Raw genomic sequence first — 54,466 nt, 5'->3', positions numbered from 1 at the left:
TTGTTGGGACCCATACCGCGCGAGAGTCGTTCCGTGATACGAGTCGATTCGGTCGACACCACGAGGTCGGTCTGCCGACATGACGAGCGCCGGTTCGCCGAGCACGTGGGGTCCGGAGAGCCGGTAGGTCTGGAAACAGGGGGTTGTGCGTGACTTCGACTGCTGACATCGAGCCGCCGAAGGTAGCTCTGGTGACCGGTGCCAGCCGTTTCCTCGGCGGATTCCTCGTCACCCGGCTCGCTCAGAATCCGGCGATCGAAAGGGTCATCGCGGTCGACACCCAGTCGCCCACCAAGGACATGCTCCGCCGCATGGGCCGCGCCGAGTTCGTCCTCGCCGACATCCGGAACCCCCTGATCGGCAAGGTCATCCGCAACATGGACGTCGACACCGTCGTCCACGCGTCGACGGTGACCAAGGCCCCCAAGTCCGGTAGCCGCACCGCCATGAAGGACATGAACGTCCTCGGTGCCATGCAGTTGTTCGCGGTGTGCCAGAAGGTGCCGTCCGTCCGGCGCGTGGTGCTGCGGTCGTCGTCGGTGGTGTACGGATCCAGCGCCAAGGACCCCGCCAAGTTCACCGAGGAGATGAGCGCCCGTCGTCGGCCGACCGGCGCCTTCGCCCGCGACATGATCGAGATCGAAGGTTATCTGCGGGGTCTGGCCCGCCGGCGCAGCGACATCTCGACCACGATCCTGCGGCTCGCCCCGACCGTCGGGAACCGGATGCCCGGTTCGGTGTCCACATATCTGACCTCGCCGTTGGTGCCGACCGTGTTCGGGCGCGACGCCCGGCTGCAATTGCTGCACGAAGAGGATGCGCTGGGCGCACTCGAACGAGCCACCGTCGCCGGTCCCGCCGGGACCTTCAACATCGCCGGGGACGGCGTCGTGATGGTCTCGCAGGCCGTCCGCCGCGCGGGCGGGATCCCGGTTCCCATGCCGTACGGGCTCTTCCGCACGGCGGGACAGGCCCTCATGGGATCCGTCATGAAATCGTTCACCAAGGAAGAACTCGACTACTTCCACTTCGGTTGCGGACTCGACACCACCCGGATGCGTACCGAACTCGGGTTCGAGCCACGCTGGACGACGATGGACGCACTCGACGACTTCGCCCGCAGCATCGGGCTGAGCCGCATCGTGAAGACCGAATGGGTCGATCGAGCCGAATCGATGGTGCTCTCCGCACTGGGAGAGAGGACGGAGGCGCGATGACGCAGGTTGCAAAGGTCATTCCGCTGCACGGCGGACCGAATGCGCAGCGCCGCGGCGGTGCGAGACCCGGCAGCGGTCATCCCGCCGGCCGCGACCTCGAGCCCTTCGATCTGCCGAAACAGCACACCCCGGCGGACGGTTTCCTCGACGACCTCCGCCGGACCCTGATCGAGCAGGTCACCGGGACCGCCGAGTTCGTGCGGCGCCGCATGACCGGTGACTACGACGTCGACGACTTCGGATTCGATCCGCACTTCACCGAGCACGTCGTGATGCCGGTGCTGCGGCCGCTGTTCGACAAGTGGTTCCGCGTCGAGGTCCGTGGCATCGACAACATCCCCGCCGACGGCAGCGCCCTCGTCGTCGCCAATCACGCCGGCACCCTGCCGCTCGACGCGCTGATGACCTCGGTCGCGGTGTGGGACCAGGCCCACCGGCCGCTGCGGATGCTCGCCGCCGACCTCGCCTTCGACATGCCGGTCATCGGCAACGTCGCCCGCAAGGCCGGCCACACACTCGCCTGCCACCCGGACGCCGAGCGGCTGCTGCGCGACGACCAGGTGGTCGCGGTGTTCCCCGAGGGCTACAAGGGCCTGGGCAAACCGTTCCGCGAGCGGTACAAGCTGCAGCGGTTCGGCCGCGGTGGATTCGTGTCCGCGGCACTGAAGACGCGCGCCCCGATCGTGCCGTGCTCGATCGTCGGTTCGGAGGAGATCTACCCGAACATCGCCGACCTCACGTCGCTCGCGCGGGTGCTCGGCCTGCCCTACTTCCCCGTCACGCCGTTGTTCCCGGCCCTCGGTCCGCTCGGCCTCGTGCCGCTGCCGTCGAAGTGGTACATCGAGTTCGGCACCCCGATCACCACCGACGTGTACGACGACGCGGCCGCCGACGACCCGATGGTGCTGTTCGAGGTCACCGACCACGTGCGGGAGACCATTCAGCAGACGCTGTACAAGCTGCTCACCCGGCGCCGCAACGTCTTCCTCGGCTGACGCGCACCGGAACCGGAACTACGCGGCGCGGTCCCGCCGCCGCCCGAGCAGGACCGCGAGCGCTCCGCCCGCCGCACCGATCCCCAGCGCGGTCGGCACACCGATCCGCGCGGCCTTGCGGGCGGTCCGGAAATCCCGGATCTCCCAGCCGCGGGTCTTGGCGAGTTCCCGCAGGTCCGCGTCGGGATTGATCGCGACGGCCGTACCCACCAGCGACAGCATCGGCACGTCGTTGTGGCTGTCGGAGTAGGCGGTGCACCGCTTGAGGTTCAGGCCCTCCCGGATCGCCAGGGCACGCACCGCGTGCGCCTTGCCGAGCCCGTGCAGGATGTCGCCGACGAGCCGGCCCGTGAAGACGCCGTCCTTCGATTCGGCGACCGTACCCAGGGCGCCGCTCAACCCGAGCCGCTTGGCGATGACGTCGGCCAGTTCCACCGGGGTCGCGGTGACCAGCCACACCTGCTGGCCCGCGTCGAGGTGCATCTGCGCGAGCGCGCGCGTGCCCGGCCAGATCTTGTCGGCGATGATCTCGTCGTAGATCTCCTCTCCCAGGCGGCGCAGTTCCTCCGTCGACCGTCCCTGCACGAACGACAACGCCTTCTCGCGGCCGCTCGCGACGTCGTTCGAGTTCTCCTTGCCGGTGACCCGGAACTTCACCTGCTGCCAGGCGAACTCGAGCAGATCGGTCTTGCGGAAGTAGTCCCGCGCGACCAGACCCCGGGCGAAATGGATGATCGAGGCGCCCTGCACCATCGTGTTGTCGACGTCGAAGAACGCCGCCGCGGTCAGATCGCGCGGCGCGGGGGTCGCGGCCTCGGTTTCGATCCCGGCCTCGACCTCGGCCTCGGCGCGCGCCTCGTGCAGCGCCAGTGCGGCGTCGGCGCTGGCCTCACCGGCCAGGTTCGCGCGCACCTCGGCCTCGCTGGGACCGAACTTGCTGAACCACCGGCGGCGTCCCGGTCGGATGAGGCCGGACAGAAACTCGCCGATTCCCCACCCGTACGGCAATGAACGTCCAGGCACTCGCACCTCCGTGTCACGACGGCCGTGTCGCCGCGGGCAACGGACGACGCGCCCAGCCTAGCCCGCGACCGGACCGCATTCCGGGCGGGAGCGAACGCACGGACCGGGTGTGACGTTCATCTCGACCGGCGATGGCGCACAGTAGGGGAATGACAGAGCCTCGACAGGACGCCGCCGGCGCCTCCGCACCCGCCCACGAAGTCACTCTCCTCGTCCGCGCCGGCTGCGGCGCGTGCGCGCCCGCACGCGCTCGGCTCGAGCAGGTGTGCGAGGAGTTCGGGCTCACTCCGACATGCGTCGACGTCGACGCCGCTGCCGCAACGGATCCCGAGCTGCGCGCCGAATTCGGGGACCGGTTGCCGGTCGTTCTGCTCGACGGCCGCGAGCACAGTTACTGGGAGGTGGACGAGCCGCGACTCAGGGCCGATCTCGCTCGCTGACCACGGTCGGCGCGGTCCGTCGCGCAGGTAGCGAGCACATTCGGGGCCCTTCGAGCAACTTTGTGCATGGCTTCACAAGCGGTTACCGTGGTGTGAACGAAACCCCGGATCACCGTGAGGACCGACGTGTATCCGTCGGCCGGACGAGGAGCCACGAACGTGACAGAGCTGCACCCCCCGCAGGGCGACGACGCCCGCGACAACGCCGGGGGCGGCGGGGGTGCCTCTCCCGGAGTTCCGGTGCGCGACATCCCTCAGGCTACTGTGACGCGTCTCGCGACCTATCTGCGGGTCCTCGGTGGGCTCGCGGACGCCGGGACGCTCATCGTCTCGAGCGAGGAACTCGCGACCGCGTCCGGGGTCGGATCCGCCAAACTCCGCAAGGACCTGTCGTTCCTCGGCCCCAACGGGGTTCGCGGCGTCGGCTACGACGTGCTGCGCCTGCAGGCGCGCATCGAGAACGCGCTCGGCCTGGACCAGGGACACCGCGTGGTGCTGGTCGGCGTCGGCAATCTCGGTCGTGCGCTCGCCCGGTACCCGGGTTTCGACCGCCGCGGATTCACCATGGCCGGCCTGTTCGACTCCGATCCGCAGATCGTCGGCACCCGTGTGGGCGATCTGACGATCCGCCACGTCGACGGCCTCGAGTCCGGTGCCCGCGAACTCGGCGCGACCATCGGGGTCGTCGCGACACCCGGTGAGGCCGCCCAGCAGGTGTGCGACGTCCTGGTCCGTTCCGGGGTGCGCAGCGTCCTGAGCTTCGCTCCGACGCCGCTCGAGGTGCCCGAACACGTCGAGGTCCGCCGCGTCGATCTTTCCGTCGAGATGCAGGTGCTCTCGTTCAACAGCGCCCGCAACGACGAACTCGCACACGCTGCCGGGGACGCACGTCCCACCGGAATGGGGCAGCCGATGAGTTCCCGCGCTACCGCGGTGAAGGCAACGAGCGCCCCGCACCGGGCCTCGTCCGGGAAGTCGGGCCCGCTGGGTTCGACCGTGACAAGAAACGGATCGGTGATCGCGCCGTGAGTGTTCTCCTCGTCGGGATCTCGCACCGGAGTGCCCCGGTGTCAGTGCTCGAGAAGGTCGCGGTCACCGACACCGACCGACCGAAGCTGACCGACAAGATGATGTCCTCCGGGCACATCTCCGAGGCGATGATCGTCTCCACCTGCAACCGGGTGGAGATCTACGCGGTCGTCGACGCGTTCCACGGCGCCCTGGCCGACGTCAGCGCACTGATGGCCGAGCATTCCGGTCTGACCCTGTCCGATCTGCACCGGCACGCCTACGTGCGGTACAGCGAGGCCGCCGCCGAGCACCTGTTCTCGGTCGCCAGCGGCCTGGACTCGATGGTCGTCGGGGAACAGCAGATTCTCGGCCAGATCCGCGCCGCCTATGCCAGCGCGGACGCGCAGCAGGCCGCGGGCCGGGCACTGCACGAACTCGCCCAGCAGGCGCTGCGCGTCGGCAAGCGCGTCCACAGCGAAACCGGTATCGACGCCGCCGGCGCCTCGGTGGTGTCGGTCGCGCTGGACAAGGCCGGTGCCCGGCTCGGTGGTCTCGCCGGCCGCACCGCCGCCGTCGTCGGTGCCGGTGCGATGGGCGGTCTCGCGGTCGCGCATCTGACCCGGGCCGGGATCGGGCGGATCATCGTGGCCAACCGCACGCGCGAGCGCGCCGAACGACTCGCCGAAACGGCCCGCGGCAACGGCGTCGAGGCCGAGGTGGTCGCGTTCGGTGATCTCGCGTCCGCACTCGCCCGCGCGGATGTCGCGGTGACCTGTACCGGCGCGGTCGGAACCGTCGTGACCCTCGCCGACGCACACCGCGCGCTCGCCGAGCCCGGCCGCGGATCGGACCGCCCCCTCGTCATCTGCGACCTCGGCCTGCCGCGCGACGTCGACGCGTCCGTCTCGGGTCTTCCCGACGTCACCGTCTTCGACATGGAGGCGTTGCAGAACGATCCCGCCGCCGGCGCGGCCGCATCGGATGCCGAGGCCGCCCGCGCGATCGTCGCCGCCGAACTGTCCGACTACCTGACCTCTCAGCGTCTCGCCGAGGTCACCCCGACCGTCACCGCGTTGCGGCAGCGCGCCGCCGAGGTCGTCGAGGCCGAGCTGATGCGTCTCGAATCCCGGCTGCCCGATCTCGACGAGGGGGAACGCGGCGAGGTCGCGCGCACCGTCCGTCGCGTCGTCGACAAACTCCTGCACGCGCCGACCGTGCGCGTGAAACAACTGGCCTCCACTCCCGGCGGCGACCAGTACGCCGAGGCATTGCGCGAACTGTTCGAACTGCGACCGGGTGCGGTCGAGGCCGTCGCCATGCCCATGACGAAGGAACCGGGTGCCCTGGCGGAGCCGGTCGGCATCGACCTGTCCGCAGCTCTCGATCCCGCCCTCACAACGGAGCTGCGGACTCCACGAAAGGACAGGCAGGCATGAGCGCCGAGGCCGCATCGGTCACCCGGAGCGACGACCGGGCCGGCAGCCGCACGTTGCGTATCGGAACGCGCGGCAGCCTCCTCGCGACCACGCAGGCGGGCACCGTCAGAAACGCACTGATCGCCGCCGGGCATCCCGCCGAGCTGGTGATCATCACGACCAAGGGCGACGTCACCGCAGGCCCGGTCCAGCGGATCGGCGTCGGCGTGTTCACCGCCGAACTGCGTGAGGCGCTGCTCGCCGGCGAGGTCGATCTCGCCGTGCACTCGTACAAGGACCTGCCCACCTTCCAGGATCCGCGCCTGGTCATCGCCGCGGTCCCGCCGCGCGAGGATCCCCGCGACGCGCTCGTCGCGCGGGACGGCCTGGTGCTGGGCGAACTGCCGCCCGGATCGAAGGTCGGCACGTCGGCGCCGCGGCGCCGCGCGCAGCTCGCCGCGCTCGGTCTCGGCCTCGACATCCAGCCGCTGCGCGGCAACATCGACACCCGGCTCGGCAAGGTCGAATCCGGCGAGCTCGACGCGATCGTCATCGCCCGCGCCGGTCTCTCCCGCATCGGCCGGACCGACCGCATCACCGAGTCCCTCGAACCGGTGCAGATGCTGCCGGCACCGTCGCAGGGGGCACTCGCCGTCGAGTGCCGTGCCGACGATCCGGAGATGATCGCCGTGCTCGCCGAGCTCGACGACCCGGCCAGCCGCGCCGCCGTCGACGCCGAGCGTGCACTGCTCGCCGAACTCGAGGCCGGGTGCACCGCGCCCGTCGGGGCGCTCGCCGAGGTCGTCGAATCCCTCGACGACGACGGCCGGGTGTTCGAGGAGCTGTCGGTGCGTGGCTGTGCCGCCGCGATCGACGGTTCCGACGCGATCCGCGCGAGCGCGGTCGGACCGCTCGAGCGTGCCACCGAGCTCGGTCGCGCCGTCGCCCGGGAGCTGCTCGACCTCGGAGCCCGCGACCTCATGGCCGCCGACGAAGGTGCCGGCAGACCGGCAGAAGAAAGTGCAGCAGATGTTTGACGCCCTGCCTTCCCGTTTCCGATTTCCCGATACCGCAGATTTGATCGCACTGGAGAATCACCGATGAGCCGAGTCCGCAAGCACACTCCCGGACGGATCCTGTTCGTGGGATCGGGGCCGGGCGACCCGGCGCTGCTCACCGTGCGCGCACGCGACGTGCTGACGAGCGCCACCATGGCCTTCACCGACCCCGACGTGGACAAGGCCGTCGTCGCGCTCGTCGGCCGCGACGCCGGCCGCGACCCGGAGACCGGGGAACCGATCGCCGAGGTCCGTCCCGCGCTGGGCGAGCCCGCCGAGGTCGCGAAGACGCTGGTCGCCGAGGCCAGGAACGGCCACGACGTGGTGCGTCTGGTCGCCGGGGATCCGATGACGACCGATTCGGTGATCGCCGAGGTCAACGCCGTCTCCCGCACCCAGGTGGTGTTCGAGGTCCTGCCGGGCCTGCCGTCCGGCTCCGCCGTCCCCAGCTACGCCGGCATGGCGCTGGGTTCGTGCCACACCGAGGTCGACGTCCGCGGCGAGGTGAACTGGGCTGCGCTTGCCGCCGCACCCGGCCCGCTCGTGCTGCACGCGACCTCCGGTCACCTGGCCGAGACGGCGAGTGCCCTCGTCGAGCACGGTCTCGCGCCGCAGACCCCGGCCGCGATCACGGTGCGGGGCACGACCCGTCAGCAGCGCACCGTCGAAGCGACCCTCGCGACCCTCAACGACGCCGGATCCGAGCTGGTGGGCCCGCTGATCGTCACGGTCGGCAAGGTCGTCTCGCACCGCAACAAGCTGTCGTGGTGGGAATCGCGCGCCCTGTACGGCTGGACGGTGCTGGTGCCGCGCACCAAGGATCAGGCCGGTGAGATGAGCGATCGTCTCGTCACCCACGGTGCGATTCCCATCGAGGTGCCGACCATCGCGGTCGAGCCGCCGCGCAGCCCCGCCCAGATGGAGCGGGCCGTCAAGGGCCTGGTGGACGGTCGCTACCAGTGGGTGGTGTTCACCTCCACCAACGCGGTGCGCGCGGTGTGGGAGAAGTTCGAAGCGTTCGGTCTGGACGCACGTGCGTTCTCCGGCGTGAAGATCGCCTGCGTCGGTCAGGCCACCGCGGACAAGGTGCGGTCGTTCGGTATCACCCCGGAGCTGGTGCCGACGGGGGAGCAGTCCAGCGAGGGCCTGCTCGCCGAGTTCGCGCCCTACGACGACGTGTTCGACCCGGTCAACCGGATCCTGCTGCCTCGCGCCGACATCGCGACCGAGACGCTCGCCGAGGGATTGCGCGAACGCGGCTGGGAGATCGACGACGTCACCGCGTACCGCACCGTCCGGGCCGCGCCGCCGCCGGCCGAGACCCGCGAGATGATCAAGACCGGTGGTTTCGACGCGGTGTGCTTCACCTCGTCGTCGACGGTCCGGAATCTCGTCGGTATCGCCGGTAAGCCGCACGCGCGCACGATCGTCGCCTGCATCGGTCCCAAGACCGCGGAGACCGCGATCGAGTTCGGTCTGCGGGTCGACGTGCAGCCCGAGACCGCGCAGGTCGGTCCGCTGGTCGAGGCGCTCGCCGAGCACGCTGCCCGGCTGCGCGCCGAGGGCGCTCTGCCGCCGCCGCGCAAGAAGTCCCGAGCCCGGCGCTGACTCCACTCGTGCGCGGTTTCGGTAGCCACCGCTACCGGAACCGCGCACGACTCGTATCGGAAGGTGTGAACCGTGTATCCGGAATTTCGTCCCCGCAGGCTGCGTACTACCCCGGCGATGCGGCGACTCGTCGCCGAAACCTCGCTCGAGCCACGACATCTGGTGCTGCCGATGTTCGTCGCCGACGGGATCGGCGCACCCCGCGAGATCTCGTCGATGCCCGGCGTCTTCCAGCACACGTTCGACTCGCTGCGGGCCGCGGCGACGGCGGCGGTCGAGGCCGGCGTCGGCGGTCTGATGCTGTTCGGTGTGCCCCGCCCGGAGGACAAGGACGCGCGCGGATCCGGCGCCACCGATCCCGACGGGGTGCTCAACCGGGGGCTGCGGGACCTGCGCGACGAACTCGGTGACGCGACTGTGCTCATGGCCGACACCTGTCTCGACGAGTTCACCGATCACGGGCACTGCGGTGTGCTCACCGAGTCCGGGCGGGTCGACAACGATGCGACACTCGAGCGCTACGCGGAAATGGCTGTGGCGCAAGCAGAGTCGGGTGCACATCTGCTCGGTCCGAGCGGAATGATGGACGGGCAGGTCGCGACGATCCGCGCGGCTCTCGATGCGGCCGGCTTCCAGGACGTCGGGCAGCTGGCGTACGCGGCCAAGTATGCGTCGGCGTTCTACGGCCCGTTCCGCGAGGCCGTCGGATCGTCGCTCGAGGGCGATCGCCGTACCTACCAGCAGGATCCGGCGAACCGGCGCGAGGCGCTCCGGGAGGTCGACCTCGATCTCGCCGAGGGTGCGGACCTGGTGATGGTCAAGCCGGCGATGTCCTATCTCGACATCCTGCGCGAGGTCGCGGATCGTTCCGACGTTCCCGTTGCGGCGTACCAGATTTCGGGAGAGTACTCGATGATCACGGCCGCCGCGCAGAACGGCTGGATCGACCGTGACGCCGCCGTCCTCGAGTCGCTGACGAGCATCCGTCGCGCCGGCGCCGACATCGTCCTGACCTACTGGGCCGCCGAGGCTGCAGGCTGGTTGTCGTGACCGGGCCCATGCCGATGCCCACACCGCCGCAGCGGCCGGTCGGCGAACCGCGTCCGATGCCCGTCGACGTCGGAACGGCGTGCCAATTGTGGTGTGGCGTCCTGATTCTCGGAATTGTGTCGGCGGTCACAAGCATGGCCGTGATGTGGCGTGATCGTCAGGCGTTCGTCGATCGATTGATGGATCAGATGCCGGAGATGTCCGGGTCGGAGACGTTGACGCGCGACGATTTCCTCGCGCTGATTCCGTTCGGTCTGGGCGTGGCGGCGGTCGGCAGCTTCGTGATTCTCGGCTTGCTCTATCTCGTCGTGCGACAGATGCGCCGCGGAAAGAACTGGGCGCGCATGCTGTTGACGCTGGTCGGGGTCTTCATGACCCTGTCGACGGTGCCGACGCTGTTCGGCGTGGGCGCCGGTACGGGCGTCGAAGGCTGGGTGCTCGGCATCGTCGGCATCCTCCAGTCGGTGCTGACGGTGGGCGCGATCGTACTCATGCATCGGCGCGACGCAAATCTGTACTTCCTTCGGATTCCTAATAATTGAGCTTACGGAGAGGGTTTCATCCGGCTATTTGACCTTGCGCGCGTAGGGAGTACGGTGGGCTCGACCAACGGTCTGTGGCCGTACCCGACGAGCGTGAGGACTCATGCAGGTGGAACACCCGTACGTGGAACCGCGACCCTACAGCCGTCGACGTGAGGCGCTCCTGATCGGCCTCATCGCAGTCCTGGGTCTCGTGACGCTCGTGCTCCTGGTCGTTCCCGGCACCTTCTCGGCCTGACGGACTGCTGCACCCGACGGACGGCTCACGTTGAACGGCGTCTCACGTTGAACGGCAGTGCGCCCGCGCCGCTGTTCCACGAACCCGGCGCCCGCTGGCGGGCGGTCGCGTCGGGTCCGCTGTTCTGCCTCGTCGGTCTGCTGATCGAAGTGGCGACCGGGCCGGTCGTGCACTGGTTCGCGCTGCCGGTGATGGCGGTGGTACTGGCCGTTTTCGCGTACATCATGGTCGTCGCAGGCCGTCGGCACGTGAGTGTCGAACTGACCGAGACGGTGCTGCGGCAGGGGACCGAGGAGCTGCCCGTCGCCGACATCGAGGCGGTCCTGCCACCCGCAGATCCCGCGTCGCGGGACCCGGCCCGCTGGGAGAATGCGCGCACCCTCGGGGAGCTGTCCGGCGTACCGCGCAAGCGCACCGCCGTCGGATTGCGGTTGCGCGGTGGCACGTTCGTGAGGGCGTGGGCGAAGGACGATGCGGAGCTGCGCAGGTGCCTCGACGGCCTCGTGAGCGGGCGTGCGCGCTGACGGACCTGATGACGGCAGGTACCCCCTGGGGGTATCGTCGGTGGTGATGTCGAGACTCGAAGGAGCCACAATGCAGAACACCTACCGTGTCGAGGGCATGACCTGCGGACACTGCGTCTCCGCCGTGCGCGAGGAGATCTCCGCGATCCCCGGTGTCTCCGAGGTGGACGTGAATCTCGAGACCGGCACCGTCGTGGTTGTCAGCGACATCGAGTTGGATCCGAAGGCCGTCGCGGATGCCGTCGACGAAGCCGGATACGCGCTCGTCGCCTGATCCCGTGACCCGGCCGGCATCATGAGCAGCAGACTGCGCAGGACCGCCGGGTCCCTCCTGGCCGCCGCCACACTCGTGTGTGCGGCGGCCTCGTGCACGAACGCGGAGCCGCCCAGGACACCGGTGGCTAAGCCGCCCGGGGATACGGTGGAGGAAACCTCCGTGACGGTCCCCGCCGTGAGCGCCCCGCCGTCGGTCACCGTCGAGATACTGATCGACGGGCTGGACCATCCGTGGGACGTCGTCCGGGCTCCCGACGGCACGCTCCTCACCGGCGAGCGCGGCGGGCGTTTCGTCGTCCGCCGCCCGGACGGGCAGGTCACCGCGCTGCAGGCTGACCTGTCCGACCTCTACGCGGTCGGGGAGACCGGCCTGATGGGGCTGGCCCTGTCCGACGACTTCGCCACCGACCGGACCTTCTACTCGTGCCAGGGTCACCGCGACCCGGACGACGTGCGCGTGCTCGCCTGGACGGTCGACCCCGACTGGACCACCGCCACCCGGGTCCGCACCGTGGTCTCCGGCATGCCGGTCGCCGCGGGCGGCCGCCACGCCGGCTGCCGGATCCTCGTCCACCCGGACGGCACCCTCTACGTGGGCACCGGCGACAGCGCCCGCCCCACCGTCCCGCAGGACCGGGCGAGCCTCGGCGGCAAGGTGCTGCACCTGAACCCCGACGGAACACCCGCCGCCGGCAACCCGGATCCCGGCAGCCCGATCTACACCCTCGGCCACCGGAACGTGCAGGGACTGGCACTGCAGCCCGGCACCGGGCGCATCTACGCCGTCGAACAGGGCACTCGCCGCGACGACGAGGTCAACCTGCTCGAACCCGGCGGCAACTACGGCTACCGGCCCGACCGGGAACCCGGCCGCTACGACGAGTCGGTGCCCATGACCGACCCCGACCGGGTGCCCGGCGCGATCGGTGCGGTGTGGAGTTCCGGGTCCCCGACGATCGCGACACCGGGCCTCGCATTCGTCACCGGCGATGCGTGGGGGCCGTGGTCGGGAGCCCTCGTGGTCAGCAGTCAGCAGGCGGCCCGGCTGATCCTGTTGAAGCTGTCCGAGGACGGGCGCAGCGTCGTCGATTCCGCGACCCTGCTCGAAGACACCTACGGGCGGCTGCGGTCGCTGACCCCGCTGCCCGACGGTTCCCTGCTGGTGACCACGGACAACGGAGACGACGACCGCATCCTCCGGGTGATTCCGAACTGAGGTTCAGACCCGGCCCGCGTCGGTTCCCGGCCCGTCGAGCATCGCCGACCCCAGCAGGAATTCGGGCACGCCGAGTCCCTCGACGAGCGTCGCCGCGTGCGGGCGCAACGTCCGGCACCGCTCGTTGATGCCGCGCAGCACCGCCTTCGCCCGCTCCACGGACAGGTGCCGATGCTCCATGAACCACGCCTTGTCGTCCTCGATGACGCTCAGCGCGTACAGATCGCACACGTCCGACAGCAGTTCCCGGGCCGTCTCGTCCTCGCACGACTCGATCCCGGCGACGAACGCCTCGAGCACGACCCGGTCGATGTGTGCGCGGGCCGCGTGCAACACGTGGTCCTGCACGAAGTTGAACGCGTCGAACTGGCTCTCCACCCGCTTCGACGCCGCCTGCAGCCGCCGCGCCGCCGTCGAGAGCAGGTACTGCTCGCGGTCCTCGAACATCGTGAGCTGCGTGCCCCGGTTGAACAGGCTGCCGTCCTCCTCGTTGTCCTGCCGGGTGTCGACGAGCGTCTGGATGATCTGCTGCGCCGCGGTGCGCTTCTTGACGATGTCGGAGACGGTGGTCGCCGCGAACCGCATCCACTCGACCGGGCTCATGCCACGCACCTCGTCGGCGTACGCGGTGAGCAGTTCCTTCGCGACGAGCTGGGTCAGGACGTGGTTGTCGCCCTCGAAGGTGGTGAACACGTCCGTGTCCGCCCGCAGCGACGTCAGCCGGTTCTCGGCCATGTAGCCGGCGCCGCCGCACGCCTCCCGGCACTCCTGGATCGCGCGGGTCGCGTGCTCGGTGTTCGCGACCTTCAGGCCCGCCGCGCGGCCCTCGAGCTCGCGCTGCTCCTGCGGGTCGACGTCCTCGACGGGGGTGGTCTGGATGCGGTGCATCGTCGAGATCAGCTCGTTCTGCGCGAACCCGAGCGCGTACGAGCGGGCGATGAGCGGCAACAGCCGGCGCTGGTGGACGAGGTAGTCGAGCAGCAGCACCTCCTGCTCGTCGTTCGGCGCGGAGAACTGGCGGCGCTGCAGCGCGTACTGCGTGGCGATCGTGAGCGCGACGCGCGCCGCGGCCCCGGCGGACCCGCCGACCGTGACGCGGCCGCGCACGAGGGTGCCGACCATGGTGAAGAACCGGCGGTTCGGGTTCTCGATGGGCGAGTGGTAGGTGCCGTCCGGGTCCACGTCCGCGTACCGGTTGAGCAGGTTCTCCCGCGGCACCCGCACCCCGTCGAAGCTGATGCGGCCGTTGTCGACGCCGGGCAGCCCGCCCTTGTATCCGCAGTCGGAGGTCGTCACGCCGGGCAGGTCGTTGCCGTGCTCGTCGCGGATCGGCACGACGAAGCAGTGCACACCCTCCGTCACGCCGCCGGTGATCAGTTGCGCGAACACCGCCGCGACCGTCGCGTGCTGTGCCGCCCCGCCGATGTAGTCCTTGCGCGCGGACGGGGTGGGGGAGTCGATGACGAACTCCTGCGTGGCCGGGTCGTATGTCGCGGTCGTCTCGAGCGCCTGCACATCGCTGCCGTGGCCGGTCTCGGTCATCGCGAAGCACCCGAGCAACTCGAGGTCGATGAGCGGGCGGATGTAGCGCTCGTGGTGCCGCTGCGTGCCCAGGTTCTCGATGGCACCGCCGAACAGGCCCCACTGCACGCCCGACTTGACCATCAGCGACAGGTCCGACATCGCGAGCATCTCGATCGACGCGACCGCGCTGCCGGGGTCGCCGGTGCCGCCGCTCGCCTCCGAGAAACCGGCCGACGCGTAGCCGGCCTCGGCGAGCAGCCGCATCTGGTCGAGGACGGTCGCGCGGGCCCGGTCCAGATCGGGGATGTGATGGGGAGCGAATTCCTCCCGTGCCAGGTCGGTGCGGGCCCGGGAGCGGGCCTGCCGCCACGCGCCGTCGAGAGTGTCACGGAGATGATCAGCTGTGGTCGCCATGAATCCGACCCTAGGGCGGTGCCCCTGCTGGTGCTGCGGTTCCGCGTGCGGCACGCCGTGAACCGGGTGCCGTGAATCGGCGTTCCCGCCGGACAACCGGTGTTCCCGCCGGACCGAGACGGAGGTCACGCACGCCCGGGTGCCTTTTGGCAAATCCGCCGAAACTGGGACACTGGAGGTCGTGACTGCGACCCCCGATGCCTCCCGCACCCACGACACTGCTTCCGCCGCCCTGTTCGACCGGGCGTCGAAGGTGACGCCCGGAGGCGTCAACTCGCCGGTTCGAGCGTTCGGTTCGGTCGGCGGAACCCCCCGGTTCATCGCCTCGGCCTCGGGCAGCACCCTCACCGACGTCGACGGCAATTCCTATGTGGACCTGGTGTGTTCGTGGGGGCCGATGATTCTCGGCCACGCGCATCCCGCGGTCGTGGAGGCGGTCCGCACCGCCGCGACGTCCGGTCTGTCGTTCGGTGCGCCGACCGCCGGTGAGGTCGAACTCGCCGAGGAAATCGTGGCGCGCATCGCGCCCGTCGAACAGGTCCGGCTCGTCAATTCCGGGACCGAAGCGACGATGAGTGCGGTGCGTCTGGCGCGCGGATTCACCGGCCGCAGCAAGATCGTCAAATTTTCCGGGTGTTATCACGGTCACGTCGACGCGCTGCTCGCCGACGCCGGCTCCGGTCTCGCGACCTTCGGCCTGCCCACCTCCCCGGGCGTGACGGGCGCGCAGGCCGAGGACACCCTCGTGCTGCCGTACAACGACCTCGAGGCCGTCCGTGCCACGTTCGCCGCCAACCCGGGGCAGATCGCCGCCGTCATCACCGAGGCGGCCGCCGGCAACATGGGTACCGTCCCGCCGCTGCCCGGGTTCAACGAGGGACTGCGGGAGATCACCCGCGAGCACGGCGCGCTGCTGATCATGGACGAGGTGATGACCGGGTTCCGCGCGAGCGCCACCGGCTGGCACGGCATCGACGGGGTGGCCGGCGACCTGATGACCTTCGGCAAGGTGATGAGCGGTGGCCTGCCCGCCGCCGCATTCGGTGGCCGCGCCGACGTCATGGCCCGTCTCGCCCCCGCCGGCCCGGTCTACCAGGCCGGCACCCTCTCCGGTAACCCGGTCGCGGTCGCCGCGGGTCTCGCGAGCCTGCGCGCCGCCGACGCCGACGTGTACGCGGCCCTCGACCGCAACGCCGCGACCCTGGGCCGGCTGCTCGACGAGGCCCTCACCGCCGAAGGCGTGCCGCACCGCGTGCAGAACGCCGGCACCCTCCTCAGCGTCTTCTTCACCGACGCGCCGGTGACGAACTACGACGAGGCGAAGGCCGCGCAGACCTGGCGCTTCCCGGCGTTCTTCCACGCCCTGCTCGAGCACGGCGTGTACGCCCCGCCGAGCGCCTTCGAGACCTGGTTCGTCTCGTCCGCCCTCGACGACGACGCCTTCTCGCGGATCGCCGACGCCCTGCCGCACGCCGCGAAGGCCGCCGCGGCGGCGACCGCCCCCTGACCTGACCCGACCCGCCTCCATCCCGATCCGCTGACGCCCGACGCGAGGAATACCCACGTGACCGAAACCGTCCCGTCCGAGAAGCGCACCATCGTGCACGTGCTGCGGCACGGCGAGGTGCACAACCCCACCGGCATCCTCTACGGCCGGCTGCCGGGCTACCGGTTGTCCGTCACCGGTGAGTCGCAGGCACGGTCGGTGGCGGCGGTGCTCGCCGACCACGACATCGCGCACGTCGTCGCGTCCCCGCTGGAGCGCGCGCAGCAGACCGCCGCGCCGATCGCCGAGAAGCACGGACTGCCGGTCCTCACGGACGAGAACCTCATCGAGGCGGGCAACCAGTTCGAGGGCCTGAAGGTCGCGGTGGGCGACGGCGCGCTGAGCCGTCCCCGGCACTGGTGGAAGCTGCGCGACCCGTTCACCCCCTCGTGGGGCGAGCCCTACCTGCAGATCGCGCATCGCATGCTCGCCGCCGTCAACGCCGCGCGCGTCGCCGCGGTCGGCCGCGAGGCGGTGTGCGTGAGCCACCAGCTTCCGGTGTGGACGCTGCGCCGATTCCTCGAAGGGGAGCGGCTGTGGCACGACCCGCGGAACCGGCAGTGCAGTCTCGCGTCTCTGACGTCTCTGGTGTACGACGGGGACACCCTCGTCGACATCGTGTACTCGGAGCCGGCCGGGGCCTCCGACCCGAATGTGCACGGCGCATGAGAAGGATCTTCGTGGTCGTCGCGGCGCTGCTGTGCAGCGTCGCGGCTCTGACGTCGTGCGCGACCGGTGACGACGCCGTCGCCACCGGCGGCACGTTCGATTTCGTTTCCCCGGGCGGTCAGACCCGCATCTTCTACGATCCGCCGGCCGAACGAGGCACCCTCGGTGACCTGTCCGGTGAGGACCTGATGAACGAGGGGCAGACGCTCTCGCTCGCCGACTACGAGGGCCAGGTCGTCGTGCTGAACGTGTGGGGTCAGTGGTGTGCTCCCTGCCGCAGCGAGGTCGGGGACCTCGAGCAGGTGTACGAGTCGACCAAGGACCTGGGCGTGCAGTTCCTCGGCATCAATGTCCGCGACAACCAGCGTGACAAGGCGCAGGACTTCGTCGTCGACAACAAGGTGGCCTATCCGTCGATCTACGACCCGGCGATGCGGTCGCTGCTCGCGCTGGGCCGCAACTATCCGACCTCGGTGGTGCCGACGACCGTGGTGCTCGACCGCGACCATCGCGTCGCCGCGGTGTTCCTCACCGAACTGCTCGCCGAGGACCTGCAGCCGGTGGTCGAGCGGATCGCCGCCGAACCGGCCGGACAGCAGTGATGACGAGTACGGCAGTGACGACGAGTACCGCAGCGTTCACCGCGACCGGCGCCGACACGGTGCTGGCGTCCGGGGTGGGTGACACCTTCCAGTCGATGGCCGCGAGCGGGCCGCTGCTGCTCGCCGCCGGTGCGTGCCTGCTCGCCGGGCTCGTCTCGTTCGCGTCGCCGTGCGTGGTGCCGCTCGTTCCCGGCTACCTGTCGTACCTGGCCGGGGTCGTCGGTGCAGAAGCACCGGCGGTCACCGAGGCGCAGGCCCAGGCCCGCACGACGACGCTGCGCAGCGACGGCCGGTTGCGGGTCGCCGGCGCCGCAGCGCTGTTCGTCGCCGGGTTCACCGTGGTGTTCGTCCTGGCCACCGCGTCCGTCTTCGGCGCGATCTCGTTGCTCTCGGTCAACCGTGACGTCCTGATGCGGGTCGGCGGGGTCGTCACCATCGTCATGGGCCTGGTGTTCGTGGGCCTGATCCCGGCGTTGCAGCGCGACACGCGGCCCGAACCGCGTCGGCTGTCGAGCCTGGCGGGTGCGCCGCTGCTCGGCGGCGTCTTCGCGCTCGGCTGGACCCCCTGCCTCGGGCCGACGCTGGCCGGGGTGATCTCGCTGGCGGCCGGCACCGAAGGCACGACGGCCGCGCGGGGTGTCGCCCTGATCGTCTTCTACTGCCTCGGGCTGGGTCTGCCGTTCGTGGTGCTGGCCCTGGGGTCGGCGCGCGCGTTGCGGGGGGTCGGCTGGCTGCGATCGCACGCCCGCACCGTGCAGATCTTCGGCGGCATCATGCTCGTCGCGGTGGGGGTCGCCCTGGTCACCGGCGCGTGGGACATGTTCGTGTCCTGGGTGCGGGACGCCTTCATCTCCGAGGTGACGCTGCCGATCTGACGGCAGAGGTCGCCACCAGTTCCGAACGTTTCGAGAGGCAGTACATGCAGCCCGATCAGATGGTCCCCGCGGGCAACCCCGGCGTCCCGGCAGGAGGGCGCCGGTGACCGCGACCGACACCCCGACCACCACGCCGCAGCCGGTGCCGCCTCGGCAGGGTCCGACCGGGCGCGCCGTCGCATTCGTGCGCAACACATGGCGCGGGCTGACGTCGATGCGCACGGCGCTGGTGCTGCTGTTCCTGCTCGCGCTCGCCGCCATCCCGGGTGCCCTGCTGCCGCAGCGCAGCCTCAACGCCGGCAAGGTCGACGAGTACATCGCCGCGCGGCCCACCCTCGGACCGTTCATGGACAAGCTCGAGCTGTTCGACGTGTTCGGCAGTTTCTGGTTCACCGCGATCTACGTGCTGCTGTTCGTCTCGCTCGTCGGGTGCATCCTGCCGCGGTGCGTCGAGCACTTCCGGGCGTTGCGCACCCGCCCGGTGCCGGCGCCGCGGAACCTGGGCCGGCTGCCGCACCACGCCGAGACGACCGTCGGCGGGAGCCCCGAGGAGGTTCTCGCCCGGGTCCGTGGGCAGCTGAAGGGCTGGCGCATCGCCGAACGTGCCGGGGGACCGCGCGCGAAGGACTGCGAGCTGACCCTGTCCGCCGAGAAGGGCTATCTGCGCGAGTTCGGCAACCTGGTCTTCCACATCTCCCTGGTCGGTCTGCTCTTCACCGTCGCCATGGGCAAGCTCTTCGGATACGAGGGACAGCGGATCCTCATCGCGCACGGGGAGGAGTTCTGCACGACCTCCCCGGCGTCGTTCGATTCGTTCCGTGCCGGTGTCACCCTGGACGGCACCGGGTTGAACCCGATGTGCATCCGCGTGAACGATTTCGAGGCGGACTACCTCGACAACGGTCAGGCCGAGATGTTCACCTCGAACATCGACTACCAGTACGGCGACGACATCACCTCGAACACGTGGCGTCAGGCCGAGCTGAAGGTGAACCATCCGCTGCGCGTCGGCAGCGACCGCGTGTACCTGCAGGGTCACGGATTCGCGCCGACGTTCACGGTGACCTGGCCGAACGGCGAGACCCGCACCGAGACGCTGCAGTTCGCCCCCGACGATCCGAGGACGTTCCTGAGCAGCGGCGCGATGCGGTTCGACCCGCCGGGCGGCATGTTCCCCGATGCCGACGAACGCCGCAGGAACCAGATCGCGATCGAGGGCCTGTTCGCGCCGACGGCCGCACTCCACGGGTCGCTGCTGTCGTCGGCATTCCCGAAGATGCTGGATCCGGCCGTCGCGATCGACATCTACAAGGGCGACGCCGGCCTCGACACCGGCAGCCCGCAGTCGCTGTTCTCGCTCAACGGCGAGCTGATCAACCAGGGTCGCCTGGTCAAGCAGGATCGGGTGAACCTGAAGCAGGGGGAGAGCGCTACGCTCGCGGACGGCACCCAGGTCCGCTTCGACGGCGCCACCGATTTCGTGAACCTGCAGGTCTCGCACGACCCGGCGCAGCAGTGGGTGCTCGTGTCGGCGCTGGCGATGATGGCGGGACTGCTCGTGTCGCTGCTGGTCAAGCGGCGGCGCGTCTGGGTCCGGGTGTATCCGGCCGGTACAGTGGCAGGCGGCGAACGACAAATCGTAGTAGAGCTCGGTGGTCTGGCCCGCACGGATCAGGCCGGCTGGGGTGACGAGTTCGACCGTCTGGTTGCGCGCCTGCTCGGTCACGACGCTGCCGGTTCGGCAGAGGAGAAGAACAGATGATTGCTCACGAGACGCTCGCGCGGTACAGCGACTGGGCTTTCGAATCGGCATTCGCCGTGCTGGTGCTGGCGCTGGTGCTGCTCGTCGCCGAGTACGCGACCCACCGGGCCGACCGGGTCGCCGAGCGCGAACTCGTCACCGCCGGTGCCCCCTCCGGGGGAACGCAGGTCCCGGGCCGCGTCGGCGGCCCGCCGACCCCGGGCCGCGTCGACGGTCCGCAGAGCCCGGGCCGCGTCGACGGTCCGCAGAGCCGGACGATGTCGGAGCGGCTCGGCAACATGGGTCGCGCCCTCGTGGTCGTCGTCGCCGCGCTGATGGTCGCCTCGATCGTGCTGCGCGGATTCGCCACCGAGCGTTTCCCGCTCGGCAACATGTACGAGTTCGTGGCGATGGCCTGCACCGCCGCGGTCCTGTTCGGCCTGGTGGCGCTCCGCAAGCCCGCCTACCGCATCATGTGGGTCTACCTGCTGGTGCCGGTGCTGATCCTGATGTTCCTCGCCGCGACCGTCCTCTATGCGGACGCCGCGCCCGTCGTGCCGGCTCTGCGTTCGTTCTGGTTGCCGATCCACGTGACGATCATCAGTATCGGCAGCGGCATCTTCCTCGTCTCCGGTGTTGCCAGCCTGCTGTTCCTGCTGCGCATCCGATTCCCGAAGGACGCCGAGGGGAGCGGTGTGTTCGGCCGCGTCGCCCAGCGCCTGCCGGACGCGCAAACCCTCGACCGCCTGGCCTACCGCACGACGATCATCGCCTTCCCGCTGTTCGGTGCCGGCATCATCCTCGGTGCGATCTGGGCCGAGGCCGCGTGGGGTCGGTTCTGGGGCTGGGATCCGAAGGAAACCGTCTCGTTCATCACCTGGGTCGTCTACGCGGCCTACCTCCACGCCCGCGCGACGTCCGGGTGGCGCAACACCCGTGCGGCCTGGATCAACGTGGCCGGGTTCGTCGCCATGCTGTTCAACCTGTTCATCATCAACATGGTGGTGTCCGGTCTGCACTCGTACGCCGGCCTGACCTGATCCTGCTATCGTCTCCGCGATCGTTGGTGGGGGCGAGAACAAGGGGGAACGGGCGATGCCGGACGGAACGAAGCGGGGGCCGTCGGCGCAGGATCTCGATGCGTCGCTGCTGGTGCGGCGGGTGGCGCCACCCCCGGCGCGGGGCTGGCGGCGGGCGCTCTACCGGGGTACGGGCGGTCGCATCAACGTCGGGGAGAACGGCCGCGACCGCAACCGCGGCGAACTGACCGACCAGGTCCGGCAGCCACTGCACGGCTGCTACCGCATCGCACTGCTCAGCCTCAAGGGCGGGGTCGGCAAGACCACGACGACGGTCACGCTCGGATCGACGTTCGCGGCGCTGCGCGGGGACCGGGTGATCGCGGTCGACGCGAACCCGGACCGGGGCACGCTCAGTCAGAAGGTGCCGTCGGAAACCCCGGCGACCGTGCGCACCCTGCTGCGCGACGAATCACGCGTGCGCACCTACGGCGACGTCCGCGCCTACACCTCCCAGAACCGGCACCGGCTCGAGGTGCTCGCCTCCGACAGCGACCCGGCGGTATCCGAGGCGTTCAGCGCGCAGGACTACGAGCAGGTCCTGTCGACGCTCGAGCGGTTCTACAGCATCGTGCTCACCGACTGCGGAACCGGGCTGATGCATTCGGCGATGCGCGCGATCCTCGAGAACGCCGACGCGCTGATCGTCGTGAGTTCCGGTTCGGTCGACGGCGCGCGCAGTGCCTCCGCGACGCTGGACTGGCTCGACGCGCACGGCTATCGGCAGCTGGTGGCGGAGTCGGTGGCGGTGGTCAACGCAGTGCGGCCGCGGTCGGGCAAGGTCGACATCGATCGGCTCGTCGGGCACTTCGCGCAGCGCTGCCGCGCGGTCCACGTGCTGCCCTTCGACCCGCATCTCGAAGAGGGCGCCGAGATCGATCTCGATTGCCTGCACGCAACCACCCGCCGCGCGCTGCTGGGGCTCGCGGCGGATGTGACCGCGGATTTTTCGCGGCGGTCGGGGAATCAGTCGCCGGGGTCCTGATCGGGGGCGGCCGGCCCTTCGGTGCGACGCCGGTGTACCTCGCGATCGACCTTCCATAGGAATTCGGGATCGTCGTCCGGACCGAGAGCGCGTCCGGATTGCGTGTGCATTGCCGGACCGAACGCCTTCCACAGCAGAACCGCGAGTGTTACCGCACCGATGAATGCCAGCAGATAGAGCACGATGCACCTCCTTGCCGTGGACGCGCCCCTTGTCGGTCCGGACCGGGCCGTGGGCGACTCTTCCACCAGTCTATGCGCCCCGACCAGCGGGGACACGGTCAGGCGTCCCCGACGCCCCCGGCGACCCGAGGTGCCGGGTTCGTCCGAAAGGTCGGAATGCGACTCTCGGTGTGGTGTCGAGAAGAGGTGCTGTCAGCGGGTCGCCTCGGTGGTGAGCGAGCGGAGCAACGCCAGGACCTCCGATTCCCGGAAGCGGCGATGTCCGCCCGGGGTGCGCAGGGAGCCCAACCGGCCGGCGTGGGCCCACCGGGTCACGGTCTTGGGATCCACGTGGAAGAGGGCGGCGACCTGACCGGGCGTCAGCAGAGATTCCTTGGCGCCGTTGAAAGCGGGTGCACTCATTGCTGTAGTCCTCCGGGTGTTTCGTCGTGATCGGGTGATTCGATCGGTTGTTCCCAGCCATGTTGACACCGAAACCCCTGGTTGCTCGAACGGTCTACGGTTGGTAAAGCGGAAGTAATAGACAAAACGGACGTTTTGTCTTCCGTCCCGGAGGGGGACGCGGCACGAAAATTCGGGGCTGCCGCGGACGGCTACCCTGGATGCGTGAACGACGCAGCCGCCAACCGCCCCGACCAGGACCGACCGACCGCCACCGGCAAGGGAGCACTCGCCCGCGACGTGGTCGTGTACTCGCTCGCCCGGATGCTGCTGGTTCTCGTGCTCGCAGTCCTGATCCTCTACGTTCCGCGCTCCTTCGGGGTGGAAATCCCGCTCCTCATCGCGGCCCTGTTCGCGGTCCTCATCGCGATGCCGCTGTCGCTCGTGCTGTTCGCGCCGCTGCGGCGGCGGGTGAACGCGGGCATCGCCGACGTCGACGCCCGCCGTCGCGCCGAACGAGCCGACCTCGAGGCCCGCCTGCGCGGCCGGGACGGCAAGTGACCGAACCCGGCGAGCCGGTCGTCGTCGACAACAGCGCGCCGCGGGACTGGGTCGACAACGCGATCCGGCTCATCGAGGCCGACGCGCAGCGCAGCGCGGACACGCATCTGCTCCGGTACCCCCTGCCCGCGGACTGGGGCATCCAGCTCTACCTCAAGGACGAGTCCACCCACATCACCGGCAGCCTCAAACACCGGCTCGCGCGGTCGCTGTTCCTCTACGGGCTGTGCAACGGCTGGATCCGGGAGGACACCCCGATCGTCGAGGCGTCCTCCGGATCGACCGCGGTCAGTGAGGCGTACTTCGCGAACCTGCTGGGACTGGACTTCGTCGCGGTGGTCCCACGCAGCACCAGCGCCGCGAAGGTCGCGCTGATCGAGGCGCAGGGCGGGCGCTGCCACTACATCGACCGGCCCCCGGAGATCTACTCCGAGGCCCAGCGCCTCGCCACCGAGCTCGGCGGCCACTACATGGACCAGTTCACCCACGCCGAGCGCGCCACCGACTGGCGCGGCAACAACAACATCGCCCAGTCGATCTTCGCGCAGCTGCAGCTCGAGGAACATCCGGTGCCGGAGTGGATCGTCGTCGGCGCGGGCACCGGCGGCACCAGCGCCACGATCGGCCGCTACCTGCGGTACCAGCGTCATCGCAGCCGGCTCGCGGTTGTCGACCCGGAGAACTCCGCCTTCTTCGGCGGCTATGCCACCGGATCGGCCGACTACACGACGGGGATGCCGTCCCGCATCGAGGGCATCGGACGGCCGCGCGTCGAACCGTCGTTCGTCGGCCAGGTCGTCGACCGGATGATCCGCGTCCCCGACGCCGCGTCCATCGCCGCGGCACGGCACGCGAGCGAGGTCCTCGGCCGGCGCGTCGGTGGGTCGACCGGCACCAACCTGTGGGGTGCGTTCGGGCTCGTCGCCGAGATGCTCGCCGAGGGTCGCCGCGGCAGCGTCGTGACCCTGCTGTGCGACGGTGGGGAACGCTACGCGCAGACCTACTACTCCGACGAGTGGGTCGCGGCCGAAGGTCTGGATCTGACCGGCCCGGCCGACACCCTGGAGCTGTTCGCGAAGACCGGGGGCTGGGCTCCCTGACACTGTGCGGCTCCGCCGCCCGTGTGCCTTAATGGCGGCTGGGACCGCCACATAGGCACACCGGCCGAAGGCACCCGCGTACCGTGGACGCATGGATCGCCCCGAGGTGACCCTGGCGAACGCCGACGCCGTCTACGACTTCTACCGCGACCACCGGCAGCCCCGCCTGCTCGCCCTGGCCGCCTACGCGATGCTCGCGGCCCGCTACCGGCCCCGCGTCAACTATCGAGGTGGGGCCCGCGATGCGCTGCGCGCGGTGATCGCGGACGGCACGCCTCTGGTGATCGTCGCGAATCACCTCACCTACAGCGACCAGTACACCCTTGCCGCCACCGCATGGCGGTCCCCGCTGCGCACGCTGATCGGCCGCACCCGGGTCCTGGCGAAGGACGAACTGTTCCGCGAGCCGCGACAGCGTCGCGAGGTCGACATGATGGGCGGTATCCCGGTGTTCCGTGCGAAGAACTACGGGGTGCGAGCCGCCGCCGAGGCGGGCCGCCGCATGATGGACGTCGCTGCGCTGCGCCTGAGCAGGGGTGATTCGCTGGCGATCTTCCCGGAGGGAACGTGCAACACCGTCGACCCGGCCCGGGTGCAGGCAATGGGCACCGGCATCGGCCACATCGTGCGCCGCGCCGACGGGCTCGGCGCGAAACCGGCGCTGGTGACCGTCGGCATCTGCTACGGACCGGACAACGATCCCCGGAAACCCGCGAGCGTCTTCATCACCCAGCCGGTACTCGGGCTCACCGGCACTCCGCGGGAGATCACCCACCGGGTCGCGGAGGAACTGCAGCGGGCGGTCGACGGCGCGGTCGCACGGTATTGACGCCGCCGTACGGTATCCACATCGCACGGTATCCACACGGAGTCGGGGAGGGACGGCCGATGGCGGTGACGAGCGCGGGTCTGCTGCTGTACCGCATCGATCCGTCGGACCTGCTCACCGTGTGGCTCGTTCATCCCGGCGGTCCGTTCTGGAAGGGGAAGGACGAGGCGGCATGGTCGATCCCGAAGGGGGAGTACACCGCGGACGAGGATCCCCTCGTCGTGGCACTGCGCGAATTCGAGGAGGAGTGCGGATTCCCGGCCCCGGAGGTGTCGACCTCGCTCCTGGGGAGGTTCCGGCAGCCCTCCGGCAAGGTCGTCACCGTGTACGTGGGTGAGGCCGACGAGGACGCCGAGGGCTTCGCGTTCGTCCGCAGCAACACGTTCGAACTCGAATGGCCGCCGCGGTCGGGACGGCTCCAGGAGTTTCCCGAGGTCGACGACGCCCGCTGGGTCACACTGCCCGTGGCGGAATCCGCGCTGGTGAAGGGACAGCGGCCGATCTTGGGGGCGCTCCGGGAGTATCTCGACGAAGCCGGACGGGTGTATCGGACCGACTGATACGCGACGGGCGCCCCGCTGCCCCTGTTCGAGGGGTGAGCGAGACGCCCGTCGTGTGCCGTGGCAGGTGTGGACCGGCCCGACCCGCCCGGGTCAGGCGTGGGCCGGAACGGCCTCCTGATCCGGGGTGCGCGGCTCGGCCGGGGCCTGCTTGGTGCGGGCCGGGACGAGCAGTGCGACCAGGGCGCCGGCCAGGGCTGCACCCGCACCGACGAACAGGCAGAGGTGGAACGCGGACTCGGTCGGGATCGAGTGGCCCCCCAGGTCCATGGTCTTGCTGGTGAGCACGGCTGCCATGACGGCGCCGGCCACGGTGGTGCCGACCGAGCGCATCAGCGAGTTGACACCCACGCTCGAACCGGCCTCCTCCATCGGGACGTTGTCCAGGATGAGGGTCGGGAAGGCGGCGTAGCCGATGCCGACGCCGGCGGAGGAGATGACGACGCTGACCATCAGCTTCCACGGCGCGTCCATCATGACGGCGCCGAAGACATAGCCGCAGGCCACGATCGTGGCGCCGATGGCCAGGGTGAGGCGGGCGCCGATGGCGGACATCAGCCTCGCGGAGATCGGGGCGAAGATCATCATCATCAGGCCACCGGGGAACATCCACAGGCCGGCCTGGAGGATCGTCTGTCCGAGGCCGTAGCCGGTGCGCTCGTCCATCTGCAGGAGCTGCGGCACGACGATCGAGGACGCCATCATGCCGAAGCCGATCAGGATGGCGGCGATATTGGTGAAGAGGACCGGACGGTGGCCCATGGTGCGCAGGTCGACCAGCGGGTCGTGGTGACGCAGCTCGAAGACACCGAAGAGGACCAGGACGATCGCGCCGCCGATGATGCAGCCCCAGGTGGTGCTGCTGCCCCAGCCCCAGGTCGAGCCCTTCGAGACGCCGACGAGCAGTGAGACGAGGCCGACTGCCAGGAGCAGGACGCCGACGTAGTCGAGGCGGGCCGGGTGGGTGTCCTGGGTGGCCGGGACGACCAGTGCGGTGGCCACGAGGACGATGATCGCCAGGGCGCTGGAGACGTAGAACAGCGCGTGCCAGTCGAAGGTCTGGGCGATCCAGGCCGACAGCGGCAGACCGATGGCGCCGCCCACACCGAGGGTGGCGGAGACGGTGGCGACCGCGGTGCCCTGCTTCTCCTTCGGGGCCAGCTCACGGACGGCCGAGATGGCCACCGGGATGTAACCCATCGCGATACCCTGCAGCGCGCGACCGACGAGGAACGGCACGAGGCCGGAACCCAGTGCGCAGAGCAGCGAGGCGACGACGAGCACGGCAGCAGAGCCGACCATGACGCGTTTCTTGCCGTACATGTCGGCGAGGCGGCCGGTGACCGGCATCGAGACGCCGGCGGCCAGCAAAGTGGCGGTGATCGCCCACGACGCGTTGGCGACCGTGGTGTTCAGCAGTTCGGGCAGTTCGGACTGGATCGGGATGACCAGCGACTGCATGAGTGCTCCGGCCAGGGAACCGAAGCACAGGGTGATGATGACGGCGGTGGCGCGGCTCGACGAGATGAGCGGTGCCGGCGCGCTCTTCGCGGCGGTGGTGTCCATGAGTTCCTGACGTAACGAGATATGTAAGTTACATATTTAGATGTGTAGAATACACATGTCCGCGGGTGAAGAAGTACTCGAATAGGGGTGGTTCCTATCACAGGCCTGGTCGATTCGGTGCGCGCGATGCCCGAGTGGGCACTCGTCGTGGCGACCTCACGTTTCGAACGAGGACAGCGCGCCGCGCAGTCGTTGAATCAGCTCAACGCTGCCGACAACCGCCTGCTGTGGTTGCTCACCACGCAGGGGCCACAGACGATGCGCCAGGTGGCCGAGGCTCTCGGGCTGGAACAGTCCACGGTGAACCGTCAGGTCCACGCCGCCCTGGCCCGCGGCCTGGTCGAGCGCCTGGACCAGGCCGGCGGCGGGGCCAAGACCCTGAAAGCCACCGCCGAGGGCCGGGGCATGTTCGAAACCGAACTCGCACGCAAGATGACGATCTTCGCGGCCGCGCTGGACGCGCTCCCAGCGGACGCGCGCGACGACTTCGTCCGGAACCTCGAAGTCTTCACCGAGGCCTACGCCGAGGCGGCCGAGCGGCAGGTGCAGTGCGAGGGTGACCGTTCCGGCGACGCGGTCTCCGGGTGATCGGGCGGCGTTCGCCCGAGTTTCGCGTGGGCGGAATCGGCAACGAATCGTCAACATTCGTTGACACGGTGGGGTTGTCAACCTAGATTGACAACATGAGCGAAGCAACGGCGCTCGCCGCATCCGCCGCCAGCCCCGATCCCGCCGAAGGGCTACGGGCAGTACGTGCGCTGCGGCGACTGCTCGAACGACTCGAAGAGATCCAGGTCGAGAACGCCCGCACCCAGGGCTGGTCCTGGCAGGCCATCGCCGACGAACTCGAGGTGAGCCGGCAGGCCGTCCACCAGAAGTACAACCGGAAGCGCAGGTGACCGCGATGTTCGAACGATTCACCGACAGCGCCCGTGCCGCTGTCGTCGACGCCCAGGCCCAGGCCCGAGCGCTCGACGCGACCGAAATCCGCCCGGAGCACCTCCTGCTCGGAGTGCTCGCGACCGCCGACCGATCGCTGCGCGCGCAACTGGCCGGTGTCGGACTCACCGGCGACGCCGTCTTCGCCGACCTCGAAGCCGCAGACGGCGTGCTCGGACCGGACGACGCCGACGCCCTCGAAAGCATCGGCATCGACCTCGACGCCATCCGCGAACGACTCGAGAGCACCTTCGGAGAAGGGATCCTCGACCGCCGATCGCCCGCTGCAGGACGCCCGGGCCGGTGGGGCCACATGCCATTCGCCCGCGGCGCCAAGAAGTCGCTGGAACTGGCCCTGCGCGAAGCCATTGCCCGGCGAGAGCGATCCATCACCGCCGAACACCTGCTCCTCGGGATCCTGCGCTCCGACGACCCCACCGCGCTCGGGCTGATCGAAAAGCACATCACGAGCGGGGACCTGCGGCAACTCCTTGCCGCGCGTCTCGACCGCGCTGCCTGATCGCCCCGCTGGTCCCACCCGCCACAGCGGCCGACGTGTGTAACAGTGGCGGTATGACATCACTGATCCTGCGATTGGTCATCAACGCCATCGGGCTGTGGCTCGCCGCCACGCTCATCGACGGCGTCCGGATCGGCGCGATGGAAGGCGAGGACGGGCTCACCGGCCGCACCGTTCTGGCTCTGCTGGTGCTCGCCGTGATCTTCACGATCGTCAACGCCCTCGTGAAGCCGTTCGTCAAGCTGCTGTCGCTGCCACTGCTGATTCTGACCCTCGGACTGTTCACCCTGGTCATCAACGCGTTGATGCTGTGGCTGACCTCGTGGATCAGCTCGTTCACCGACTACGGCCTGACCCTGAGCGGATTCTGGGCGGCCGTGTGGGGCGCCCTGATCATCTCCATCGTCAATCTCGTGCTCGGCGCGTTCGTGCCCGGCGACTGACCGCCACCGCGCCGCGCCCCCGCCGGAGGCCGAGCCGAATGCTCAGCCGAACGCGAGGGCCGGCGCGGTCGCCACCGCCCACACCAGCATGGCGAGCCCCGAATCCTGCAACGCCGGGATCAGGCTCTTGCCCAGACCTCCGGCGCGGACAGGGGCGTGGGCGCGCACGGCGAACGGCACGGCGAGCAGACCCGCCAGGGCCCACGGTGTCACCGCGACCAGCGCGAGGGACGCGACGAACGGCACCCCGACCAGAATCAGGTGCAGCGTGCGGGTGCGCGGATCGCCGAGCCGCACCGCCAGCGTGCGCTTGCCGCTGACCGTGTCGGTCGGGATGTCCCGGAGGTTGTTCGTCACCAGCACGGCCGTCGACAACGACCCGACCGCGACCGCGCACGCCAGACCCGCCCAGGTCACCCGGCCGGCCTGCACGAACTGCGTGCCGAGCACCGCGACGAGACCGAAGAACACGAACACCGCGATCTCACCGAAGCCGGCATAGCCGTACGGGTTGCGGCCACCGGTGTAGTACCAGGCGCCGACGATGCACACCGCGCCGACGAGGATCAGCCACCACGCGCTCGTCGCCGCCAGCACGAGGCCCGCGACCGCGCCGATCCCGAAGCACACGAACGCTGCGCGCTTGACGCTCGCCGGTGAGGCCAGACCCGAACCCACCAGGCGCAGCGGACCGACCCGATCGTCGTCGGTGCCGCGGATACCGTCCGAATAGTCGTTCGCGAAGTTCACCCCGATGACGAGGGGCAACGCGACGCACAACGCCAGCAGCGCCTTCCACCACACCGCGCCGTCGATGGCGGCGGCGGCGCCGGTACCGGCGACGACCGGAGCGATCGCATTGGGGAGGGTGCGCGGGCGGGCGCCTTCGAGCCATTGACCTGCGGTTGCCATGGATCGATCTTCGCACCCTGCCCGGTGGTCAGGAGAATCGGGCGACGAGCGCGCGGCGATCGACCTTGCCCGGTCCCCGCAGCGGCAAGGCGTCGACGACGTGCAGTTCGCGCGGAGCGGCGGTGCGGTCGAGTGTCGCGGCGACGTGGTCGCGCAACTCGTCGAGAGCGGGGGAGCAGCCGGGTGCCGCGACCACGACGGCGGCCACGCGCTGCCCGAGGCGGGCGTCGGGCAGGCCGATCACCGCGACCTCCCGCACCGACGGATGCTCGATCAGGACCGCTTCGACGACCTGCGGCACGACGGTGAGCCCGCCCGTCGACAGGGCTTCGTCGAGCCGGCCCAGGATGCGGAGCACCCCGTCGTCGAGGATCCCGGCGTCGTCGGTCCGGAACCAGCCGGGAGTGGCGAACCCGGGATGGTCGGGCAGGCCGCGGTACCCGGACGCGAGGGTCGCGCCGCCGAGCCACACCCGCGATTCGGCGTCGACCCGAACGTCCACCCCGGTCAGCGGCACCCCGTCGTATACGCAGCCGCCGCACGTCTCGCTCATCCCGTAGGTGCGCACGACCGTGATGCCGGCCTCGCGGGCGCGGCGCAGCACCGGCGCCGGGGTCGCGGCACCGCCGAGCAGGATCGCGTCGAGTCGGGCCGCGGCGCGCGTGGCCTCCGGATGCTCGAGGGTCTTGATCAGCTGGGTCGGCACCATCGACGAATACCGCCGCGGCCCGTCCATCGCGGCGACCGCCGCGGGAAGCGCTGCCGGATCGAATCCGTTCGCGACGTCCACTACGACCGGATCGGTGCCCGACAGCAGACTGCGCAACAGCACCTGCATCCCTGCGATGTGGTGAGCGGGCAGCGCGAGGAGCCACGATCCGGTTCCACCGATCCGCTCGTGCGTGGCGTCCCCGCTGGCACGTAGGGCCGCCGCCGTCAGCTGGGCGCCCTTCGGGGTTCCGGTGGTGCCGGACGTCGCCATCACCAGCCCGATGCCGTCGTCGATCGGCTCGCCGGGGCGGAGCGCGTCGGTCAGGCGGCGGGTCTCGCGCTCGTCCGCGGCGGGCACGGGCAGCAGAGCGGGACCCTCACCGTCGAGCATGCGGCGCAGCGTGGGAAGTATCGCGACGACGTCCCGCCCCGGCGGGACGCGCAGGACTTCGAGAACGTCACTCACAGGTCGCGGCCGGTGAGGGGCCAGCCCCCGGCCTCCAGGTGCTTCCGGACCCGGTCCACGTCCTGGTCGAGCGGCATCTCGTTGGTCACCTTCGTGATGAGCACCGCGATGTCGGTCTTGGTTATCGGCAGGTCGCCGGCCTCGATCAGCGCATCGGCGACCTGGTCGACCTCGTCCTCGGACAGGCGGCGGGTGAGCAGCGCCAGCAGCGGAACGTAGTCCTGCTCCGGCACCCCTTCGGGGTAGCCGGCGCGGAGCCATTCGATGATCGAGGAGAGGAACGGAGGCAAGATCACGGCGCCCCTCTAGCCGGTCCGCGGGCGGCAGTCCTCGCGGACGAGTCGTCCTGGGCCGTGTCGTCCTGGGCCGTGTCCTCGGAGATCCCGTTCCTGGAGATCCCGTTCCTGGCGACCCCGTCGTCGGAGAACCGGTCGTCGTTGGGGACGGATTCACCGGCGGCAGCGGTGTCGGCCGAGGCGGTGTCCTCGGTGGACGCGGTGTCTTCGGTGGACGCGGTGTCTTCGGTGGACGCGGCGTCCTCGGCGGCCAACACCGGCCATCCGCCTTCGGCGAGACGTGCGGTGACCCGCTCGACGTCCTCCTCCGTGGGCTCCTCGTGCAGGACCCCCGCGATGATCTTCTTGAGAGTGTCGTAGTCGACGTGACGATCGGGACGTTCGTGCGCGGTAGCGATGGACAGTTCGACGACCTGGGCGATCTCTTCGTCGGTCAGCCGTCTCCGAAGCACCGCGAGCAGCGCGAAGTGGTCCTTTGCCGGAATGCCTTCCGGGTAGCCGGCGCGCAGCCAGTCGAGGACCGAGCGAAGCGAATACTTGGACACTGGGCTTCTTTCGTGGTGTGCGATCAGAACAGGTTGATGCCGAAACTGCTGGACAGGAAGTCGGCAGTCAACAGCAGTATTCCCGCAATGATGGCAATCACAACCACAGCGAAGCAGACAATTGCACCGGCCTTGCCGATGAGGGTGGGACCGGCGTTCTCATCGGTACCGCCCGACGCCAGCGACCGCATTCCGAGGGCGAACAGTGCCGGAAGACCGGCACCGAAGATCAGTCCGACCAGCACGACCTGCCACAGGGAACTCAGGGTGTGGACCAGGAGATTCACAGGCGCCCCTTCGACCCGGCCGGACGCGCGTCGGGATCCGTCGACACGGTGTGTGCGCCGGAGGCGTTGCCTTTGTTTCCGCCCTCCCACTCGGCGGTGACGTTGGAGGCGTCGATCGGCTGCTTACGCGACCGCAGATACATGAACAGCGCCAGAGCGCAGAGGATCGCGAACACCACCAGGACGCCGGGGAGACCGCCGATCAGGTGTGCGATGCCCCAGCAGATCGCGCCGACCAGCGCGGCCGACGGCAGCGTGATCAACCAGGCCACGGCCATGCGCCCGGCGACACCCCAGCGGACGTCGGCCGATTTGGTGCCGAGGCCGGTGCCGAGGATCGAGCCGGTCGCGACGTGCGTGGTCGACAGCGGCAGACCGAAATGGCTGGACGTGAGGATGATGGCGGCCGACGAGGACTCCGCGGCCATGCCCTGCGGCGGGGAGATCTCGACCAGGCCCTTGCCGAGGGTGCGGATGATCCGCCAGCCGCCGAGGTAGGTGCCCAGCGCGATCGCGACCGCGCAGGCGAGCTTGACCCAGAACGGCATCTCGGCGTCGGCGGTGATGGTGCCGTGGGCGACCAGCGCGAGGAAGATGACGCCCATCGTCTTCTGGGCATCGTTGGTGCCGTGAGCCAGTGACACGAGCGACGCGGTCCCCACCTGGCCGATGCGGAAGCCGTGCGAGCGGTGATTCTCGGGGATGTCGTGGGTGAGCCGGTGCACGGCCCAGGTGCCGACCGTCGCGACGAGTGCGGCGACCACCGGCGCGAGCAGTGCCGGGATGATCACCTTGCCCAGCACGCCGTCCCACACGACGCCGTTGATGCCGATGGCCGCGAGTGCCGAGCCGATCAGGCCGCCGAACAACGCGTGCGACGAGCTGGAGGGCAGGCCGAACAGCCAGGTGGCGAGGTTCCAGAGGATGCCGCCGACGAGACCCGCGAAGACGATGATGAGGAGTTCTTCGCCGCCGGTGCTGCCCAGATCGACGACGCCCTTCGCGACGGTCGCGGCGACCTCGACGGACAGGAAGGCACCCACCAGATTGAGAGTCGCCGAGAGCGCGACCGCCACCTTCGGCTTCAGCGCACCCGTGGCGATGGATGTGGCCATTGCGTTGCCGGTGTCGTGGAATCCGTTGGTGAAGTCGAATGCGAGGGCAGTGACGACCACTACCAGGAGGACAACAAGCTCAGCGGTCACATCTGAAGATTCTGCTGTAGCGGGGAGGTAAAAGTACAGCGAAGCTCTGATGAACTGAAAGCGTTTCGAACCTGTTACACGAGGTCGCGGGAGGGTGCCGCTCGCAGCGTGTGGGAGGAGTCACTCGCGGAGCGATGTGATCTTGTTCTCATCGATACTTTCCCGGGTGCCCCGGACCGGTCCTCGGCCCGGTTTCCCGGCACCGCTCGCGCTACCGGGTGTCGCGCCGGATCGGGTGGTCCGGGGGAATCTGCACGAGCACGACGGGGATGCCGTCGGGGTCCGCGATCCACAGTTCGTGCAACCCCCACGGTTCCTGCCTGGCCTCCCGCACGATCTCGACGCCGGCGAGAACGAGTTCCGCCTCGGCGTCGTACACGTCCCGCACCTGCAGCCAGAGGGCGCCGGCGAAGTGGGTCGGTTCGTCGGACGCGCCGTGCCCCGCAATCTCGATCAGCCCCTGCCCGGCGAAGAACACCGTGCCGCCCGGGTACTCACGGGCGATCGCGAGACCGAGCGTTTTCCCGTAGAACTCGAGCGCGGCGTCGTAGTCGCGCGGACGCAGGATCGTCCGGCTGCTCAGCACCTCCACGTTCCGGGTTCCTTCCTCTACTCGTGCGTGCCGGGGCACGATTCGTGACCTCGCCGGCCGTGGGTCCGTCGTTCCTCTTTCATCTCGGCCTCGAACAGGTGCCGGCGACCGTCGACCAGTTTGCTGCGCACGTCCGAGTCCAGAGCCCGGAACTCCGACCAGTAGCCGTCGTCGAACTCCTCGACGAGCTGGAAACTCCACCGTCCCTCGATGACGTTGCGGCCGACGAGTTCGGTGCGCACCTTCTCGGCGAGTTCGGTGTGCCCGGCGGCCTCGAGGAGATCGGCGGCGTCGCCGGCCTGCAGGTCACCGCGGCCCATGAGCTGATGGAAGGCATAGAGATGACCGCGGGCCTGTTCGATGGTTTCGAGCGCCTCGGACAGCTTGCCCACTGCCTCGATCGTCGCGTCGTCGACTCCGTCCGGCCGGGTGTGTTCGGGTGCCGGGCGCTCGCGGTCGGTCATGGACCACAGTGTGCCGGACCGGCCGGGATTCGCGACCGATTCGCCGAACGAAACGCCCGGCTTTCTCCGGTTGCTCGTCCGGAGGCGAGCAACCGGAGAGGAGGTCAGAAGTACCAGGGGAACGGCGACCAATCCGGGTCGCGCTTCTCGAGGAAGCTGTCGCGACCTTCGACGGCCTCGTCCGTCATGTACGCCAGGCGGGTGGCCTCACCCGCGAACAACTGCTGCCCGACGAGTCCGTCGTCCTGCAGGTTGAACGCGTACTTGAGCATGCGCTGCGCCTGCGGGGACTTGCCGTTGATCTTGGCCGCCCACTCGAGCGCGACGTTCTCGAGTTCGTCGTGGTCGACGACCCGGTTCACCGCACCCATCCGATGCATCTCCTCGGCGGTGTAGGTGTCGCCGAGGAAGAAGATCTCGCGGGCGAATTTCTGCCCGACCATCTTCGCGAGGTAGGCGCTGCCGTACCCGCCGTCGAAGCTGCCCACGTCGGCGTCGGTCTGCTTGAACCGGGCGTGCTCGCGGGAGGCGAGGGTCAGGTCGCACGTGACGTGCAGGCTGTGCCCGCCGCCGGCGGCCCAGCCGTTGACGAGCGCGATCACGACCTTGGGCATGAACCGGATCAGCCGCTGCACCTCGAGGATGTGCAGCCGACCGGCCCGCGCCTTGTCCACGGTGTCGGCGGTCTCGCCGCTCGCGTACTGGTAACCGCTGCGGCCACGGATGCGCTGGTCGCCGCCCGAGCAGAATGCCCAGCCGCCGTCCTTCGGGCTCGGACCGTTGCCCGTGAGCAGCACCGCACCCACATCCGACGTCATGCGCGCGTGGTCGAGCGTCCGGTACAGCTCGTCGACGGTGTGCGGGCGGAACGCATTGCGCACCTCGGGCCGGTCGAACGCGACGCGGACGGTGCCCTGCGTGATGTGCCGGTGGTACGTGATGTCGGTGAGGTTCTCGAAGCCCGGGACCGGGCGCCACAACTCAGGATTGAAGGTCACGTCGTCACCTTAGAGGGTGGGGTTCGCCACGACCCGATCGTCGGCGGCCGATAACGTGCTCGATATGAGCGAACAAACGGACCGGTCGGTGGACACGGAACACGAACACCACGGCGGGTTCCCCGTGTACACGCCCGTCAAGGCCGGTCCGAACTACGGGCGGCTCGTCGAAGCACTGCGGCGCCTGCAGGATCTAGCGGTCTCGACCAACCCTCCGGACGACGTGGTCGAGCAGGCGATCGCGCAGGCCGAGGCCCTCGGTGATCTCCTCGAGCCGCATCAGGTTCCGGAAGGCAAGTCGCCGGCCGGGTTCAATCCGGAGCTGCCCGGCCGCGGAAGCCTGCTGCAGCCGCCGTGGCTCATCGAGAAGTTCGACGCCGAGGGCGTCCGCGAGCGCGGCACGTTCCGCCTGTTCCACCGCGGGGGGAACAACGCCGTGCACGGCGGCGTCATCCCGCTCCTGTTCGACGATCTGTTCGGCATGGTCGTGCACTCTTCCGGGCATCCGATCTCCCGCACCGGATATCTGCACGTCAACTACCGCAAGATCACCCCGATCGGATCCGAGCTGGTCGTCGAGGGCCGGGTGGACCGGGTGGAGGGCCGCAAGATCTTCTGCTCCGCGGAGCTGCGCACGCCCGACGGCACGCTGCTGTGCGACTGCGAAGCCCTCATGATCCAGTTGCTGCCCGGCCAGCCGTGACCGATCCGGTGCTGCCCCCACTCGACCTGCCCCCGGTCGACGAGGTCCTCGCCGGCGCGGTCGTCGTGTCGCTGCCGATGCGGGTGCGGTTCCGGGGAATCACCACCCGCGAGGTCGTGCTGATCGAGGGCCCGGCCGGCTGGGGCGAATTCGGCCCGTTCCCCGAATACGGTGACGACGAGGCCGCGCACTGGTTGCGTTCGGCGATCGAGTCCGCCTGGCTCGGCGATCCCGCACCGCGCCGGTCGGCGGTGCCGGTCAACGCGACCGTTCCCGCGGTCGACCCGGACCGCGTGCCCGAGATCCTGGCCCGGTTCCCCGGGGCGCGGACCGCGAAGGTGAAGGTCGCCGAGAAAGGGCAGGACCTCGCGCAGGACATTGCGCGGGTGCGGGCGGTCCGCGAGCTGATCGACAACGTGCGCGTCGACGCGAACGGTGGCTGGACGGTCGACGAGGCCGTGATCGCGCTGACCGCCCTCACCGCGGACGCGCCTCTCGAGTACGCGGAGCAGCCGTGCGCCACCGTGCCCGAACTCGTCGAGCTGCGACGCCGGCTGCCGGACGTGCCGGTCGCGGCGGACGAGAGCATCAGGCGGGCAGAGGATCCGTTGCGGGTGGTGCGCGCGGGTGGTGCCGACGTCGCTGTGGTGAAGGTCGCACCACTCGGCGGGGCCCGGCGGCTGCTGGCCCTCGCCGCCGAACTGGCCGAGCACGGTGTGCCCGTCGTGGTGTCGAGCGCACTCGATTCCGCGGTCGGCATGGGCTCGGGGCTGGCCGCCGCGGCAGCGCTGCCGGACCTGCCGTACGCCTGTGGCCTGGGCACCGGTGGCTTCTTCACGGCCGATGTGGCGCCGGTGCGGACGATGTCCGACGGGGTGATCCCGGTCGGGGCGATCGCCCCCGACCCCGCGCTGCTGGCCGAGGTGGCGGCCTCCAGTGAGCGGGTTCGGTGGTGGACGGACCGGCTCCGACGCTGCCACACGCTTCTCGGGTAACTCGGGAGTATGTCGCCGTCGCCGGGTCGTATATCGTTCGGGCGTCCCAATCGTCACAAGTCCCATGTATGGAGGCAGTGAAAGTGGTTGCAGCTCTGGGTGATGCTCTGCTCGGCGCCGACAAGTTCCCGGCAGTCATCTCCGATGTCGAGGCTCTGATCGATGCTGAGGTCTCGGACAAGAAGGGCGCCTCGGGTCTCGCCCTCAAGGGTGGATACGCCGCGGTGAAGAAGGTGGGACCGTCGATCGTGCCTGGCGCGATCGAGGGGCTGCTGCCCGAGTTCGTCGAGAAGATCCAGCCGTTCTGGAACGAGTTCGGCGGCAACGGATCGTTCGCCGACTTCCTCGTCGCCCGCGAGGACGAGGTCTCGAACGCGCTCCTGGGTGTGACCGACGAGCGCATCGCCGGCTCGTCGAAGGCCGCCGTCAAGAAGGTGTACGACTCGCTGCGCGGGTCGGCACAGAAGCACGTCGCCGAGGCGCTGCCGCGCCTGGGTGCGCTCATCCAGAAGCACGCCGGCTGAGCTGAGCAGTAGATGCCTTTCCGGTCTCGGGGCGGGGACGGGCCCGGGAAGGCATCACCCATTTCATCGCCGACTAGTAGGCGGCCGCACCGTGGTTCCAGTAACCGGTGAAGGTCACCGCCGACTTCGGTAGTCCGCGGTCGCGCACCAGGTGCCGCCGCACACCCGTGGCCAGTTCCGATTCGCCGGCCACGAACGCATAGCCGGGCCCGTCCGGCAGAACCGCCGTCCGCACCGCATCGACCACCGCGGCCCCCGGACGCACATCCGGATCCGGCCGCACGACCGTGTGCACTCGCACGTGGGGCCCGGTCTGCAGATTCTGCGCCGTGACGTCGTCCGGATCGGCGACCTCCACGAACACCTCGACCGGCATGTCGAACTCCGCCGAATCGAGGATCCCCGCCAGCGCGGGCAGGGCGCTCTCGTCGCCGACGAGAAGTTGCCACCGCGCCTCGGGAGCCGGCTGATAGATGATGCCCTCGTCGAGCAGCGCCAGCTCGTCGCCGGGCCGGACGGTGTCGGCCCACACGGACGCCGGGCCCAGATCGCCGTGCGAGGCGAAGTCGATGTCGATCTCCGCGGTGTCCCCGAACCGTCCCGCGCCGGCCGGGCGGTAGCGGCGGATCGTGTAGTTGCGCAGCACCGGGCGGATGTCGGCGGGCATGGCCTGGAGCCCCGGCCACCACTGGTCGTCGTCCGCGACCGGCAGGTGCAGTTCGTTCTGCCCGGCGTCCGGGAACAGCATGCGGAACCACTGGTCGAACCCCATCGGGGCGATGCTCGAGAGGCGTTCCCCGCCGACGGTGACGCGGACGAAGGAGGGGCTGATCCGCTCGGACGCCAGCACCCGGGCGCGCACGAGTTCGCGCGTGGCCGGTTTGAGGAACTTCGAGGTCCTGCGCGCCGCGGTCCGGGCTCGATCGGCCATGTCCACCTCCTGCCCCCCGAAACTGATCGGAGGTCAGCCGAGCCTAACCTATGTCGACCGGTGTCCGTTCGGGTGCGCGACTGTCCACGAGTTCCTGCCCGGTCAGCACACCCGGCAGACCACGGCCGTTGCGGGTGAACACCGCCGCCAGGACCGCGACGCACGCGAACGCGGTGACCAGGCCGCTCCACCGCTCGGGGAGCAGGTCGAGCAGGCCGTACCCGCCGATGCCGCCGAGGAACCGCAGCAGCCGCGAGAACGCCACGGGCATCGACCCGCCCGTGTACCGCAGCCGCACCACGTGATCGCCGGGGGACGCGCCGCTGACGAGGGTGACGAGCAACCACACCGCGAGCGCGACGCCACCGCCGACGATCGTCGACACCGGCCCGTCGACCGCGGTCGCGCGATCGTCGGCCAGGTAGATCAGGTAGGCCCGCACCGCGACCGCCACGGTGAACGTCGTCAGCATGTAGCCGAGCCAGTCGCACGCCATCGCCAGCAACCGGCGCGGCACGGTGACCGGGCGCGGTTCCCCCGGGTCGGCGTCGCCGGACCGGTCCAGCAGGCCGCGTGGAACCGCGAGCGCCAGCAGCGAGCCGAGCACCGCCCCGACGGTGTTCGTGAGCAGATCGTCGACGTCGAACACCCGGTACGCGCAGTCGTACGCACCCCACATCCCGGTCAGCTGGGTGAGCTCGACGAACAGCGACGTCGCGAACCCGAGCGCGGCCGCCACCACGAGTCCGCGGCCCCCGAGTATCCGGACGAGGAAACCGAGAGGAACGAACAACAGGACGTTCAGAGCAAGCTGAAGAAATGCCGCGTCACCGAGAAGGGCGGTGGGACGGCCCCCGGCATTCGACCACGCGCCCCTCAGATCGTCGACCGACGCGAAGAGGTCCGTGTTGGTCCCGGCACACATCAGCGTCTGCGGATCGGGCAACGGCAGCAGGGTGTAGGCCCAGAGCGCCCAGAAATAGACGAGGGCCGCCACCCACACCGCCAGCCGCCCGACCGAGACCCTGCCCCGGCGGCGATAGCTCACCGCGACGAACGGCACGAACAGCGCCGCACCGGCGATCAGGCCGGCGAAGATTGCGATGAAACCGAGTACGACGCGACTGTCCACGACCGGAGTGTGCCAGCCGGGACGCTCAGAACTCGGGACGCTCGAGCGTGCGGATCTGTGGTGTCAATCCCCATTCGGTGCGCCCGAGACGGCTGGCCGGGGCGAGCGCGGAGAAATTCGGCGCCCCGTCCTCGGCGAGAACGTCGGGCCGCACCGTGACCGCCACCACGTCACCCATCACCACGAAACAGTCACCGACCTCGATGATCCGGTGCAGCGTGCACTCGATCGAAGCCGGGGACTCGGCGACCCGCGGCGGATGCACCCGCTCGCTGCATTCGGCCCGCAGACCCACCTGCGCGAACTCGTCGACGTCGTGCGCGAACCCGGCCGAGGTCTCGTTGACCTGCTCCATCAACGGCACGGTCGCGATGTTGATCACGAACTCGCCGGTCTCCTCTATGTTGCGGACACTGTCCTTGCGGCCCACCGACGTGAACTGCACCACCGGCGGCGCGACGCTCGCGACCGTGAAGAAACTGTAGGGCGCGACGTTGGCCACACCGTCGGCCGAGACCGTCGACACCCACGCGATCGGACGCGGGACGATCGTCGCCGTGAGAAGCCGGTAGAAGCGACCGGGGCTGAGCTCGGCGGGCTCGAAGACTGTGCGCATGCGCCCATTCTCGCCGGGCTCCGCGCACATTCGTACTGTGACACCCCTCCCGATCGGCCGGGGGACGGCTGTCCGCAGCGAACGCCGAACTACGCTGGACGCCGTGAATCCGTCCACCGCCCAGGCCACCGCAGTCGTCGACGAACTCGCCCGAGGCGGTGTTCGCGACGTGGTCCTGTGCCCGGGCTCGCGCAACGCGCCGCTCGCGTTCGCGTTGCAGGCGGCAGACACGGCCGGCCGGCTGCGGCTGCATATGCGCATCGACGAGCGCACCGCCGGGTTCCTCGCCATCGGCCTCTCGCTCGCGTCCGGCCGGCCCGTGCCGGTCGTCATGACCTCCGGTACCGCGGTCGCGAACCTCGGGCCGGCCGTCCTCGAAGCGAACTACGCCCGCGTGCCGCTCGTCGTGCTCAGCGCGAACCGGCCGTACGAGCTGCTCGGTTCCGGCGCCAACCAGACCGTGGAGCAGCTCGGACTGTTCGGCAGCCAGGTCAGGGCGACGATCAGCCTGGGCCTGGCCGAGGGTCTCGAACAGAACAGTCAGTGGCGGTCCGCCGTCAGCCGCGTCCTCGCCGCCGCGCGCGGCACCCGCTCCGGCAACGCGGGTCCCGTGCACTTCGACATTCCGCTGCGTGAACCGCTCGTCCCCGACGTGCACGCGCAGGGGCCGGCGCCGGAAGGTCGCGCCGACGGCAGCGCCTGGACCACCACGACGCACGCCACCCTCGACGTGCCGCTCGAACTCGACGTCACCGGCGACACCGTCGTGATCTCCGGGCACGGCTCGGCGTACCGGCCGGAACTGGCGGGGTTGCCCACCGTCGCCGAACCCACCGCGCCGATGCACGGCATCCCCGTCCACCCGATGGCCCTGCCGCAGCTTCAGCCCCGCCAAGCAGTCGTCACCGGCCGGCCGACGCTGCACCGGCCCGTGTCGAAGCTGCTCGCGGACCCGTCCGTGCAGGTGTACGCACTCACCACCGGGCCGCGCTGGCCCGACGTGTCCGGCAACGTGCTGGCTACCGGCACCCGTGCGGTCGTCACCGGCACCCCCGATCCGGCGTGGCTCGACCGCTGCCGCCGGCTGACCGCGCACACCGACAAGGCGGTGCGCACCCAGCTCGACCGGCATCCGAAAGCGACCGGCCTGCACGTCGCCGCGGCCGTCACCGACGCTCTGCGCTCCGGCGACCAGCTCCTGCTCGGCGCGTCGAATCCGGTACGCGACGCCGCGCTCGTGAGCTACCCCAAGCAGGGCGTGACCGTGCTGTCGAACCGCGGGGTCGCCGGAATCGACGGCACCGTCTCCACCGCGGTCGGTGCCGCCCTCGCCTACGAGGACGGCCGCACGGTCGCGCTGCTCGGCGACCTGACATTCCTGCACGACGCGTCCGGTCTGCTGATCGGCACCGCCGAACCGCGTCCCCGCGATCTGACGATCGTGGTCGCGAACGACGACGGTGGCGGCATCTTCGAGCTGCTCGAACAGGGTGACCCCCAGTACGCGGGGGTGTTCGAACGCGTCTTCGGCACCCCGCACGGCATGGACCTGGCCGCGCTGTGCGCCGCCTACCGCGTCCCGCACACCCGCGTCGATCTGCCCGGACTGACCGCCGCGCTCGCCGACCCAACGGTTCCCGCCGGTGGCATCCGCGTGCTCGAGGTCGCGACCGACCGCGCCGGCCTGCGTGAACTCCACGCGGCCGTGCGGGCGCAGCTGTGAGGTCGCGGGCGTGACCGCCACCCCAGCCGCCGCCGTGCCCGGCCCGACCGCCGACGTGCGGGCCCGCCGTGCGGTGCTCGCCGTCGCGATCGCCGTCTCGGTGCTCGCCGTGATCCTCGTGCTCGGCGCGTGGCGCAACGACCGGATCATCGGCGCCGACACCGGAACGGCGACCGCCGAGGTGCTCTCGGCCGGTTCCCTGCGCTCGGCGATCAGCTTCGTCACCCCGGACGGCGTCACCCACAACCCGGAACTCGGGGTGCTCTATCCGACCGGCCTCACGGTCGGGCAGCGCATCGCCGTCGAATACGCCCGCAGCGAACCGGACCTGGTCCGTGTCACCGGCAGGGACGCGCGCGTCGCGATCGTGCCCGCCGGGTCCGTGATCGTCGTCACCTGGCTGATCGCGACGCCGGTACTGCTGTACCTGCGCCGTCGGGCATAGCGGGTAACGTTTCGGCCGTGGCAACTACTCACGGATCACGTGCATCCCTCGACAAGGATCCGCGCGAGGTCGCGTCCATGTTCGACGGTGTCGCCGAGCGATACGACCTCACCAACACGGTGCTGTCGTTCGGGCAGGACCGCGGATGGCGCCGGGCGACGCGCGCGGCGCTGGATCTGAAGCCGGGGGAGCGGGTCCTCGATCTCGCCGCCGGCACCGGCGTGTCGACCGTCGAACTGGGACGCTCCGGAGCATGGGTCGTCGCCACCGATTTCTCGATCGGCATGCTGAAGGCCGGCAGTTTCCGTCAGGTGCCGATGGTCGCCGGTGACGCCATGAAACTGCCGTTCGCCGACGCCGTCTTCGATGCCGCCACCATCTCGTTCGGGCTGCGGAACGTCTCCGACTTTGATGCCGGGCTCCGCGAGATCGCGCGGGTCACCAAGCCGGGTGGACGGCTCGTGGTGTCCGAGTTCTCCACGCCGGTCCGTGAGCCGCTGCGCACGGTGTACATGGAGTACCTGATGCGGGCGTTGCCGCGCGTGGCCCGGGCGGTGAGCAGCAACCCGGATGCGTACGTCTACCTGGCCGAGTCCATCCGCGCCTGGCCGGACCAGCGGGAACTGGCGCTGCGGATCGAGGCGGCCGGGTGGAAGTCGGTGCGGTGGCGCAATCTCACCGGTGGGATCGTCGCGCTGCACAGCGCAGTCCGATAGAGCGCTGCACAGCGCAGTCCGATAGAGCGCTGCACAGCGCAGTCCGATAGAGCGCTGCACAGCGCAGTCCGATAGAGCGCTGCACGGCGCTCGGGTAGAGCGCTTCATGCGAACAGGGGCCGCCGGTCCCAGTGCATCGAGGTGCGCCCACCCGTCCGCCACGCGCGGGCGACGAGGTCGGCGTCGGCGTCGGTGACGAGGTTGCCCATGACCCGTACCGCGACCGTCATGAGTGCCCGCGAGCGCATCGCGATCGGCCCGGTCGCGGGCAGGAACTGCGGGATGGTGAGCAGGCCCGCGAGCCGCCGGGCCGCCGAGAATGCGCGTCCGTAGCGTTCCCGCAGGAGCGCCGGCCACAGGTGGGTGAGGTCGTCGGAGTCGAGGACCCGGGCGACGAGACGGCCGCCTTCGAGTCCGTAGTCGATGCCTTCGCCGTTGAGCGGGTTCACGCACGCGGCGGCGTCGCCGATGAGGGCCCAGTTGCGTCCGGCGATCCCACTGACGGCACCACCCATCGGCAGCAGCGCGGACGCCACCCGGGTCACCTCGCCGAGTCCCCATTCGGGGCGGCGCTGCGAGGCGTACAGGTCGATGAGCGGGCGCAGCGACCCCGACGCCGGACGGGCGGACGTCGCGAGGGTTCCGACGCCGATGTTCACCTCGCCGGTTCCGAGCGGGAAGACCCAGCCGTATCCGGGCTGCAGCGCGCCGGAGGGATCGCGCAGTTCGAGGTGCGAGGTGATCCACGGGTCGTCGCTACGCGGGGAGGCGGCGTAGGCGCGGGCCGCGACGCCGTAGGCGGTGTCGCGGTGCCAGGTCCGGCCGAGGATCTTGCCCAGCGGGGAGCGGACGCCGTCCGCGACGACGAGGCGCCGGCATGCGACGGTCCGGAGTCCGGCGGACGTGCGCATCGTCACGGCGGTGATGCGGTCGCCGTCGCGGTCGACCGAGACGGCCTTCGCGCCGTCGACCATGTGTGCCCCGGCGTCGACGGCGGCGCGGCGGAGGCGGTCGTCGAGTTCGGTGCGCGGGACCGCGCTGCCCTGGGTGGGGAACGAGCCGTCGGGCCACGGCAGTTCGAGGCGCTGCCCGAAACCTTCGAGGCGCAGGCCGCGGTTGACGGTGTGGGTGCGCAGCCAGTCGCCGAGCCCGAGGCGGTCGAGTTCAGCGACGGCACGCGGGGTCAGGCCGTCGCCGCACGTCTTGTCGCGCGGGAAGGTCGCCGCGTCGACGAGCAATACGTCGTGTCCCTTCCGGGCGGCCCAGGCCGCGGCGGACGAACCGGCGGGACCAGCACCGATGACGAGGACATCGGTGGTTTCGGGCAGGGCATTGTCGGCCTGGCGCGACGCGCGCGCGGAGGGTTGTTCCACCACGTGCCCATCTTGTCAGGTGTAGGTTCGGTGCCTCGACGAGGTGGCCGACCGGGGGAACGGCTAGGTTCACTACGGTGGAGCCGAGGCGACAGAACAGGATGGGTACTTCATCGTGAGCACTGAGGGGGCGGCGCAGACCGCCGGTTCGTCCGGCTCGGTGTCGGGAACCGTGGTGGCCGGGGTCGATCTCGGCGATCCGGACCTGGCGGCCACCGTGCGGGACGGACTCGTCCGGGTCGAGGAACTGCTCGTGCAGGAACTGTCCGACGGCGAAGACTTCCTGACCGAGGCAGCACTGCATCTGGCGAAGGCGGGAGGTAAGCGTTTCCGCCCGCTGTTCACGGTGCTGACCGGTCAGCTCGGGCCGAATCCGACGGATCCGTCGCTGGTGACGGCGGCGACGGTCGTGGAGCTCGTGCACCTGGCGACGCTGTACCACGACGACGTGATGGACGAGGCGGCGATGCGCCGGGGCGCGCCGAGCGCGAATGCCCGCTGGGGCAACAGCATCGCGATTCTCGCGGGCGACTACCTGTTCGCGCACGCCTCGCGGCTGGTGTCGACGCTGGGGCCGTCCGCCGTGCAGATCATCGCCGAGACGTTCGCCGAGCTGGTGACGGGTCAGATGCGTGAGACGATCGGGGCGCGGCAGGAACAGGACCCGATCGAGCACTACCTGCGGGTGGTGTGGGAGAAGACGGGTTCGCTCATCGCGGCGTGCGGTCGCTTCGGGGGAACCTTCTCCGGTGCCGACGCCGAGCACATCGCCAGGCTCGAGCGGCTGGGGGACGCGGTCGGCACGGCCTTCCAGATCGCCGACGACATCATCGACATCGCATCGGTGTCCACCGAGTCCGGGAAGATTCCGGGAACCGACCTGCGTGAGGGCGTGCACACCCTGCCGGTGTTGTATGCGCTGCGGGAGTCCGGGCCGGATGCCGATCGTCTGCGTGAGATTCTCGTCGGACCCGTGAGCGACGAGGATCTCGTCGCCGAGGCTCTCGAGCTGCTCGTGCGTTCACCGGGCATGGCGGCGGCCAAGCGCACGCTGAAGGAGTACGCGGATCGCGCGCACGCCGAACTGGCGGCGCTCCCGCAGGGTCCGGCGAACGACGCTTTGTCCCGTTTGGTGGACTACACGATCGCCCGGGTCGGATAATTCGGCGGGGTCCACTCCCCGGGAACCCGGTGCGTGCCCCGGTTCGTTGAACGACACAGGGTCGTTGAACGGCACAGGGCTCTGTGGGATCGGGAAGGGGTGCCAGGTGCACGGGTATGCGAACGGTATGAAGACGGCCGTGCTGTTGATCGGCATGTCGGCGCTGATCGTGTTCATCGGCTCCCTGTTCCGGAACCCGACGATCCTGATCCTGTCCATCGTCTTCGCCGTGGGCATGAACGCGTACGCCTACTTCAACAGCGACAAGCTGGCGCTCAAGGCGATGCACGCGCAGCCGATCACCGAGGTGCAGGCCCCGGTGATCTACCGGATCGTGCGGGAACTCGCGACGACGGCGCACCAGCCGATGCCGCGCCTGTACGTCAGCCCCACCAACGCGCCCAATGCCTTTGCGACCGGCCGCAATCCGCGGCATGCGGCCGTGTGCTGCACGAGCGGGATCCTGGACATCCTCAACGAGCGGGAGTTGCGGGCGGTGCTCGGGCACGAGCTCTCCCACGTCTACAACCGGGACATCCTGATCTCGTCGGTGGCGGGGGCGATGGCCGCGGTGATCTCCGGTCTGGCGAACTTCGCGATGTTCGCGGGCGCCTTCGGCGGGAACCGGGACGGCGCGAATCCGTTTGCGTTGCTGCTGGTGTCGCTGCTGGGTCCGATCGCGGCGACGGTGGTCAAGCTGGCGGTGTCCCGGTCGCGGGAGTATCAGGCCGATCAGTCGGGCGCCGAGCTGACCGGCGATCCGCTGGCGTTGGCGTCGGCCCTGCGCAAGCTCGAGCGCGGCACGCAGGCGGCTCCGCTGCCGCCGGAACCGCGCATCGCGGCGCAGTCGCACATGATGATCGCCAACCCGTTCCGGGCGGGCGACAAGGTCGGCCGGTTGTTCTCGACGCATCCGCCGATGGCGGACCGGATCGAGCGTCTCGAGCGCCTGGCCGGCCTGCGCTGACGGTCGGGGTCAGCGCAGGCCGCGAACGGCGCCCGGGCGGTCTGTGTGCCCGGTACAGGGCCTAGCGGTAGTTGACGAACTGCAGGGCCACGTCCAGGTCGGCGTTCTTGAGCAGCGCGATCACGGCCTGCAGGTCGTCGCGCTTCTTGCCGGAGACGCGCAGTTCGTCGCCCTGGATCTGCGCCTTGATGCCCTTCGGCCCCTCGTCGCGGATCAGCTTGGAGATCTTCTTCGCGTTCTCCTGGCTGATGCCCTGCACGAGGGTGCCGGTCAGCTTGTAGACCTTGCCGGACTGGGTCGGCTCGCCCGCGTCGAACGACTTGAGCGACAGGTCGCGGCGGATCAGTTTCTCCTTGAAGACGTCGAGGGCGGCGAGCAAACGGTCCTCGGTGTTCGCGGTGAGGGTGATGGACTCGTCACCGGACCATTCGATCGAGGCGTCGGTGTTGCGGAAGTCGAAGCGGGTCGCGAGTTCCTTCGCGGCCTGGTTCAGCGCGTTGTCCACCTCCTGCCGGTCGACCTTGCTCACCACATCGAACGACGAATCAGCCACGAGGCACTCCACTTCGGATCGAGTTCTGTACAGGTTCCATGCCGACGCTATCGGGTCGTAACCCCCCGTATCCACCCGGTTTGCATTCCAGGGGGGTGTGCGTTGTATTCTTCCAACGCGTCAGGGACACGGTCCCGGATCGCACACCAGGCAGGTTGCCCGAGCGGCCAATGGGAGCGGACTGTAAATCCGTCGGCTTACGCCTACGTAGGTTCGAATCCTACACCTGCCACAGGAACGGCCCCGATCTTCACGGATCGGGGCCGTTCTGCATTTCCGGGTCGTTTCCGTATCCGAACTCCGTCTTTCCGAGCCGGTGCGTCGCCCCGACTCCTCCATCCCCGCCTGCCACCTCTCCGGCCCGCGCCGGGTGCGTCGGGACGACGATCGGGTGGCGGTGGACCGGTGGTGAGCACCGGTGGTGGGTGAGTGCGGTGCAGCCGGCACCCCGGGCTGACGGACGGACGCACGAAGCTTCCGTACGGGCACGTCGGACAGGGGTGGTCGAATGCCCGATTTATGCGCTCTGACCTGCTGATTTTGTACTGGGGGCGAGTGTGTGTAATCTTTTGGAGGCCGCAGGGAGCAGAGATGCGAACGGCGGCCACGCCCCCTTAGCTCAGTCGGCAGAGCGTTTCCATGGTAAGGAAAAGGTCGACGGTTCGATTCCGTCAGGGGGCTCGCTGGATTGTGGTGCCGCCCTATTTCGCGCGACACTCGACACCGAGGCGGTGTAGCTCAGTTGGTAGAGCAAACGACTCATAATCGTTGCGTCGCCGGTTCAAGTCCGGTCACCGCTACCAAAGTAGAATGAACCACCCTGATCTGACGAAGATCGGATTTACGCGAAAGAAGGCATCCCGTGGCCTCCTCAACTGACGTTCGGCCGAAGATCACTCTGGCCTGCGAGGTGTGCAAGCACCGCAACTACATCACCAAGAAGAACCGTCGCAACGACCCCGACCGGCTGGAACTGAAGAAGTTCTGCCCGAACTGCGGCAGCCACCAGGCGCACCGCGAGTCGAAGTAGTCAACAGGTCGACGTCGACGCGTGAGCTCTCCGCAGAACTGCCCACGTCACAGACGTCAGGGTGGATTTGCGGGGGGTTTTTCGTATGACGGACACACTGGTGAGTGAAGAGAACATCGTGGACGTGACCGAACAGGCCGGGATCCCGTTCGATGTCGCGGCTCACGCTGCGTCCATGGTCGGTCACCACTACCGGGTCGAGGACTTCTACGAGGTCGGCCGGGAGAAGGTGCGCGAGTATGCACGCGCCGTGCTGGATCCCAATCCGGCACACTACGACGAGGAAGCGGCGAAGGGCCTCGGTTACGACGGTCTCATCGCCCCGCTGACCTTCGTCTCGATCATCGGCATGATCGCCCAGCGCAAGTTGTTCGAAGAGATCGTCGTCGGCTACGACTTGAGCCAGATCATGCAGACCGATCAACGGATCGTGTTCCATCGCCCGATCCAGGTCGGTGATCGACTGTTCTGCGATGTGCACCTCGACGATTTCCGTCAGGCTGCCGGCAGTGACATCATCACCACCAAGAACATCATCACGGACCAGCACGACAACCTCGTGCTGACCACATGGACGACGCTGGTCGGTCGCACCGGCGGCGAGGTGGACGCCAACATCGCCCACGCGGTCAAGGATGTGATGATGCATGTCGCTTCGTAGGTTCGAGGACGTTTCGGTCGGAGACGAGCTGCCCCCGCGGGTCGTCACGCTGACTCGCGGCAACCTCGTCAACTATGCGGGTGTGTCGGGTGATCCCAACCCGATCCACTGGAGCGACAAGGTTGCAGAACTCGCCGGGTTGCGCGGCGTCGTCGGTCACGGCATGCTCTCCATGGGCATCGCGGCCGGCTTCGTGACAGAGTGGCTCGGAGATCCGGGTGCGGTAACGGAATACAACGTCCGTTTCACCAGCCCGGTCTACGTGGAGGCCGACAAGGCCGCCGAGGTGGAGTTCACCGGCAAGATCAGGTCGGTGGACGAAGCCAGCAAGACAGCAGTGGTCGCGATCGTGGCCAAGTCCGAGGGGCGTAAGATCTTCGGACGGGCCACCGCAACGGTTCGTCTGGCCTGAGTGCCGGGCGGATTGGGTTTGTTCCGGGGCTATGAAGTACACTAAGGCTTCTGGGATCGCATAGCGCAGCGCGCTGCTCTTCGGTGCTTGTACAGACCGATTGGGTGGCGCGCGTGTCATGTGGTCACGGATGGGTCGACCGAAGACGCCGGTTCTCCGGTGAGGTCGACCAAAGGGGCGTAGCTCAACTGGCAGAGCAGCGGTCTCCAAAACCGCAGGTTGCAGGTTCAAGTCCTGTCGCCCCTGCACCCGGACGGCCAGCGACCGAGAGGAACGATGTGAGCGAGGAGCGCGGTACGCGCGACGGCAACACCGCCGGGATCACCGATCCCCGCGACGGCCGGACTGCAACCGACGCAACCCCCGGCGTTTCCTCTCCGTCCTCCCGGCCGAGCGGCAAGCGTTCCGGTCGACGTTCCCCCGATTCCCCGCGCGCTGCCGCCGAGTCGGGACGTTCGGCTACCGCGGTCGCCACGAAGGCCCCCGCCGGAAAGTCCGGAAAATCCGGCGCGAAGAAGCCCGAGAACATCTTCAAGCGTCTGCGGCGCTTCTTCCGCGAGGTCATTGCCGAGCTGCGTAAGGTCATCTGGCCCAATCGCAAGCAGCTCGTCACCTACACGACGGTCGTCGTGGTCTTCGTGACGGTCATGACCGCATTCATCTTTGGAATTGATCTGGCGTTCGTGAAGGGCGTCAGCTGGTTGTTCGGCTAGCGCGTACGCGTGCCGGCGAATTGTGATCGACGAGAGGAAAGTGCCCCGGTGAGCACCCCCGAGAACGACTCATACGAGCCTTCGGCCGAGGAGAGCGTTTCGGACGAGGTCTTTGTCGACGACACCGCGACCGCGGAAGCGGCCGAGGAGTCGGCAGAGGCGGGCATCGAGACCGTCGAAGAAGCGGCCGAAGCCGAGGCCGAGGTGGATCCCGCCGAGGCTCTCGAGAAGCAGCTGCGCCTCGAGCCCGGCGACTGGTACGTCGTGCATTCGTACGCCGGTTACGAGAACAAGGTGAAGGCCAACCTCGAGACCCGCGTGCAGAACCTGGACCTCGCGGAGTACATCTTCCAGGTCGAGGTGCCGACGGAAGAGGTCACCGAGATCAAGAACGGCCAGCGCAAGCAGGTCAACCGCAAGGTGCTGCCCGGCTACATCCTGGTGCGCATGGAACTGAACGACGAGTCGTGGGGCGCGGTGCGCAACACCCCCGGCGTCACCGGCTTCGTCGGCGCGACCTCGCGTCCGTCGCCGCTGACGATCAAGGAGGTCGTCAAGTTCCTGCTGCCGCAGCAGTCGAAGAAGAAGCCGGCCGCCGGTGCGGCGACGACCGGCGAGGCCACCGCGGCCGCCGCCAAGCCCACTATCGAGGTGGACTTCGAGGTCGGCGAATCCGTGACCGTGATGGACGGGCCGTTCGCGACGCTGCCCGCGTCCATCAGCGAGGTCAACGCCGAGCAGCAGAAGCTCAAGGTCCTGGTGTCGATCTTCGGTCGCGAGACTCCCGTGGAGCTGTCGTTCAACCAGGTCTCCAAGATCTGAGCGGCTCCGGGATTCCGACCCCTCCAAACTTGCAGTAGCAGTACGCAAGAACCACACCGAGCAAGAAACTAGGAATAGAGATGCCCCCGAAGAAGAAGAAGATTGCCGGGCTCATCAAGCTCCAGATCCAGGCCGGTCAGGCCAACCCGGCGCCGCCGGTCGGCCCCGCGCTGGGCCAGCACGGCGTCAACATCATGGAGTTCTGCAAGGCCTACAACGCCGCGACCGAGTCGCAGCGCGGCAACGTCGTGCCGGTCGAGATCACGGTCTACGAGGACCGTACGTTCGACTTCAAGCTGAAGACCCCGCCGGCGGCGAAGCTGCTGCTCAAGGCTGCGGGTGTGCAGAAGGGCTCCGGCGAGCCGCACAAGACCAAGGTCGCCAAGGTCACCATGGACCAGGTGCGCGAGATCGCCAAGACCAAGCAGGAAGACCTGAACGCCAACGACATCGAGGCCGCCGCGAAGATCATCGCCGGCACCGCGCGCTCGATGGGCATCACGGTCGAGGGCTGACGCCCACAGCAGGAACCCGTGGGAGGGCCTGCCAGGCCCGTTACCACGACCGAACCATTCACCGTACGGTGAGAAGTTAGGACAGAACATGGCAAAGCGCAGCAAGGCGTACCTCGCCGCCGCTGAGAAGATCGACGCCTCCACCCTCTACAGCCCGCTCGCGGCTGCGAAGCTGGCCAAGGAGACGTCGTCGAAGAACTACGACGCCACCGTCGAGGTCGCGATGCGTCTCGGTGTGGACCCCCGCAAGGCCGACCAGATGGTCCGCGGCACGGTCAACCTGCCGCACGGCACGGGTAAGACCGCCCGCGTCATCGTGTTCGCGGTCGGCGAGAAGGCCGCCGAGGCCGAGGCCGCCGGTGCCGATGTCGTCGGTGCCGAGGACCTGATCGAGCGGATCCAGGGCGGCTGGCTCGAGTTCGACGCCGCGATCGCCACCCCGGACCAGATGGCCAAGGTCGGCCGCATCGCGCGTGTCCTCGGCCCGCGCGGTCTGATGCCGAACCCGAAGACGGGCACGGTCACCCCGGATGTCGCGAAGGCTGTCACCGACATCAAGGGCGGCAAGATCAACTTCCGCGTCGACAAGAACGCGAACCTGCACTTCGTGATCGGCAAGGCCTCGTTCGACGACGCCAAGCTGGTGGAGAACTACGCGGCTGCGCTGGACGAGGTCCTGCGTGCCAAGCCGTCCTCCGCGAAGGGTCGCTACCTCAAGAAGGTCACGATCGCGACGACCACCGGCCCGGGCATCCCGGTGGATCCGGCGCGTACGCGTAACCTCCTCGAGGACGCCGACCAGTAAGGTCGACGACACGCTCTCGAAGCACGAACGGCCGGCCCGGACCTCGCGTCCGGGCCGGCCGTTCGCATTGCAGGGGTGCCGTCCGGGGCCCGTTTTGCATTCACGGGACGGAGTCCGGTACTCTTTCCTGCGTAGTTCGGCATTGTGCCGATCTTCACCCCGATCATGTTCTACCCAAGACCGTTGGTCACCGGGTCCGCGTGCGGATTCGGTTGAAGGTCCGGAGAATCGTCCGGCGGCCCACGCAGGTGAACGAGGTAAGGGGAGATGTGGACATCTCGCGCGGCGACGCGCGAATCGTGTGAGCCTTCTCCTTCTGCGCCCCGTGTGCCCTGCACCGGGGCGTTCGTCGTTTCCGGCCGTGCGGTTTTCGTAAGTGGGACGTCCCGCACGGGACGGACGGGAAAACGACTGTTACTGAGAGGAGGCGAAGTATGGCAAAGCCCGAGAAGGTATCCGCGGTTGCGGAGATCACCGAGCAGTTCAAGAACTCGACGGCCGCCGTGATCACGGAGTACCGCGGTCTGTCGGTCGGAAGTCTTACCCAGCTGCGACGCGCTCTCGGAGAGGGTGCCACCTACTCCGTCGCCAAGAACACCCTCGTCAAGCGTGCTGCCGCTGAGGCAGGCGTCGAGGGCCTTGACGATCTGTTCGTCGGACCCACCGCGATCGCGTTCATCGCAGGTGAGCCCGTCGACGCCGCGAAGGCTCTGAAGAACTTCGCGAAGGACAACAAGGCACTCGTCGTCAAGGGCGGGTACATGGACGGCGCTGTGCTGTCCGTGGACGAGGTCAACAAGATCGCGGACCTCGAGTCCCGCGAGGTGCTGTTGGCCAAGCTCGCAGGCGCGATGAAGGGCAACCTGGCAAAGGCCGCAGGCCTGTTCAACGCTCCTGCTTCGCAGGTGGCTCGCCTGGCGGCCGCCCTGCAGGAGAAGAAGGCCGAAGAGGCCGCCTGAAGCTGATCCGCGTCACCGCGAATCACTGACACATCCACGCGTGCTCCGGCGCGCACCATCCCACGGTCGCGGATCAGCGACGAGGGACTTACAGGAAGGACCGCCATCATGGCGAAGCTCACCACCGAAGAGCTGCTCGACGCGTTCAAGGAACTGACCCTGCTCGAGCTCTCGGAGTTCGTGAAGGCATTCGAGGAGACCTTCGAGGTCACCGCTGCTGCTCCGGTCGCCGTTGCCGCTGCCGGCGCTCCGGCCGCCGCTGCCGAGGCCGAGTCCGAGCAGGACGAGTTCGACGTCATCCTCGAGGGTGCCGGCGACAAGAAGATCCAGGTCATCAAGGTCGTCCGCGAGATCGTCTCCGGCCTGGGCCTGAAGGAAGCCAAGGACCTCGTCGAGGGTGCTCCGAAGCCGATCCTGGAGAAGGTCGCCAAGGACGCTGCCGACGCTGCCAAGGCGAAGCTCGAGGAGGCCGGCGCCAAGGTCACCGTCAAGTAAGACGGCTGTTCCTGCGCTGCTCGCCGGGTGACCGGCGTTCGAGTGTGAACAGGGCCGTTTCCCCGGACCGTAAGGTCCGCGGGAAACGGCCCTTTTTCGTGTTTTCCGGCTCTCCGGCGGGTTGGCCTGCGGGATCGAACCCGTGGCGATATGTTGGCGACGAACCGAGTGACGTGCGTCGCATCAGCGCAGGTCACAACATAAGTCAGGGTATGTCGCCGGCGTTGACCACCTTTCTTACTCTTGGGTAGGATCCGGTGTCACAGGTACCACTCCGATGCGATAGAGTGACGCGACCCACAGGTGGGGACCGTGTCGGAGAGGTGTGGAGGTAACGGTGGGAGTTGAGGTAGCGGTCGAGGGGCTCACCAAGTCGTTCGGCTCACAGAGGATCTGGCAGGACGTCACGCTGACGCTGCCCGCGGGTGAGGTCAGTGCGCTGCTGGGCCCGTCCGGTACGGGTAAGTCGGTGTTCCTGAAGTCGCTGATCGGTCTGCTCCGGCCGGAGCAGGGCTCGATCGTCATCGACGGCACGGACATCCTGCAGTGCTCGAGCAAGGAGCTCTACGAGATCCGCAAGCTGTTCGGGGTGCTGTTCCAGGACGGCGC

General features: G+C 69.0%; 64 protein-coding genes, 4 tRNA genes and 1 pseudogene. 50 read left to right on the top strand and 19 right to left on the bottom strand.

The features are described from left to right. Positions 1 to 149: 149 nt before the first annotated feature. Both ACWDUD_RS19660 and ACWDUD_RS19655 read left to right on the top strand, forming a co-directional pair. Positions 150 to 1,217, top strand: a complete 1,068-nt coding sequence (locus ACWDUD_RS19660; RefSeq protein WP_197250588.1) for an NAD-dependent epimerase/dehydratase family protein — start codon at positions 150 to 152, stop codon at positions 1,215 to 1,217. Beyond that, on the top strand, positions 1,214 to 2,212 hold the full coding sequence (locus ACWDUD_RS19655; RefSeq protein ID WP_197250587.1) for a lysophospholipid acyltransferase family protein: 999 nt from the start codon (positions 1,214 to 1,216) through the stop codon (positions 2,210 to 2,212). The genes ACWDUD_RS19660 and ACWDUD_RS19655 overlap by 4 nt, the downstream gene beginning before the upstream one ends. An 18-nt stretch (positions 2,213 to 2,230) precedes the next feature. Here the strand turns inward: ACWDUD_RS19655 and ACWDUD_RS19650 are convergent, their stop codons facing one another. After that, a complete protein-coding gene (locus ACWDUD_RS19650) occupies positions 2,231 to 3,235 on the bottom strand; it encodes an HAD family hydrolase (protein WP_197250586.1) in 1,005 nt (334 codons plus the stop codon). Positions 3,236 to 3,384: 149 nt separating this feature from the next. Between ACWDUD_RS19650 and ACWDUD_RS19645 the strand changes: the two genes are divergently transcribed. The 11 genes from ACWDUD_RS19645 (at position 3,385) to ACWDUD_RS19595 (ending at position 12,613) form a co-directional block, all read left to right on the top strand. Continuing rightward, on the top strand, positions 3,385 to 3,675 hold the full coding sequence (locus ACWDUD_RS19645; protein WP_248674864.1) for a glutaredoxin family protein: 291 nt from the start codon (positions 3,385 to 3,387) through the stop codon (positions 3,673 to 3,675). A gap of 159 nt (positions 3,676 to 3,834) precedes the next feature. Beyond that, positions 3,835 to 4,704: a redox-sensing transcriptional repressor Rex gene (locus ACWDUD_RS19640; protein ID WP_197250584.1), complete on the top strand. Its 870-nt coding sequence runs from the start codon at positions 3,835 to 3,837 to the stop codon at positions 4,702 to 4,704. After that, positions 4,701 to 6,122, top strand: coding sequence for a glutamyl-tRNA reductase (locus ACWDUD_RS19635; protein WP_450110359.1), 1,422 nt, complete (start codon positions 4,701 to 4,703; stop codon positions 6,120 to 6,122). Before ACWDUD_RS19640 ends, ACWDUD_RS19635 begins: the two co-directional genes overlap by 4 nt. Further along, on the top strand, positions 6,119 to 7,138 hold the full coding sequence (gene hemC / locus ACWDUD_RS19630) for a hydroxymethylbilane synthase (RefSeq protein ID WP_450110358.1): 1,020 nt from the start codon (positions 6,119 to 6,121) through the stop codon (positions 7,136 to 7,138). Before ACWDUD_RS19635 ends, hemC begins: the two co-directional genes overlap by 4 nt. Before the next feature lie 63 nt (positions 7,139 to 7,201). Continuing rightward, entirely contained in the window at positions 7,202 to 8,767 is a 1,566-nt protein-coding gene (locus ACWDUD_RS19625) for a bifunctional uroporphyrinogen-III C-methyltransferase/uroporphyrinogen-III synthase (RefSeq protein WP_197250581.1), read from the top strand. Between the two features lie 72 nt (positions 8,768 to 8,839). After that, positions 8,840 to 9,817, top strand: coding sequence for a porphobilinogen synthase (gene hemB / locus ACWDUD_RS19620; protein ID WP_450110357.1), 978 nt, complete (start codon positions 8,840 to 8,842; stop codon positions 9,815 to 9,817). Between the two features lie 134 nt (positions 9,818 to 9,951). Continuing rightward, on the top strand, positions 9,952 to 10,359 hold the full coding sequence (locus tag ACWDUD_RS19615) for a hypothetical protein (protein ID WP_450110356.1): 408 nt from the start codon (positions 9,952 to 9,954) through the stop codon (positions 10,357 to 10,359). Between the two features lie 103 nt (positions 10,360 to 10,462). Continuing rightward, positions 10,463 to 10,597 (top strand): hypothetical protein, encoded by a 135-nt coding sequence (locus ACWDUD_RS19610; RefSeq protein ID WP_269437511.1) that lies wholly within the window; start codon positions 10,463 to 10,465, stop codon positions 10,595 to 10,597. Between the two features lie 47 nt (positions 10,598 to 10,644). Continuing rightward, the gene (locus ACWDUD_RS19605; protein ID WP_197250578.1) at positions 10,645 to 11,121 is read left to right on the top strand and encodes a hypothetical protein; all 477 of its coding nucleotides are present in this window, start codon (positions 10,645 to 10,647) and stop codon (positions 11,119 to 11,121) included. 70 nt (positions 11,122 to 11,191) lie between these two features. Further along, positions 11,192 to 11,395, top strand: coding sequence for a heavy-metal-associated domain-containing protein (locus tag ACWDUD_RS19600; RefSeq protein WP_197250577.1), 204 nt, complete (start codon positions 11,192 to 11,194; stop codon positions 11,393 to 11,395). Between the two features lie 21 nt (positions 11,396 to 11,416). Continuing rightward, complete coding sequence (locus ACWDUD_RS19595) at positions 11,417 to 12,613, top strand: PQQ-dependent sugar dehydrogenase (RefSeq protein WP_197250576.1); 1,197 nt, start codon at positions 11,417 to 11,419, stop codon at positions 12,611 to 12,613. Between the two features lie 3 nt (positions 12,614 to 12,616). Here the strand turns inward: ACWDUD_RS19595 and ACWDUD_RS19590 are convergent, their stop codons facing one another. After that, the gene (locus tag ACWDUD_RS19590; RefSeq protein WP_450110355.1) at positions 12,617 to 14,551 is read right to left on the bottom strand and encodes an acyl-CoA dehydrogenase family protein; all 1,935 of its coding nucleotides are present in this window, start codon (positions 14,549 to 14,551) and stop codon (positions 12,617 to 12,619) included. 181 nt (positions 14,552 to 14,732) lie between these two features. On the opposite strand from ACWDUD_RS19590, the gene hemL reads away from it, so the two are divergent. The 7 genes from hemL to ACWDUD_RS19555 all read left to right on the top strand — a co-directional run bounded on the left by hemL (position 14,733) and on the right by ACWDUD_RS19555 (position 22,048). Then, complete coding sequence (gene hemL, locus ACWDUD_RS19585; RefSeq protein ID WP_197250574.1) at positions 14,733 to 16,058, top strand: glutamate-1-semialdehyde 2,1-aminomutase; 1,326 nt, start codon at positions 14,733 to 14,735, stop codon at positions 16,056 to 16,058. A gap of 57 nt (positions 16,059 to 16,115) precedes the next feature. Beyond that, positions 16,116 to 16,766, top strand: a complete 651-nt coding sequence (locus ACWDUD_RS19580) for a histidine phosphatase family protein (RefSeq protein ID WP_197250573.1) — start codon at positions 16,116 to 16,118, stop codon at positions 16,764 to 16,766. Further along, positions 16,763 to 17,368, top strand: a complete 606-nt coding sequence (locus tag ACWDUD_RS19575; RefSeq protein WP_197250572.1) for a TlpA disulfide reductase family protein — start codon at positions 16,763 to 16,765, stop codon at positions 17,366 to 17,368. The genes ACWDUD_RS19580 and ACWDUD_RS19575 overlap by 4 nt, the downstream gene beginning before the upstream one ends. Before the next feature lie 95 nt (positions 17,369 to 17,463). After that, complete coding sequence (locus ACWDUD_RS19570; protein WP_248674874.1) at positions 17,464 to 18,243, top strand: cytochrome c biogenesis CcdA family protein; 780 nt, start codon at positions 17,464 to 17,466, stop codon at positions 18,241 to 18,243. Positions 18,244 to 18,346: 103 nt separating this feature from the next. Further along, positions 18,347 to 20,005 carry a cytochrome c biogenesis protein ResB gene (gene resB / locus ACWDUD_RS19565; RefSeq protein WP_450110354.1) on the top strand — a complete coding sequence of 553 codons (1,659 nt, stop codon included), beginning with the start codon at positions 18,347 to 18,349 and terminating at the stop codon, positions 20,003 to 20,005. After that, a complete protein-coding gene (gene ccsB, locus ACWDUD_RS19560; RefSeq protein ID WP_197250570.1) occupies positions 20,002 to 21,024 on the top strand; it encodes a c-type cytochrome biogenesis protein CcsB in 1,023 nt (340 codons plus the stop codon). Before resB ends, ccsB begins: the two co-directional genes overlap by 4 nt. A 55-nt stretch (positions 21,025 to 21,079) precedes the next feature. Beyond that, positions 21,080 to 22,048, top strand: coding sequence for a MinD/ParA family ATP-binding protein (locus ACWDUD_RS19555; RefSeq protein ID WP_450110353.1), 969 nt, complete (start codon positions 21,080 to 21,082; stop codon positions 22,046 to 22,048). Here ACWDUD_RS19555 and ACWDUD_RS19550 read toward each other — a convergent pair. Together ACWDUD_RS19550 and ACWDUD_RS19545 are read right to left on the bottom strand one after the other, a co-directional pair. After that, positions 22,030 to 22,230 (bottom strand): hypothetical protein, encoded by a 201-nt coding sequence (locus ACWDUD_RS19550; RefSeq protein ID WP_197250568.1) that lies wholly within the window; start codon positions 22,228 to 22,230, stop codon positions 22,030 to 22,032. The two genes, ACWDUD_RS19555 and ACWDUD_RS19550, sit on opposite strands and share 19 nt — an antisense overlap. Before the next feature lie 192 nt (positions 22,231 to 22,422). Beyond that, positions 22,423 to 22,632 carry a BldC family transcriptional regulator gene (locus ACWDUD_RS19545; RefSeq protein ID WP_006935908.1) on the bottom strand — a complete coding sequence of 70 codons (210 nt, stop codon included), beginning with the start codon at positions 22,630 to 22,632 and terminating at the stop codon, positions 22,423 to 22,425. A gap of 204 nt (positions 22,633 to 22,836) precedes the next feature. Between ACWDUD_RS19545 and ACWDUD_RS19540 the strand changes: the two genes are divergently transcribed. From ACWDUD_RS19540 to ACWDUD_RS19525, 4 genes are all read left to right on the top strand, one after another. Next, on the top strand, positions 22,837 to 23,172 hold the full coding sequence (locus ACWDUD_RS19540) for a DUF4229 domain-containing protein (RefSeq protein ID WP_197250567.1): 336 nt from the start codon (positions 22,837 to 22,839) through the stop codon (positions 23,170 to 23,172). Continuing rightward, positions 23,169 to 24,272 (top strand): PLP-dependent cysteine synthase family protein, encoded by a 1,104-nt coding sequence (locus ACWDUD_RS19535; protein WP_450110352.1) that lies wholly within the window; start codon positions 23,169 to 23,171, stop codon positions 24,270 to 24,272. Before ACWDUD_RS19540 ends, ACWDUD_RS19535 begins: the two co-directional genes overlap by 4 nt. A 91-nt stretch (positions 24,273 to 24,363) precedes the next feature. Further along, a complete protein-coding gene (locus ACWDUD_RS19530) occupies positions 24,364 to 25,101 on the top strand; it encodes a lysophospholipid acyltransferase family protein (protein WP_450110351.1) in 738 nt (245 codons plus the stop codon). Positions 25,102 to 25,160: 59 nt separating this feature from the next. Continuing rightward, positions 25,161 to 25,661, top strand: coding sequence for an NUDIX domain-containing protein (locus ACWDUD_RS19525; RefSeq protein ID WP_450110350.1), 501 nt, complete (start codon positions 25,161 to 25,163; stop codon positions 25,659 to 25,661). A gap of 93 nt (positions 25,662 to 25,754) precedes the next feature. On the opposite strand, the gene ACWDUD_RS19520 is transcribed toward ACWDUD_RS19525, so the two are convergent. Beyond that, a complete protein-coding gene (locus tag ACWDUD_RS19520) occupies positions 25,755 to 27,227 on the bottom strand; it encodes an MFS transporter (protein WP_450110349.1) in 1,473 nt (490 codons plus the stop codon). An 87-nt stretch (positions 27,228 to 27,314) separates the two neighbouring features. Here ACWDUD_RS19520 and ACWDUD_RS19515 point away from each other — a divergent pair, with 87 nt between their 5' ends. From ACWDUD_RS19515 to ACWDUD_RS19500, 4 genes are all read left to right on the top strand, one after another. Continuing rightward, complete coding sequence (locus tag ACWDUD_RS19515) at positions 27,315 to 27,815, top strand: MarR family transcriptional regulator (protein WP_248674857.1); 501 nt, start codon at positions 27,315 to 27,317, stop codon at positions 27,813 to 27,815. Between the two features lie 95 nt (positions 27,816 to 27,910). Beyond that, positions 27,911 to 28,126 carry an HTH domain-containing protein gene (locus ACWDUD_RS19510; RefSeq protein ID WP_197250562.1) on the top strand — a complete coding sequence of 72 codons (216 nt, stop codon included), beginning with the start codon at positions 27,911 to 27,913 and terminating at the stop codon, positions 28,124 to 28,126. 5 nt (positions 28,127 to 28,131) lie between these two features. Next, positions 28,132 to 28,686: a Clp protease N-terminal domain-containing protein gene (locus ACWDUD_RS19505; protein WP_450110348.1), complete on the top strand. Its 555-nt coding sequence runs from the start codon at positions 28,132 to 28,134 to the stop codon at positions 28,684 to 28,686. A gap of 53 nt (positions 28,687 to 28,739) precedes the next feature. Further along, on the top strand, positions 28,740 to 29,129 hold the full coding sequence (locus ACWDUD_RS19500; RefSeq protein ID WP_197250560.1) for a phage holin family protein: 390 nt from the start codon (positions 28,740 to 28,742) through the stop codon (positions 29,127 to 29,129). 42 nt (positions 29,130 to 29,171) lie between these two features. On the opposite strand, the gene ACWDUD_RS19495 is transcribed toward ACWDUD_RS19500, so the two are convergent. The 9 genes and pseudogenes from ACWDUD_RS19495 to ACWDUD_RS19455 form a co-directional block, all read right to left on the bottom strand. Beyond that, positions 29,172 to 30,041 carry a 1,4-dihydroxy-2-naphthoate polyprenyltransferase gene (locus ACWDUD_RS19495; RefSeq protein ID WP_450110347.1) on the bottom strand — a complete coding sequence of 290 codons (870 nt, stop codon included), beginning with the start codon at positions 30,039 to 30,041 and terminating at the stop codon, positions 29,172 to 29,174. Between the two features lie 28 nt (positions 30,042 to 30,069). Then, complete coding sequence (gene menE / locus ACWDUD_RS19490) at positions 30,070 to 31,218, bottom strand: o-succinylbenzoate--CoA ligase (RefSeq protein WP_450110346.1); 1,149 nt, start codon at positions 31,216 to 31,218, stop codon at positions 30,070 to 30,072. Continuing rightward, a complete protein-coding gene (locus ACWDUD_RS19485; protein ID WP_197250558.1) occupies positions 31,215 to 31,514 on the bottom strand; it encodes a DUF3349 domain-containing protein in 300 nt (99 codons plus the stop codon). The genes menE and ACWDUD_RS19485 overlap by 4 nt, the downstream gene beginning before the upstream one ends. Before the next feature lie 209 nt (positions 31,515 to 31,723). Next, positions 31,724 to 32,059 (bottom strand): annotated as a pseudogene (locus tag ACWDUD_RS19480) (DUF3349 domain-containing protein); the annotation flags it as partial. Positions 32,060 to 32,082: 23 nt separating this feature from the next. Then, entirely contained in the window at positions 32,083 to 32,346 is a 264-nt protein-coding gene (locus ACWDUD_RS19475) for a hypothetical protein (protein ID WP_197250557.1), read from the bottom strand. Beyond that, positions 32,343 to 33,551, bottom strand: a complete 1,209-nt coding sequence (locus ACWDUD_RS19470) for an anion permease (RefSeq protein ID WP_450110345.1) — start codon at positions 33,549 to 33,551, stop codon at positions 32,343 to 32,345. Before ACWDUD_RS19470 ends, ACWDUD_RS19475 begins: the two co-directional genes overlap by 4 nt. Positions 33,552 to 33,762: 211 nt before the next feature. After that, a complete protein-coding gene (locus ACWDUD_RS19465) occupies positions 33,763 to 34,143 on the bottom strand; it encodes a VOC family protein (protein ID WP_450110344.1) in 381 nt (126 codons plus the stop codon). Between the two features lie 17 nt (positions 34,144 to 34,160). Continuing rightward, a complete protein-coding gene (locus ACWDUD_RS19460) occupies positions 34,161 to 34,607 on the bottom strand; it encodes a hypothetical protein (protein ID WP_197250555.1) in 447 nt (148 codons plus the stop codon). 104 nt (positions 34,608 to 34,711) lie between these two features. Further along, positions 34,712 to 35,605: a 1,4-dihydroxy-2-naphthoyl-CoA synthase gene (locus ACWDUD_RS19455; protein WP_450110343.1), complete on the bottom strand. Its 894-nt coding sequence runs from the start codon at positions 35,603 to 35,605 to the stop codon at positions 34,712 to 34,714. 64 nt (positions 35,606 to 35,669) lie between these two features. On the opposite strand from ACWDUD_RS19455, the gene ACWDUD_RS19450 reads away from it, so the two are divergent. The 3 genes from ACWDUD_RS19450 (at position 35,670) to ACWDUD_RS19440 (ending at position 37,827) form a co-directional block, all read left to right on the top strand. After that, positions 35,670 to 36,308, top strand: a complete 639-nt coding sequence (locus ACWDUD_RS19450; RefSeq protein ID WP_450110342.1) for a hotdog domain-containing protein — start codon at positions 35,670 to 35,672, stop codon at positions 36,306 to 36,308. Between the two features lie 77 nt (positions 36,309 to 36,385). Beyond that, positions 36,386 to 37,303 (top strand): o-succinylbenzoate synthase, encoded by a 918-nt coding sequence (locus ACWDUD_RS19445; RefSeq protein WP_450110371.1) that lies wholly within the window; start codon positions 36,386 to 36,388, stop codon positions 37,301 to 37,303. Positions 37,304 to 37,386: 83 nt separating this feature from the next. Continuing rightward, complete coding sequence (locus ACWDUD_RS19440; RefSeq protein WP_450110341.1) at positions 37,387 to 37,827, top strand: DUF6918 family protein; 441 nt, start codon at positions 37,387 to 37,389, stop codon at positions 37,825 to 37,827. Positions 37,828 to 37,900: 73 nt separating this feature from the next. On the opposite strand, the gene ACWDUD_RS19435 is transcribed toward ACWDUD_RS19440, so the two are convergent. The 3 genes from ACWDUD_RS19435 to ACWDUD_RS19425 are packed head-to-tail and all read right to left on the bottom strand — an operon-like array spanning position 37,901 to position 40,506. Continuing rightward, positions 37,901 to 38,758, bottom strand: coding sequence for a siderophore-interacting protein (locus ACWDUD_RS19435; protein ID WP_450110340.1), 858 nt, complete (start codon positions 38,756 to 38,758; stop codon positions 37,901 to 37,903). 43 nt (positions 38,759 to 38,801) lie between these two features. After that, positions 38,802 to 39,890 (bottom strand): VanZ family protein, encoded by a 1,089-nt coding sequence (locus tag ACWDUD_RS19430; RefSeq protein WP_450110339.1) that lies wholly within the window; start codon positions 39,888 to 39,890, stop codon positions 38,802 to 38,804. Between the two features lie 25 nt (positions 39,891 to 39,915). Continuing rightward, positions 39,916 to 40,506 (bottom strand): flavin reductase family protein, encoded by a 591-nt coding sequence (locus tag ACWDUD_RS19425; protein ID WP_450110338.1) that lies wholly within the window; start codon positions 40,504 to 40,506, stop codon positions 39,916 to 39,918. A 103-nt stretch (positions 40,507 to 40,609) separates the two neighbouring features. On the opposite strand from ACWDUD_RS19425, the gene menD reads away from it, so the two are divergent. From menD to ACWDUD_RS19410, 3 genes are read left to right on the top strand one after another with little or no spacing between them, the layout of a single operon-like run. After that, positions 40,610 to 42,229: a 2-succinyl-5-enolpyruvyl-6-hydroxy-3-cyclohexene-1-carboxylic-acid synthase gene (menD, locus tag ACWDUD_RS19420; RefSeq protein ID WP_450110337.1), complete on the top strand. Its 1,620-nt coding sequence runs from the start codon at positions 40,610 to 40,612 to the stop codon at positions 42,227 to 42,229. Between the two features lie 10 nt (positions 42,230 to 42,239). After that, positions 42,240 to 42,674, top strand: a complete 435-nt coding sequence (locus tag ACWDUD_RS19415; protein WP_248674852.1) for a DUF3592 domain-containing protein — start codon at positions 42,240 to 42,242, stop codon at positions 42,672 to 42,674. Between the two features lie 17 nt (positions 42,675 to 42,691). Next, positions 42,692 to 43,390, top strand: a complete 699-nt coding sequence (locus tag ACWDUD_RS19410) for a demethylmenaquinone methyltransferase (protein WP_420752060.1) — start codon at positions 42,692 to 42,694, stop codon at positions 43,388 to 43,390. 104 nt (positions 43,391 to 43,494) lie between these two features. Here the strand turns inward: ACWDUD_RS19410 and ACWDUD_RS19405 are convergent, their stop codons facing one another. Continuing rightward, positions 43,495 to 44,766: a geranylgeranyl reductase family protein gene (locus ACWDUD_RS19405; protein WP_450110336.1), complete on the bottom strand. Its 1,272-nt coding sequence runs from the start codon at positions 44,764 to 44,766 to the stop codon at positions 43,495 to 43,497. A gap of 112 nt (positions 44,767 to 44,878) precedes the next feature. On the opposite strand from ACWDUD_RS19405, the gene ACWDUD_RS19400 reads away from it, so the two are divergent. Continuing rightward, positions 44,879 to 45,925: a polyprenyl synthetase family protein gene (locus tag ACWDUD_RS19400; RefSeq protein WP_450110335.1), complete on the top strand. Its 1,047-nt coding sequence runs from the start codon at positions 44,879 to 44,881 to the stop codon at positions 45,923 to 45,925. A 106-nt stretch (positions 45,926 to 46,031) separates the two neighbouring features. Then, a complete protein-coding gene (gene htpX / locus ACWDUD_RS19395) occupies positions 46,032 to 46,892 on the top strand; it encodes a zinc metalloprotease HtpX (RefSeq protein ID WP_197250546.1) in 861 nt (286 codons plus the stop codon). Between the two features lie 61 nt (positions 46,893 to 46,953). Here the strand turns inward: htpX and ACWDUD_RS19390 are convergent, their stop codons facing one another. Continuing rightward, positions 46,954 to 47,445 carry a YajQ family cyclic di-GMP-binding protein gene (locus ACWDUD_RS19390; RefSeq protein WP_450110334.1) on the bottom strand — a complete coding sequence of 164 codons (492 nt, stop codon included), beginning with the start codon at positions 47,443 to 47,445 and terminating at the stop codon, positions 46,954 to 46,956. A 149-nt stretch (positions 47,446 to 47,594) separates the two neighbouring features. Here ACWDUD_RS19390 and ACWDUD_RS19385 point away from each other — a divergent pair. From ACWDUD_RS19385 to ACWDUD_RS19320, 14 genes are all read left to right on the top strand, one after another. Continuing rightward, positions 47,595 to 47,677, top strand: a tRNA-Tyr gene (locus ACWDUD_RS19385). A gap of 376 nt (positions 47,678 to 48,053) precedes the next feature. Beyond that, a tRNA-Thr gene (locus tag ACWDUD_RS19380) sits at positions 48,054 to 48,126 on the top strand. A 46-nt stretch (positions 48,127 to 48,172) separates the two neighbouring features. Beyond that, positions 48,173 to 48,248: transfer RNA gene (locus tag ACWDUD_RS19375), tRNA-Met, on the top strand. Between the two features lie 59 nt (positions 48,249 to 48,307). After that, positions 48,308 to 48,475 (top strand): 50S ribosomal protein L33, encoded by a 168-nt coding sequence (rpmG, locus tag ACWDUD_RS19370; RefSeq protein ID WP_068156180.1) that lies wholly within the window; start codon positions 48,308 to 48,310, stop codon positions 48,473 to 48,475. A gap of 85 nt (positions 48,476 to 48,560) precedes the next feature. Next, on the top strand, positions 48,561 to 49,136 hold the full coding sequence (gene hadA / locus ACWDUD_RS19365) for a (3R)-hydroxyacyl-ACP dehydratase subunit HadA (protein WP_197250544.1): 576 nt from the start codon (positions 48,561 to 48,563) through the stop codon (positions 49,134 to 49,136). After that, entirely contained in the window at positions 49,123 to 49,548 is a 426-nt protein-coding gene (gene hadB, locus ACWDUD_RS19360) for a (3R)-hydroxyacyl-ACP dehydratase subunit HadB (RefSeq protein ID WP_197250543.1), read from the top strand. The genes hadA and hadB overlap by 14 nt, the downstream gene beginning before the upstream one ends. Positions 49,549 to 49,721: 173 nt before the next feature. Beyond that, positions 49,722 to 49,794 (top strand) — tRNA-Trp (locus ACWDUD_RS19355). Positions 49,795 to 49,826: 32 nt separating this feature from the next. Next, the gene (secE, locus tag ACWDUD_RS19350) at positions 49,827 to 50,261 is read left to right on the top strand and encodes a preprotein translocase subunit SecE (RefSeq protein WP_450110333.1); all 435 of its coding nucleotides are present in this window, start codon (positions 49,827 to 49,829) and stop codon (positions 50,259 to 50,261) included. 48 nt (positions 50,262 to 50,309) lie between these two features. After that, a complete protein-coding gene (gene nusG, locus ACWDUD_RS19345) occupies positions 50,310 to 51,083 on the top strand; it encodes a transcription termination/antitermination protein NusG (RefSeq protein WP_248674849.1) in 774 nt (257 codons plus the stop codon). A gap of 80 nt (positions 51,084 to 51,163) precedes the next feature. Then, entirely contained in the window at positions 51,164 to 51,598 is a 435-nt protein-coding gene (rplK, locus tag ACWDUD_RS19340; protein ID WP_247273074.1) for a 50S ribosomal protein L11, read from the top strand. An 88-nt stretch (positions 51,599 to 51,686) separates the two neighbouring features. Next, complete coding sequence (rplA, locus tag ACWDUD_RS19335; RefSeq protein ID WP_450110332.1) at positions 51,687 to 52,403, top strand: 50S ribosomal protein L1; 717 nt, start codon at positions 51,687 to 51,689, stop codon at positions 52,401 to 52,403. Between the two features lie 434 nt (positions 52,404 to 52,837). Beyond that, positions 52,838 to 53,362 (top strand): 50S ribosomal protein L10, encoded by a 525-nt coding sequence (rplJ, locus tag ACWDUD_RS19330; protein ID WP_197250541.1) that lies wholly within the window; start codon positions 52,838 to 52,840, stop codon positions 53,360 to 53,362. A gap of 108 nt (positions 53,363 to 53,470) precedes the next feature. Further along, on the top strand, positions 53,471 to 53,857 hold the full coding sequence (gene rplL / locus ACWDUD_RS19325) for a 50S ribosomal protein L7/L12 (protein ID WP_003937621.1): 387 nt from the start codon (positions 53,471 to 53,473) through the stop codon (positions 53,855 to 53,857). A 337-nt stretch (positions 53,858 to 54,194) separates the two neighbouring features. Further along, positions 54,195 to 54,466: ATP-binding cassette domain-containing protein (locus tag ACWDUD_RS19320; RefSeq protein ID WP_450110331.1), on the top strand; the 272-nt coding region annotated here is incomplete at its 3' end.

This window comes from Rhodococcus sp. NPDC003382 (assembly GCF_053589135.1).
This window is presented reverse-complemented; position numbering and strand designations above follow the sequence as displayed.

Coding starts and splice junctions, on each gene's coding strand:
- ACWDUD_RS19525 (WP_450110350.1), top strand. CDS start 25,161: ATGGCGGTGACGAGCGCGGGTCTGCTGCTGTACCGCATCGATCCGTCG.
- ACWDUD_RS19435 (WP_450110340.1), bottom strand. CDS start 38,758: ATGGCCGATCGAGCCCGGACCGCGGCGCGCAGGACCTCGAAGTTCCTC.
- ACWDUD_RS19590 (WP_450110355.1), bottom strand. CDS start 14,551: ATGGCGACCACAGCTGATCATCTCCGTGACACTCTCGACGGCGCGTGG.
- ACWDUD_RS19655 (WP_197250587.1), top strand. CDS start 1,214: ATGACGCAGGTTGCAAAGGTCATTCCGCTGCACGGCGGACCGAATGCG.
- ACWDUD_RS19555 (WP_450110353.1), top strand. CDS start 21,080: ATGCCGGACGGAACGAAGCGGGGGCCGTCGGCGCAGGATCTCGATGCG.
- rplL (WP_003937621.1), top strand. CDS start 53,471: ATGGCGAAGCTCACCACCGAAGAGCTGCTCGACGCGTTCAAGGAACTG.
- ACWDUD_RS19595 (WP_197250576.1), top strand. CDS start 11,417: ATGAGCAGCAGACTGCGCAGGACCGCCGGGTCCCTCCTGGCCGCCGCC.
- ACWDUD_RS19450 (WP_450110342.1), top strand. CDS start 35,670: ATGAGCGAACAAACGGACCGGTCGGTGGACACGGAACACGAACACCAC.
- ACWDUD_RS19575 (WP_197250572.1), top strand. CDS start 16,763: ATGAGAAGGATCTTCGTGGTCGTCGCGGCGCTGCTGTGCAGCGTCGCG.
- ACWDUD_RS19500 (WP_197250560.1), top strand. CDS start 28,740: ATGACATCACTGATCCTGCGATTGGTCATCAACGCCATCGGGCTGTGG.
- ACWDUD_RS19545 (WP_006935908.1), bottom strand. CDS start 22,632: ATGAGTGCACCCGCTTTCAACGGCGCCAAGGAATCTCTGCTGACGCCC.
- ACWDUD_RS19510 (WP_197250562.1), top strand. CDS start 27,911: ATGAGCGAAGCAACGGCGCTCGCCGCATCCGCCGCCAGCCCCGATCCC.
- ACWDUD_RS19520 (WP_450110349.1), bottom strand. CDS start 27,227: ATGGACACCACCGCCGCGAAGAGCGCGCCGGCACCGCTCATCTCGTCG.
- ACWDUD_RS19495 (WP_450110347.1), bottom strand. CDS start 30,041: ATGGCAACCGCAGGTCAATGGCTCGAAGGCGCCCGCCCGCGCACCCTC.
- ACWDUD_RS19645 (WP_248674864.1), top strand. CDS start 3,385: ATGACAGAGCCTCGACAGGACGCCGCCGGCGCCTCCGCACCCGCCCAC.
- ccsB (WP_197250570.1), top strand. CDS start 20,002: ATGATTGCTCACGAGACGCTCGCGCGGTACAGCGACTGGGCTTTCGAA.
- rplA (WP_450110332.1), top strand. CDS start 51,687: ATGGCAAAGCGCAGCAAGGCGTACCTCGCCGCCGCTGAGAAGATCGAC.
- hadB (WP_197250543.1), top strand. CDS start 49,123: ATGTCGCTTCGTAGGTTCGAGGACGTTTCGGTCGGAGACGAGCTGCCC.
- ACWDUD_RS19625 (WP_197250581.1), top strand. CDS start 7,202: ATGAGCCGAGTCCGCAAGCACACTCCCGGACGGATCCTGTTCGTGGGA.
- ACWDUD_RS19425 (WP_450110338.1), bottom strand. CDS start 40,506: ATGCGCACAGTCTTCGAGCCCGCCGAGCTCAGCCCCGGTCGCTTCTAC.
- rplK (WP_247273074.1), top strand. CDS start 51,164: ATGCCCCCGAAGAAGAAGAAGATTGCCGGGCTCATCAAGCTCCAGATC.
- ACWDUD_RS19460 (WP_197250555.1), bottom strand. CDS start 34,607: ATGACCGACCGCGAGCGCCCGGCACCCGAACACACCCGGCCGGACGGA.
- ACWDUD_RS19530 (WP_450110351.1), top strand. CDS start 24,364: ATGGATCGCCCCGAGGTGACCCTGGCGAACGCCGACGCCGTCTACGAC.
- ACWDUD_RS19505 (WP_450110348.1), top strand. CDS start 28,132: ATGTTCGAACGATTCACCGACAGCGCCCGTGCCGCTGTCGTCGACGCC.
- ACWDUD_RS19610 (WP_269437511.1), top strand. CDS start 10,463: ATGCAGGTGGAACACCCGTACGTGGAACCGCGACCCTACAGCCGTCGA.
- ACWDUD_RS19445 (WP_450110371.1), top strand. CDS start 36,386: ATGCGGGTGCGGTTCCGGGGAATCACCACCCGCGAGGTCGTGCTGATC.
- hadA (WP_197250544.1), top strand. CDS start 48,561: ATGACGGACACACTGGTGAGTGAAGAGAACATCGTGGACGTGACCGAA.
- ACWDUD_RS19570 (WP_248674874.1), top strand. CDS start 17,464: ATGGCCGCGAGCGGGCCGCTGCTGCTCGCCGCCGGTGCGTGCCTGCTC.
- rplJ (WP_197250541.1), top strand. CDS start 52,838: ATGGCAAAGCCCGAGAAGGTATCCGCGGTTGCGGAGATCACCGAGCAG.
- ACWDUD_RS19600 (WP_197250577.1), top strand. CDS start 11,192: ATGCAGAACACCTACCGTGTCGAGGGCATGACCTGCGGACACTGCGTC.
- ACWDUD_RS19615 (WP_450110356.1), top strand. CDS start 9,952: ATGGCCGTGATGTGGCGTGATCGTCAGGCGTTCGTCGATCGATTGATG.
- hemC (WP_450110358.1), top strand. CDS start 6,119: ATGAGCGCCGAGGCCGCATCGGTCACCCGGAGCGACGACCGGGCCGGC.